The sequence below is a fragment of the Leisingera sp. SA215 genome (assembly GCF_055902035.1).
Genome location: NZ_JBVVXU010000014.1, coordinates 1 through 55488, shown reverse-complemented (window position 1 = coordinate 55488; position 55488 = coordinate 1). Strand labels below are relative to the sequence as shown.

Sequence of the window (55488 nt, the reverse complement as noted above, 5' to 3'; positions counted from 1 at the left end):
ATGGCCCGGTTTGGCCCCCGGCTGCCCGCGCTGGTGGAGCAGGCGCTGATCGCACAAGCGGCGCAGAACGGCACACAAAAGCCCAGCGTAAACAGCTGGGTTACACCGGCCGTTCTGGGAGCAGCCGGCGGAATAAGCCTCTGTGCCGTGATTGCCTTGCTGCTGTGACCACGCACAGGCCCCAATGGCCACGGTTTTCTTTCTGGTCTGAAATACTCCAGCGGTGAGCGCCGCAAACCGCGAGGGGGGGGGCAGCGCCCCCTTCCCTTTCAATTACAGCCGCTCGACTGCCAATGCGATGCCCTGGCCACCGCCGATGCACATGGTGATCAGACCTTTAGACCCGCCGGATCGCTCCAATTCATAGAGAGTTTTCAAGGTGATGATAGCGCCTGTTGCCCCCACGGGATGGCCCAGGGCGATCGCTCCGCCGTTCGGGTTCACCTTGGCGGGATCCAGCCCCAGTTCCTGGTTCACCGCCAGCGCCTGCGACGCAAAGGCCTCATTTGATTCGATCACATCAAAATCACTGGGTGACAGGCCGGTTTTCTCCAGCAGGCTCCGCACCGCGGGCACCGGGCCAATGCCCATTACTTCCGGGCGCACACCGGCATGGGCATAGCCCAGGATTCGTGCCTTGGGTTTCAAACCTGCCCGCTCTGCAGCGGAGGCCGTGGCCAGCACCACCGCCGCAGCGCCGTCGTTGATGCCGCTGGCATTGCCAGCGGTTACCCGCCCGTCTTTCCGGAACACCGCCTTAAGCCCGGCCAGCACATCCAAGGTGGTGGCCTTGGGGTGCTCGTCCACCTCAAAAGGCACCAGGTCGCGTTTGACCTTCACGTCAACCGGTGTGATCTGCGATTTGAAATGCCCGGCTTCGATCGCCGCGGCGGCGCGGGTCTGACTGATGACGGCGAACTCATCCATCTGGGCGCGCGTGATACCGTGCTCATCGGCGACGTTTTCTGCTGTTACCCCCATGTGGCCGGTGCCGAACGGGCAGTTCAACGCCCCCAGCATCATGTCCAGAGATTTTACATCCCCCATCTTGGCACCCCAGCGGCTCTGCTGGTTAATGTAGGGGCTGCGCGACATGTTTTCGGCGCCGCCGGCCAGTGCGAATTCCGCGTCTCCCAAGGCAAGAGATTGGACGGCAGAGATTATTGCTTGCACTCCAGATCCGCAAAGCCGGTTCACGTTCATCGCCGGCACCGCATCAGGCACCCCCGCCTGCATCGCTGCAACCCGGCTCAGGTACATGTCGCGCGGCTCGGTATTGATGATGTGTCCGAACACCACATGACCGATCTGGCCCCCGTCCACTCCCGAGCGCTGCAGGGCAGCCTTGGACACGGTGGTTGCCAGATCAATCGGAGCAGTTCCCGCTAAAGCGCCGCCGAAAGTGCCGATGGCGGTGCGGGCGCCATCCAGGATCACGATATCAGTCATTGTCTTTCTCCTCACTCCTGCGTTGCCGCCATTATGCGCCTGCAGCATGGTCCTGTCTGCCGGGACGTGCCGTCATGGAAACGCCACGTCACGCTCTGCGCTCTCCCCATACCGCCCCCTGCACGCCGCCGCGGTTCAGCATTCCGAATGTCAGGAAGATTTGACAAACACGGCCTGACGGCGCAGAGAATCCGTCATGACGGAAAACACAGACGATATCCTGACCTTGCTGCCCGCCCGCCTGAAAGAGGCCCGCCGCACCCAAGGGCTCAGCCTGGAAGCGGTGGCGAATCTCTCCGGCGTCAGCCGCTCCATGGTAAGCCAGATCGAACGCGGCGAAAGCTCGCCCACCATCGCAACGCTATGGAATCTCACCCGTGCGCTGCAGGTGGATTTTGCCGGGCTGCTGGAAACAGGTGACATGAAGGACCGGATTGAGGTTCTGCGCGCAACAGATGTGCCCAAGATCGAGAACATGGGCCAAGGCTGCCGGATCCGCATTCTGTCGCCGCCGGAGGAAGCCGGCGGGCATGAGGTCTATGATATCCGTTTCGACAAAGGCGGCGCATTGGTCAGCCAGCCACACACCCGCGGCACTGTGGAACAACTGACCGTTCTGGAGGGGGAAATTGCACTTTCCTCTGGCAATGCCAACGACTTGCTGCAAACAGGCGACACCGCCCGCTATGCCGCTGATGTCGCGCATTCGGTTACCTCATCGAAGGGGCCGGCGCGGGTGTTTCTGATTGTGAAAACGGCTTGAAGCTGGCCTTTATTCCCGGTCCTGCTCTTCCTTTCGAAATCAGTGCGGACATCAGCAGACCTTTCAAACAGGCGGGAAGATTCAAATTTTTAGCCGGTTCTTTCCCGCTGAACTAGCGTAAACGTACCGGCAAGAAAGCCCTTCTTACCACCTTTCCAGAACAAACCCCTTGAAAGACTCACGGCATCGGACCATATGTGGATCGCTAACGTTATTCTTGTCGATCCACTGTCTCCCGCTCTGCGGCGTTTTCAGTCTCTCGATCCAGACCGACTACGCCAGGCTGCCGCACTTCCGCGGGCAGCATCTACTAGGAGACTACGGATATGGCCACCGGCACCGTAAAATGGTTCAACACCACCAAAGGCTTCGGCTTCATCGCACCCGACGGCGGCAGCAAAGATGTGTTCGTGCACATTTCCGCTGTTGAGCGTTCCGGCCTGACCGGCCTGGCGGACAACCAGAAAGTCACTTTCGACATCGAGCCCGGCCGTGACGGCCGCGAGTCGGCTGTGAACCTGGCGCTGGCATAAGCTTTTAAAGCTCATCAGTTCTGAAACGCGGTCCCTGCAAAGGGGCCGCGTTTTTTCGTTTGCGGTTGACTGTCAGCCCTTATTCTTCTCATCCCAAAGCTTGGGCTCCCACAGCTCCACCTTGTTGCCCTCGGGGTCCATTATCCAGGAAAAACGTCCGTTCTCATGGGTTTCCGGTCCCTGCTGAATGGGAATACCCGCCTTGGTCAGCTGTGCGATCATGCCGTCCATGTCATCAACCCGGTAGTTGATCATGAAGCTGGAAGCGCTGGGGGCGAACCAAGTTCCGTCCGGATCGGCAGTGGCCCAGACGGTGAGGCCGCCGTCTTCGGCCTTATCCTGCTGCCAATTGAGGATGGCGCCGCCGAAATCCTTCAGCTCCAGCCCCAGGTGGTCGCGGTACCACTCTGCCAGCGCTTTGGCATCACCACGCGCCTTGATAAACACCCCGCCGATACCCATGATGCGTGCCATGCGTTTCCTCCCTGTTGCAGGATCAGATAGCCCGGCTTGGCCGAACGTCTGCCTCAAATCCGGTTTTGCGGAAAATGTTCCGTGATACTGAAATCCTGTATTTCGGAAATGCATCCGCTATGATAGACACGCGACTCGAGGCACCCAGGGAGTTAGCTCATGTCCAACGCATTTCTGACCGACATCTCCAGCACGCTGGCCCAGATTGAGGCTGAGGGGCTGTACAAGCGTGAGCGAATGATCACCTCTCCCCAAGGGGGCGAGATCACGGTCGGCGGCCGTGAGGTGATCAACCTTTGCGCCAACAATTATCTGGGGCTGGCCGATCACCCCGCCCTGATTAAAGCCGCCAAGGACGCGATGGAGCCGAAAGGGTTCGGCATGGCGAGCGTGCGGTTCATTTGCGGGACGCAAGACATTCACCGGGAGCTGGAGAGCCGTCTGGCCAAGTTCCTTGGCAAGGACGACGCGATCCTGTTCGCCGCCTGTTTCGACGCCAATGGCGGGCTGTTCGAGCCGCTCTTGGGGCCGGAGGATGCGATTATCTCGGACAGCCTGAACCATGCGTCAATCATCGACGGCGTGCGCCTGTGCAAGGCCAAGCGCTACCGCTATCTGAACAGTGACATGAACGATCTGGAAGCCTGGCTGAAACAGGCCCGCGAGGACGGGGCGCGCCATATCATGATCGCCACTGACGGGGTGTTCTCGATGGACGGCTACTTGGCCAAGCTGCCTGAAATCCGGGCGCTGGCGGACAAATACGATGCGGTGGTGATGGTGGATGACTGCCACGCCACCGGTTTCATGGGGGCAACGGGCGCCGGCACGCCGGAGCATTTCGGGGTCGACGTGGATATCGTCACCGGGACATTGGGCAAAGCACTTGGGGGGGCCATTGGCGGTTATATCGCCGGGCCGCAGCCAGTGATCGACCTGCTGCGGCAGCGGGCGCGGCCCTATCTGTTCTCCAATTCGCTGCCGCCATCAATTGTTGCCGCCGGGCTGGAGGCGATCCGGCTGGTGGAAGAAGGGGACGCTCTGCGGGCGCAGCTGTTTGATAACGCGAAATACTGGCGCGCGGGGCTGGAAAGCCTGGGCTTTGACCTCTTGCCCGGTGAGCACCCGATTATCCCGGTGATGCTGGGTGAAGCGCAGCTGGCACAGGATATGGCGTCGCGGTTGTTCGACGAGGGCGTTTATGTCTCTGGCTTCTTCTTCCCGGTGGTGCCGCGCGGTCAGGCGCGGATCCGGACGCAGATGAATGCGGCGCTGACGCGGGATGAGCTGGACCGGGCGCTGGCCGCATTCGGTAAAGTTGGCAAGGAACTGGGGGTGATTTCATGAGCCTGCCTAACACGATGAAGGCACTGGAGAAATCGCATCCCAAAGAAGGCCTGTGGATGGTGCAGGCACCGGTGCCCGAGATCGGCCCGGATGAGGTGCTGATCAAGGTTAAGAAGACCGGCATTTGCGGGACCGATATACATATCTGGAACTGGGATGACTGGGCCGCGCATACCGTACCGGTACCGATGATCACCGGGCACGAATTTGCTGGGGAGATCATTGAAATCGGCCGCAACGTGGAGGACTTGACAGTGGGGCAACGGTGTTCCGGCGAGGGGCACCTGATCAAGACGGATTCGCGCCAGTCGCGGGCTGGCAAGTTCCACCTGGACCCCGGCACCCGCGGCATCGGGGTGAATGAGCAGGGTGCTTTCGCACAATATCTGAAACTGCCCGCCTTCAATGTGGTGCCGCTGCCGGATGACATCCCGGACGAGATCGGCGCCATTCTCGACCCGCTGGGCAATGCGGTGCATACCGCGTTGAGCTTTGATCTGCTGGGGGAGGATGTGCTGATCACCGGGGCCGGCCCCATTGGCATCATGGCGGCGGCGGTGGCGAAACATGCGGGTGCGCGGCATGTGGTAATCACCGACATCAACCCGGACCGGTTGAAGCTGGCTGCGCATGTTGTGCCGGCGGCGCGTACTTTGGATGTGTCCAAGGAAGAGCTAAGTGATGTGATCCAAGAACTGGGCATGAAACAGGGCTTTGACGTCGGGCTGGAGATGTCCGGCTCGCAAGCGGCGCTGGATCAGATGGTCGAGGCGCTGGTAATGGGCGGAAAGATTGCGCTGCTGGGCATTCCGCCGGGCAAATCGCCGGTGGATTGGAGCCGCATTGTGTTCAAGGCGATCACCCTCAAGGGCGTCTACGGGCGCGAAATGTTCGAAACTTGGTACAAGATGATCGCCATGCTGCAAAACGGGCTGGATGTGAGCCGGGTGATCACCCATCGCTTTGCGGTGGAGGATTTTGCAGAAGGGTTCACGGCAATGAAATCCGGGACAAGCGGCAAGGTGGTGCTTAACTGGAGCTGAGCACGGATCGAGGGAGCATTGCCCCCTTGGCCTTGCGGCCTCACCCCCATAATACTTGCAACCAGAACGAGGCCGCGGTTTAGGGTATCAGCGGCTGGCGCCCGTTCTGAGTGAGCAGCCAGCAGCTGCGGCCTTCGAACACTGCGGCAGTGAGAGGGCGGCCGTAGCCTGCACCGGTGTCAAGGTTGATGCGGTTGCCGTAATGGCTGGGCCTGTCCACCGGCGTGTGACCATGCACGATCAGTTTCGGATGCGCACCGGAGTGGTCGTGGAACGGCTGCCGGATCCAGACCAGATCATCCTCCTTCTGCCGGGCCAGCGGTACACCGGGCACGATTCCGGCGTGCACAAAGGCCAGCTCCGGCGTCTCGTGAAGGGGCGTGAGGCTGCGCAGGAATTCAGCATGCTGCAGAGGAATCACTTCTTTTGCTTCTGCATGCAGATCGTCGAGCCGGGTACGGTCCTTGAATGTCAACCCGTAGCTGGCCAGGGTTTCAGTGCCGCCGATCCGCTCATGCAGCCAGTGGTATCCGATCAGTAGATGCGGGTCATGGCGCGGTATGTCCTCCATGAACCATTCAAACATCCGGTCGTGGTTGCCCCTGAGGCAGATCCAGGCCCGGCCCTCCTCTTGGCCTGCGATCAACCGCTCAATTACCCCTCGGCTGTCGGGACCACGATCGGTGTAGTCGCCCAGGAAGACGATGCGGGCCTCGGGGCCGCCATCAACCTCAATCCGGGCCAGCGCCTGCTCTAGCATCTTCACCTGGCCGTGGATATCGCCGATGGCGTAGAGGGGGGTGGTCATGGCAGCTCCTTTACGCAGCTTTGGCAGTTTGATGGAGTATTACGGCAAGGAGTTCAACCCCCGGAAAGTCTGCCCTCAGGCTGGCAATCAGGCTTCACCGCCCCAGGTTACCTGGGAAGTTGTCCAATGAACAAACTGAACCGGGAGGGCTGAAAATGGAAGGAATTGCGCGGTGGTTCATGCTGGCGGCGGTGGCATCGGCGCTTGGCGGCATGGTCTGGGGAATCCAGATGTCGGCAAGCCAGGACCACCTTCTGTCGCCAGCCCACGGGCATCTGAACCTGCTTGGCTGGGTCAGTTGTGCGATCTATGCGTTTTATTACCACCTGCTGCCACAGGCCGCCGGGGGCCTTTTGCCACGGCTGCACCTGGGAACCGCTATACTGGCGCTGACGCTGCTGGTGCCGGGCATCCCGCTGGCCATTCAGAACAGCAGCGACCTGCTAGCGCAGGCAGGATCGCTGGTGGCACTGCTGTCGATGCTGATCTTTGCGGCGGTGGTGCTGCGCAGCCGGCCGGAAAAGTCAGCCTTTGCGCAGCCAAGGTGATGTGAACCTCGCAAAGAAAAAGCCCCCGCAGGGCAAGCGGGGGCTTTTTCCAGTTATTCACCGGACAGGTCAGGCAATGTCGAATGCCAAAGGCTTTATTTGGTTAAACAGTCCGGTTTCGGCCAGCTTGGCGCGGACCCCGGCGGGCACTTCGTCATCCACATAGAGCAGTGCGATGGCTTCGCCGCCGGCTTCGGATCGGCCCAGGGTGAAATTGGCAATGTTCACTTCGCTTTCGCCCAAGGTGTGGCCCAGGGTGCCGATGATGCCGGGCACGTCCTCGTTGGTGGTATAAAGCATATGCGCGCCGACCTCGGCCTCGATATTGATGCCCTTGATCTGGATGAAACGCGGCTTGCCGTCGGAAAACACGGTACCCGCCACCGAGCGCTCGCGCTTTGAGGTCACGGCAGTCACCTTGACATAACCGTCGAACGTGCCGGATTTACCCTGATTCGTGGTCGATATCTGGATGCCGCGCTCCTTGGCGACCACCGGGGCGGAAACCATGTTCACCTCGGGGTTGACGCGTTTCATGATACCGGCAATCACTGCACAGTTCAGGGCGTCCAGGTTCATCTCCGAAGCAACGCCATCATAGAGGATGTTGATTGCCTTGATCGGCTCATCCGTCATCTGGCCCACAAAGCTGCCCAGGTGATCGGCCAATTTGATCCAGGGGCCCATGATCTTGGCTTCCTCGGCAGTCACCGAGGGCATGTTGAGCGCATTTTCCACGGCGCCGGTCAACAGGTAGTTGGACATCTGTTCGGCCACCTGCAGGGCGACGTTTTCCTGCGCCTCAGTGGTGGCGGCACCGAGGTGCGGGGTGCAGACCACGTTGGGCAGGCCGAAGAGGGCGTTGTCGTTGGCCGGCTCTACCGAGAACACGTCAAAGGCAGCACCTGCCACATGGCCGGAGGTCAAGAGTTCCGCCAGCGCACCCTCGTCAACCAAGCCGCCGCGGGCGCAGTTGATGATGCGCACGCCCTTCTTGGTCTTCTCCAAGTTTTCCTTGGACAGGATGTTGCGGGTCTGATCGGTCAGCGGCACATGCAGGGTAATGAAGTCGGCACGGGCAAGCAGTTCATCCAGTTCAACCTTTTCGACGCCCATCTGATCAGCCTTATCGGTGCTGAGATAGGGGTCATAAGCCACGACCTTCATCTTGAGGCCGCGGGCGCGATCGCAGACGATGCCGCCGATGTTGCCGGCACCGATCACACCCAGGGTTTTGGCGGTTAGTTCGGTGCCCATGAACTTGGACTTCTCCCATTTGCCGGCATGGGTGGAGGCGGACGCCTCAGGCAGCTGGCGCGCGGTTGCAAACATCATGGCGATGGCGTGTTCGGCAGTGGTGATCATGTTGCCGAAGGGCGTGTTCATCACAATGACGCCGCGCTTGGAAGCGGCTTCCTTGTCGATGTTGTCAGTGCCGATGCCGGCTCGGCCGATCACTTTGAGGTTTGCGGCGTTCTCCAGAATCTTTTCGGTCACCTTGGTGGCGGAGCGGATGGCGAGGCCGTCGTACTGGCCGATAATTTCCGCCAGCTTGTCCTTGTCCTTGCCCACATCGGGAAGGAAATCGACATCGATGCCGCGATCGCGGAAGATCTGTACGGCGGCTTCAGAGAGCTTGTCGGAGATGAGGACTTTGGGAGCCATTTTTGTGGTCCTTTTCAAACGGGGGCCTGTGCGGCCTGATATGGTGAGGGATCCCTCGGAGGGAGGATCCGGGGCCGGGGCCCCGGAACAGGGCCCGGGTCAGGCCGCTTCGGCCTGGGTGGCGATCTCGGCCTCAAAAGCCCATTTGATCCAAGGCATCAGAGCCGCCACGTCAGTGGTTTCAACCGTGCCGCCGCACCAGATGCGCAGGCCTGCAGGCGCGTCGCGGTAGGCGCCGATGTCATAGGCCACGCCTTCGCTTTCCAGCCGCTTGGCCACGGCCTTGGCAAAACCGGCACCATCCTGGATGCGCGGATCAGTGAACCTGAGGCAGACCGAGGTATTCGAGCGGTATTCCGGCTGTTCCGCCAGAAAGGCGATCCACGGGTTGTCCTGCACAAAGCTCTGGACCGCGGCAAGGTTGGCATTTGCGCGGCCGCGCAGGCCTTCCAGTCCGCCGACCGAGCGGGCCCAATCCAGTGCCAGCAGGTAGTCCTCCACTGCCAGCATCGAGGGCGTGTTGATGGTCGCGCCCTGGAAAATGCCATCGATCAGCTTGCCGCCCTTGGTCAGGCGGAAGATTTTGGGCAGCGGCCAGGCGGGTGTGTAGCTTTCCAGCCGTTCGACCGCGCGGGGGGACAGGATGATCATGCCGTGCGCCGCTTCGCCGCCCAGCACCTTCTGCCAGGAGAAGGTGGTCACATCCAGCTTGTCCCAAGGCAGGCGCTGCGCAAAGGCCGCCGAGGTGGCATCGCAGATGGTCAGCGCCGCACGGTCGGCAGGGATCCAGTTGCCGTTGGGAACCCGTACTCCCGAGGTGGTGCCGTTCCAGGTGAAGACAACATCATTGCTGAAATCAACAGTGCCAAGATCGACAATCTGGCCGTAGTCCGCGGTTTTGACCGTGGCGTCCAGTTTCAGTTGTTTCACCACGTCAGTGACCCAGCCGGAACCAAAGCTTTCCCAGGCCAGCATTTCAACCCCGCGGGCACCCAGAAGGTTCCACATCGCCATTTCCACCGCACCGGTATCGGACGCGGGCACGATGCCGATCTTATAATCAGCAGGGATGTTCAGGATCTCACGTGTGCCTTCGATCGCAGCCTTCAGCTTCTCTTTGCCCACCGCAGCGCGATGCGAGCGGCCCAGCGGCGCGCCGGACAATTTGGCCAGGTCAAAAACAGGGGGTTTGGCGCAAGGGCCAGAAGAAAAACGCGGATTTGCCGGCCGCGATGCCGGTTGTGCAATAGCCATCAATGCTACCCTTCCAGATAAGCGCCCCTCGTTGGGGAGGGGTGTCCCGCCATCAGAGCTAGGCTGCTGCAGCGCGGCATGCAACAGAAAATTCGGAAAAATACGGCCATTCCACCTCTTTTTGCGACACGCCTTTCTACCATCGGAAACAGCCGCCCGAAATACTCCCGGAAGACCAGGCCTTATAATACCTCCTGAAATCTGCGGCCCACCGCAGGCTGGCCGTTCCAGCGGCGGGCCGCTATGACAGGGTAAACCCGATGGAACGGAGCCGCCGATGTTTGTTGCCACCCTGCTTTGCAACCCCGCCAGTCCGGTGCTGGAGCCCGCTCTGCCCGAATCGCTGCGCAGTGCCTGGGGCGGAGGAGAGACTGACTGGCTGGCACCGGGTGTGGCGGCTGAGTTTTCGCTGGCGCAGATGCCCGGCAACCGCTGGGACGTCTGGGCGGATCTGCAAAAAATGGGGGTTGATCTGGTCATTCAGCACAGCGCAGGGCGGAAGAAGAAGATGCTGCTGGCTGATATGGATTCAACCATGATCCAGCAGGAATGTATTGATGAGCTGGCCGAAGAAGCGGGCGTTGGCGCACGGGTCAGGCAGATCACCGCCCGGGCAATGAACGGCGAGCTGGATTTTGAGGGTGCGTTGACCGAACGGGTCGGGTTGCTGAAGGGTCTTCCGGAAGCAGTGATCGGCAAGGTACTGGCCGAACGTATCACTTTTATGCCCGGCGGCAGTCAGCTGCTGGCCACGATGAAGGCAGAGGGCGCCTATGCAGCGCTGGTCTCGGGCGGGTTCACTGCCTTCACCGCAAAAGTGGCGGCAGATCTGGGGTTTGACGAAAACCGCGCCAATACCTTGGAGGTGGCAGACGGCAAGCTGACCGGAAAGGCCGGCAGGCCAATATTGGGCCGGAAAGCCAAGGTGGAGGCTCTGGAGCAGATCACCGCCCGGCTGGGAATCGATGAAACGGATGTCATTGCGGTCGGCGACGGCGCCAATGATCTGGGGATGCTGCAACGCGCAGGGGCCGGTGTGGCGCTGCACGCCAAACCCTCGGTCGCAGCGGAATGCGATATCCGTATCAATCACGGCGACTTAACCGCGCTTCTCTATATCCAAGGCTACGGCCAGAATGCATTCAAAGCCTGACCAATCTGATCCTTTGCAGTGAGGATCTAGACCCTGCTTTTTGCAGGCAGCAGTTTTCCCAAGGGTTGCATCGAGGCGGTTGCAGGCGGCGGGCTGGCCGCCTTTCCTGTTCTGCTGCTGGCGGGTGCCATCCCGGTAACGGCGTTGGCGGCTAGCAAACCGAAGGTGCCGTTCGGGGCCGCCATTTTTGGCTTCTGCCTTGATGCGCCGTGTTTGTGTCCGCAGACAGGGATGCTTTGTGGCCTGCATTCTTTCTGGACGGATATTTTTAACTTACTACTTAATTAACAGAAGTGGTAAAAAGAACCATGGCACCGATTCTAAAGTTCTTTGCCGCGCTGTCGGATGAAACCCGCATGTCAATCGTGGACCAGCTGATTGCAAAAGGCGAACTGCCTGCCGGCGACCTGGCACCGGGCGCGGGCATCTCGGCCCCTGCTATCTCGCGCCATCTGAAGGTGCTGCGCGAGGCCGGGCTGGTCACGCAGCGCGCCGATGGCACCAAGCGGCTGTATTCGGCCCGGCCCGAAGGCCTGCGAATGATTGCCGAGTGGACCCAGTCCCGGCGTGCCTTCTGGGAAGGCGGCCTGGACCGCCTGGAAACGGCCTTGATGGAGGATGACACCTGATGGAGGGAACGGGATGAGTGATCTGCAGCTGCGAAGAGTGTTTCCGGTCAGCCCGGAAAAGTTGTTCGCTTGGGTGACAACGCCAGACAAGCTGCTGAAATGGTGGGGGCCGGAAGGCATGCATATCCCGGAACATGATCTAAACCTCAGCCGTACCGGCCCTTGGTATTCCATCATGCAGAACAACGACGGCCAGCGGTTTCACGTCTCGGGACAAGTGACCCATGTGGATGAACCGAAATCCGTCGGCTTCACCTGGGCCTGGCATGATGAGGATGGCACCCGCGGCGCCGAAAGCCATGTGACCTTCACAATTGCTGCCACCGAAGACGGCGCCATGCTGCTGATTGACCACCGGGATCTGGACGGCAGCGACACTGCTGCACGCCACGAACAGGGCTGGACTTCAACCCTGCGCAAGCTGGAGGCGCAGCTGGCCGAACCAACCTGAATTACATCCATCGCAACCAAGGGAGAAGACCAATGCCACAGTTCATTTTTGCCTATCACGGCGGCAAGACCCCGGAGAGCGAGGAAGAAGGCGCCAAGGTCATGGAGGCCTGGAAGAACTGGATGGGTTCCATGGGCGAAGCGCTGAAGATTCCCGGAGCGCCGGTGGGCATGTCCAAGACGGTCAGCGCCGGCGGCGTCGCGGACAATGGCGGCGCCAATCCGGTCTCTGGCTACACTGTGGTGGAGGCTGCCGATCAAGACGCCGCCTGCGAGATGGCCAAGGGCTGCCCGATGGTAGTGGATGGCAGCGGTTCGGTGGAAGTGGCCGAAGTCATTGAAATGCAAATGTGAAGTGAATGCCCCGGCCAGAGACCGGGGCATTCTTCATTAGAACAGCAGCTCGGCTGCAGGGCGGATCGCCCCGCACTCCAGCCCGAGGCGGCTGTACAGTGTCTTGTTCATGTACTTGCGGGTGGCGGGATGCCCGGCGTCCAGCACACCGAGGCTGACCATCAGCGCGGCAATTGCGCATTCGCTGGCGCGGGTTGCCCCATCGGTGATTTTCACGGCCACGCCCATTTTCTGCACGGGCAGGATGGCGACGAACACCGCCTCGGCCCCAGTCTTAATCGCCACTTTGCCGCCCATGGCGCGCATCATATTGGTGCAGGCGCGGGTTTCGCCGGCCACCAACTCGGGGTGCGCGGTCATTGCCGCAACCAGTTGCTGTGCAGCTTGCGATGCGCGGTCAGAACGGTCGTCGGCGCTGGCAAACCAGGCCATGGAACGCGCCAGCCCGGTGACCGTGGTGGCAAAATTCGGCGCCGAGCAGCCGTCGATACCATAGCCGGGGCTGTCCAGGCCGGTGGTTTCCTCAAACGCAGCCAGACACGCCTGCTGCACCGGGTGATCGACTTCGATGTATTCGGTCCCCGCCCCAAGGTACTGCATCAGTGTCAGAAAGCCCGCGTGTTTACCGGAACAGTTATTATGGACCTGGCAGGGGCTGTTGCCGGTCTTGATCAGCTCGTTGCGGGCCGGGATGTCATCCGGCAGCTGCGGACCGCAGCGGAAGTCGTCATCGCCAAGCCCTAGCTGATCCAGCCAAGAATTCACCCGCACCGTGTGGATATGCGCGCCATTGTGGGAGGCGCAGGCAAGCGCCAGCTGTTCGGACGTCAGCCCATAGCGCGCGGCGGCGCCGGAGGTGATCAGCGGCAGCGCCTGGATCATTTTAGCCGAGCTGCGCGGATAGATCACCGCATCCGGGTCACCCCAGCTGCGCACCACCTGACCGGAGGCGTCGCAGATGACGGCATGGCCCAAATGCAGGCTCTCCAGCAGCGGGCCGCGCCAGACTTCGGCCATGGGCACAGGTTTCGCCATGATGTCTCCCCTTATGTTTTCTTGGCGAAATCCTGCCAAAACGCACTTTCGCCCGTGGTGCTAGTTACGTTAGTGTGCTTGTGTAGCGCAAGCGAGGGGATCGGGACCAGACGGCGGTTGAAACGCTGCAGGCCCTTTGCTTGGTATTTGAGGTTTAGAGAACAGTCTTGGAGTCGGGACAAATGGCATTGAAACTTGCCCGCGTGGTTGCGGGCCTGTGTCTGGCAGCATTGGCATCCACCGCAACAGCGCAAGCAACCTCCAACAACCGGGTTGCAGCCAAGGTGGACTGGAGCGTTTTTGAGGGCGACAACCCCAACGAGTGCTGGGGGGTTTCCGCACCAAAGGAAACTGTGAACACCCGCGACGGCCGCGTCGTGGCAGTGCGCCGCAGCGAGATCCAGCTGTTTGTCACCTTCCGCAGCAGCGATGCCCCCAAGGGTGAAGTCAGCTTTACCGGCGGGTATCCGTTTGCGCCGGGTTCCACCGTGAACATGGCCATCGGCGAATCCGAGTTTGAATTATTCACGGAGGGCGAATGGGCCTGGCCGGCAACCCCTGCGGATGATGCCAAGATCGTTACAGCCATGAAGCGCGGCGCCAATGCGGTGCTGACCGCACGATCGGCCCGGGGCACCCAAACCAAGGACAGCTTTTCGCTGCTGGGCTTCACGGCTGCCTTGGAAGATGCGGAAAAGCGCTGCAGCAAGTAACCTCTGGCGCCGGGCGGAAACATTCCAAGCCCCGGCCCGTGCCGGTGTTTTCTTGTTTGAAGGCTGCAAGCGGCGTAGCATAGCCGGCAGGAGGTGCTTGCCATGCCGGACTCAGCCAGTCTCCCGTGCGCTTGCCTTGCAGTTGCGTTGTTTTTGCAACCCGCTTTTGCCAATCCAGCGCTGGAATGCGGCGCGGGCAGCCAGGAGGAAATCGGCACCTGTGTGGCTGAAGATGAAGAAGGTGTTGAAGCCGCACTGTTCAACGCGCTGGAAACCGCAATGGTCGCGGCTGCAGAGCGCGACAACACCAAGGGCGGTACAGCAATGGAGGCTGCGCTGAAGCAAAGTCAAACCGCATGGGAAGCATTCCGGACTGCCCATTGCGCCTTTGCCGGCGAAGCCCATGCGGTGCGCGAAGACGCAGGAATTGCAACGCGGGCCTGCTGGACGAGCCTGGGGCGTGCCCGGGTGGAGGAACTGGTGCGGTTTTCCAATTAGGCACTGAGCAGTGCTGCGGCCCGAAACTTGTTTTCAAGGATTCCTTTTGATCTTCCGCGGGAATCCTATATAGAGCCGCATCCGCCCACCAGCACCGAGGCTAAAGCCAATGACCGCCAGCGCGCCGATCACCCAAGACGTTTTGACCCTGCCTAGAAAGGACCCCGAGGGCGGCAAGGTCAATCTTGTCGGCCTCACCCGCGAGCGCATGCGCGAGGTTCTGATCGAACATGGTACCCCGGAAAAACAGGCCAAGATGCGGGTCGGCCAGATTTGGCAGTGGATCTACCAGTGGGGCAAACGCGATTTCGCGGATATGACCAATCTGGCCAAAGCCTATCGCGCGGAACTGGCGGACATATTCGAAGTCCGCATCCCCGAAGTGGTGAGCAAACAGGTCTCCACCGACGGCACCCGCAAGTATCTGGTACGGATCAATGGCGGACATGAGGTCGAAGTCGTCTACATCCCCGAAGACGGCCGCGGCACGCTGTGTATTTCATCCCAGGTGGGATGCACCTTGACCTGCACCTTCTGCCATACCGGCACTCAGAAGCTGGTGCGCAACCTGACCCCGGCCGAGATTGTCGGCCAGGTGATGATGGCGCGCGACGATCTGGAGGAATGGCCGGTGCCGGGTGCGCCCAAAGACGAAACCCGCCTGCTCTCGAACATCGTGCTGATGGGCATGGGTGAGCCGCTGTACAATTTCGACAACGTGCGCGATGCGATGAAGATTGCGATGGATCCCGAGGGCATCTCATTAAGCCGCCGCAGGATTACGCTTTCGACCTCCGGCGTCGTTCCCGAGATTGCCCGCACGGCAGAGGAAATCGGCTGCCTGCTGGCGATTTCCTTCCATGCGACCACGAATGAGACCCGCGATGTGCTGGTGCCGATCAACAAGCGCTGGAACATCGACACGCTTCTGCAGGCGCTGGCGGACTACCCGAAGGTCTCGAACTCCGAGCGGATCACCTTTGAATATGTGATGCTGGACGGGGTCAACGACACTGACGAGGACGCGCACCGGCTGATCGACCACATCAAGCGCTACAATATTCCGGCCAAGATCAACCTGATCCCGTTCAACGAATGGCCCGGCAGCCCGTATAAGCGGTCCTCGAACAACCGCATTCACGCCTTTGCCAATATTGTCTATCAGGCCGGCTATGCCTCGCCGATCCGCAAAACCCGCGGCGATGACATCATGGCTGCCTGCGGCCAGCTGAAATCGGCGACCGAGCGCGCCCGCAAGAGCCGCAAGCAGATTGAGGCCGAAGCCGGGTTGAAGTAACCCCGGCTCCGCCCCGGCGCGGCAGGGTCCCCGGCTTGCCCTATCAGGTAAACAAAAAGTGGTCCTCTGTAAGCGTGCTCGTGTAGCCGGTCAGCTCGATATTGAAACTGCTGTAGTAGTCGATCAGCGTGTTGCCATTTACCTGCGTGATGGTCAGATCGCTGAAATCGTCTATTGAGGTGTCCAAGAACTCGATCCGGTCACTGCCCTTGCCAAAATCTTTAATGACTTGGTCATCCCAATAATCGGCGGACACGAACACAAAGACATCCGCATGTTTGCCGCCCGTCAGGACGTCAGCCCCTTCGCCGCCGACAAGGCGGTCTTTACCGTGGCCGCCGATCAGCCTGTCATCCCCTTGACCGCCGTAAAGCGTGTCCCTGCCGCCATGCCCTTTCAAAATATCGTCTTCACCGTTGTCGCCAGAATAATCGGTCTCATCCAAGCCGCCGATCAGAATATCCGAGCCCTTGCCGCCCGCTAGCCTGTCTTCGCCATAGCCGCCGATAAGACTGTCAGCGCCACCGCCGCCGAACAGGCGGTCATCCGCTTCGCGTCCGATGACTGTATCTTCGCCGCCCTTGGCATAAATCTTGGTATCCTGCCCGGTCGCCAATACAGTTTCTGCGCGACTGCTGGCCTTGATCACAACGTCGCCCGCCGAATTGGCGTAAGCTCTCCATCCTGCGGTTCCGCCGGTATCGCCGTAAAGATGGATCACGGCTTGCACATCAAAAATCCCCAGCTCCGTGACGCTATAGCCGGCATAGTTGTAGGTCATCACGGTATGTTCCTGGTCGTCCAGGTGGTCGGCCAGCGTATCTTCACCGTCATGCGGATGCTCAAGACCGAGTGCATGACCGATCTCATGCAGCACCGTTTCATATCCGTAGGACCCCGGCGCCATGCTGCTGCCCGCGATCGCCAGCTCTCCCTCATTGGTGGAGTAGGAGCTGGACCAGGCAAGATCCGCCCAGCCTGCAGCAGAGCCGCCGTTGTAGCCAAAGGCGTTGATCATAGCCGGTCTGTCTGTTTCGACAAACAGCAATCCGCAAGCGTCCTCATACTCCGCGAGAGCCTGGCGGAAATAGTCGCGCTGCGTGCTGTTGAAGGACCAATAGCTGGTGGCATTATAAGGGTCGTCTGCCGCATTCCCCAGGTCGCCGCTTTCAACAAAGCTGTATGTCACCACAGTTTGAGTGCCGAGATCAGTCAGGCTGTTCCAGCGGAGCCTGAAGTCCGATGTATATGCTAATAGAGCCGTGTAATCTGTAACTTCGGACATCAGCTGCCTCCACTATTCGGTCACCGGTAAGTTTTTGCCTGCAAATATGGCCGAGTTTGGCCCGCTTTTAGCTTCAAACCGAGCGAAGAATGACAATTTCCAGAAAATGGCAAACTACTGCGTGAAATCTGCCTGCTGAAGTCCGCTTTCCCGCCGGTTCTCCGGCCGGCGTTATCACGGCGCCTCAATGCCCGATGTCAGACACACCATGCATCTTCCGAAAATCACACTATCTGTTTTCCGGGTTGACGATGTAAAACCCGGAAAACCCGCCTTCTTCCGGGGCAGAATGTGGTCCTGAGGGAAAACTACTTGGCCTGCAACGTGGCCGTTCTGATGGCTCAAAGACAGCGCCATCAAGAATACCAACGCCGAAGGAAGTATTGCGAAAAGTTCCATGACTGGCGGCTGAGCATAAGTGGGTGACCTGCATCAGCAGGCCCCAATTCTTAAAATTCAGCGGGCGCGTTACGCCTCGCGGCCGGGCTTATGGACCTGCATGGCAAGCTCCAGCCGGATCGCCGCCCTTCCTGCCACCATGCTCGATCCGCCCTACCGTACGGCGTCTCCCATGGTTCCCGCGCTTCGAAGTCCTGGGTCCGGGTCCCCAAAGTTTTTGATCTCGTGGCTGTCTTCTCCTGCTTCCAGCTTGCTTTCAGAGATCTTTTCAAACTCTCGTAAATACTCCGCCCTGTTCTCGTGAATCCACGTGACGATGTTCGGGTTGTTCAGCTGCCTAAAAAGGTAGCCGCGTACGACGGTCAGGTAGCGCATGTCGAGACCAAATGTATCTACGAACACTTTGAGCTGAGATTGCAGGCTGGCAAGTTCATGCTCCATTCTCGCCAATTCTTTCCGCGAGACACTTCCATTTTCTGACGGGTGCAGCGAGCGACGGCAATGGAAAGCGTAAGCTCCTCGTTGAGCCTCAGGAGGCCGGAGGTTTCATTGACAACACGGCCGCCACCGGCGTGAATGCCGTTCAGGACGTCCTGGACAATACTCGGATGCATTTCCCGGAGCCTGCGGTTGATTTCGATGTAGCGGCAGTCTCGCCGGGGATGGTAGCCAACGAGAGTGTCTGCCCGCAGAAAGCTGCCAGACCGGGAGGAATTGGCGCTGCTTGAGGGAAGGTCAGCGGCTTCATTGATGATGAGGCCCGACAGCGCTCCCTGTTCACTAAGCAGATGCTTAAGCCAGTCGAACATTTCCTTGTCAGAGAGCTTCGCATGCCGGGTGGCGATGGCGCTGGCCGCAGCTGCGAATTGTTCAGGAGCCTACGGAGACCGTAGCCAGCAGGCCAGCCTTGCCGATAGCCTTTTTCGATCAGCCGGCATTTGCCTGCAAAGACTTTCGTCGTTGGCTCTTGGCTATAGTCTCCCGCCATAGCGCGCTTGACGCTTTTGACGATGTTGGCAACCGTACCTCCGTCATTGTCGAATTGGTCTGCGCAATAGTGGACCTCAATGTCAGCGCGGCGGCACATGTACTCAAATATGCACCTTCATCCGCATCCTTGAACAGGCTCCAACGGCTCACATCGTAGACGAGGATTGCATCGAAATCGGCCGTTCCTGAGTTGACCAGCTCGACCAGAGATTGCAGCGCGTCATGCCCCTCAATACGCAGGCCGCTCTTCCCTTGATCCGCAAAGGTTCGAACCACCTCCATGTTGCGACGTGCAGCATAGGCTCTTATCGCTTCGGCCTGGATTTCCGTGGAATAGCGCGGATGGTCCGTCGACACGCGAACATACTCGGCAGCACGCACAGAGGTTTCAGGCATCTTTTCCCTGGAACTGGCAATTATCAAAACAATCCAATCTTGCTTACGCGCGTGCTTGCTGGAGTCGCGATAGGCAGGGGCACTGAGAGAGTGAACGCCAAATTCTGTCTTGGAGGATTCTGCCTAGACGTTATCACAGAAGCCCGGCTTTGCAGCATGACGTTTTCATGACATGGCGGCCAAGGTGGACAGCTGAAAGGAGTTGAGGGGACTGGATTCGGGATTTCGCGGCGAAATTAACACCCGGTTTCAGCTGTTTGGAAAAGGAATGCTGTGGCTGACACCTGAGAGGTGTTGCGCAAGAGCCGCACTCCGGTGCGCGGATCAGCCCGCCGCATTCTTTCCACAATACAGCTGAAATTCCGCCGCCTGCTGACAACAGTTTCGTACACACGGACAATCCACTTTCAAAAGGACTCTACAATGGCTCCGATGGAACGCAAGACTGCCCCGATCGACCCCAGCATGCTGGACTTTATCCGCCGCGAACGGGAAAAGGCACTCAGCCCGCGCGAATGGCAATTCCGGCTGCGCGGCTACGGTTATTCTGTAAAAACCATTGAAGGCGCCCAGATACTCACCCGGCTCACCACCGGTGACGAGATTGGTAGGCTGCCGCCGGAATTCGCCTGATTCTGGCAGCAGCTGCAATGCAGACGGCGCTTAGCGGTCGCGCCCGGGCAGGCTGTCGCGCGGCGGCGCGGGCTCCCAGTTGTCGATAACCTCCACCGCTTGCTTGGCGGTGTCGACCACGCGGAACAGGTCCAGATCCTGATCCGAAATGGTGCCGGCATCGGCCAGCGCCTCCCAATTAATGATCTTGTCCCAGAACGCCTTGCCAAACAGCAAGAAAGGAACCCGTTCCATCCGGCCGGTCTGGATCAGCGTCAGGCTTTCGAACAGCTCATCCAAGGTGCCAAAACCGCCAGGAAACACGGTTATAGCCCGCGCCCGCATCAGAAAATGCATCTTGCGGATCGCGAAGTAGTGAAAATTAAAGCTGAGGTCCGGCGTCACATAGCCGTTGGGCGCCTGCTCATGCGGCAGCACGATTGATAGGCCAATGGACTGGCCGCCTGCTTCCAATGCGCCGCGATTGCCCGCCTCCATCACACCAGGACCACCGCCGGTTACGATCACATTCTGGCGGCCGCCGCTTTGCATCGACTTTTCAGTCATCAGCCGGGCGAACTCGCGCGCCTCATCATAGAAATGCGACAGATCCGCCAGCGTTTGGGTCCGCGCCTGATCCTTGTGCTCGGGATCCGGAATGCGGGCGCCGCCGAACATCACGATGGTGCTTTCAATGCCATGCTCGTTCAGCATCAACTCCGGCTTCAGCAGCTCCAGCTGCAGCCGCACCGGGCGCAGTTCCTCGCGGCACAGAAACTCTTCATCGGCAAAGGCAAGCCGGTAGGCAGGCGCCTGGGTCTGCGGCGTGGCAGGCACATGCTCGGCCTGGTCCCGGTCGGAATGGGCATCGCGGAAACGGCTGTGGCGGTCTTCGGTCATAGAAAGTCCCAAGTTAATAAACAGGTCTCCCTTTGTAGCCGCCCTTGGCCGTTAGCGCCAATCAAGAATGCAGGAAATGCCACTGCCCGCTTGCACCCGGCGACCGCATGGCTAAGGTTCCACCGCGGCACACAAGGAGCACGGCAAATGGACTGGCAGGCAGAAATCAGGAACGCGGCAGAACGCATTGGCCCCTATGTGCAGCAGACCCCGGTGATGCAAACGCAGGGCTTCGGATTGGGTTTCCCGGTGGCGCTGAAGCTGGAGCATTTGCAGCATACCGGCAGCTTCAAGGCGCGCGGTGCCTTCAACACATTGCTGAGCCGGCCAGTGCCCCCGGCCGGATTGGTGGCAGCTTCCGGCGGCAACCACGGCGCCGCCGCGGCCTATGCCGCGCATCAGCTGGGCCACAAGGCCCGGGTCTATGTGCCCGAAATGGCCGGCCCTGCCAAAATTTCCCTGATCGAAAGCACGGGCGCCGATCTGCAGGTCGTGCCTGGTGCCTATGCCAATGCATTGGAGCAAGCACAGTCCTACGAAGCTGCAACCGGCGCCATGCAGGTCCACGCCTATGATGCACCCGCCACCGTTGCGGGCCAGGGCACCTGCTTTGCCGAATGGCAGGCCCAAGGCCTTGAGGCGGATACCCTCCTGATCGCGGTGGGCGGCGGAGGGCTGATTGCCGGCGCGCTGGCCTGGTTCCACGGCACAAAGAAGATCGTTGCGGTAGAGCCCGGAACCTCCTGCGCTCTGCATGCGGCATTGCAGGCCCGCCAACCGGTGGATGTGGACGTCTCCGGCATTGCGGCCAACGCCCTTGGCGCTAAACGCATCGGCGCCATCTGTTTCGAGCTTGCGTCGGCACAAGACCTGACATCGGTGACCGTACCGGACAGCGCCATCGCCAATGCCCAGACCGCACTGTGGCGCGAGCGGCGGATCCTGGCCGAACCCGCAGGTGCCACCGCTCTGGCTGCGCTGATGTGCGGCGCCTACCGCCCTGCGCCCGGCGAGCGTGTGGCAGTACTGATCTGCGGCGGCAACATAGCCCCGGATCCCTTGGGATAATCCTTGCGGGCAGGAGGCGGCCCCGGTATCGCCAATACATGTCCGAAACCATTGCCGACACGATTTATCAAAGCTTGAGCGAGCGCATCATTACCGGCAGCCTCCCAGCCGGCGAAAGGCTGCGCCAGGACCATATCGCACGCGAGTTTGAGGCAAGTCATGTGCCCGTGCGCGAAGCCTTGCTGCGGCTGGAGGCGCATGGGCTCGCCAAATCCGAACCCCGCCGCGGCACCCGTGTCAGCGCCCTGGACCCTTCCGAAATCCGCGAAGTGATCGAGATGCGGGTCGCGCTGGAGGTTCTGGCCCTCACACATGCATTCGGCCGCCTCACACCCGAGGACGTCGAAACCGCCGAGTCCGCCCGTCTGGCCTGTGATGCGGCGGAGGATATGGCCAGTTGGGAACGGTTAAACCGCACCTTTCACAAGGTGATACTGACCCCCTGCGCAATGCCGCGGCTGCTGGCCTCGATCGACGATCTGCACATCGCTGCAGCCCGCCATCTGTTCGCCAACTGGCAGCACCGATGGACCCGCCGGGTGGACAGCGACCATGCCGCAATCGTTCAGGCGATGGTCCGCCGCGACGCGGCCGGAGCCTGCGAAATCCTGCGCCGCCACCTGCGCCGGGTGCGCTGACAGCAGGCAAAACGCCGTGCGGAGCGGCAATTTGGACGCAATCCGGACATGACCTGCGGGCAGATTGCCGCTATGTAACCCCGAATCTAACGGATGCCGGAGGAACCCCCATGTCCAACGCCCAGCTGGAAGCAGCAATCGAAGCCGCCTGGGAGGCGCGCGACACCATCACCCCCGCCACCACCGGCGAGACCCGTGAAGCCATTGAAGACACTCTGAACGCGCTGGATTCCGGATCTCTGCGCGTGGCCGAGAAGCTGGACAGCGGCGACTGGCATGTGAATCAGTGGGCGAAGAAGGCGGTTTTGCTGGGCTTCCGCATCAAGGATATGGAAATCCAAGAAGGCGGCCCGCAGGCCGGCGGCTGGTGGGACAAGGTCGACAGCAAGTTTGCCGGCTGGGATGAAGACCAGTGGAAATCCGCTGGTTTCCGCGCAGTCCCCAACTGCGTCGTCCGCAAATCCGCCTATGTCGCGCCTGGTGCTGTGCTGATGCCCTCTTTCGTGAACCTCGGCGCATATGTCGGCGAAGGCACTATGGTTGACACCTGGGCCACCGTGGGCTCCTGCGCGCAGATCGGCAAGAACGTGCACCTTTCCGGCGGCGTCGGTATCGGCGGCGTGCTGGAGCCGATGCAGGCCGGCCCCACCATCATCGAGGACAACTGCTTCATCGGCGCCCGCTCCGAAGTGGTCGAGGGTTGCATCGTGCGCGAAGGCTCGGTTCTGGGCATGGGCGTGTTCATCGGCAAGTCGACCAAAATCGTTGACCGCGAGACCGGCGAAGTGACCTATGGTGAAGTGCCGCCCTATTCGGTTGTGGTGGCAGGCTCGATGCCCTCCAAGAACAACATCAGCCTCTACTGCGCGGTGATTGTGAAGCGGGTTGATGAGAAGACCCGCTCCAAGACCGGCATCAACGAACTGCTGCGCGACTGACCCGCGTCACAGTTCAAACCTCATAGAACGCGCCCCTCACCGGGCGCGTTTTTCGTTTCAGCAGATGCACCAGCTTCTGTATGGTTCCCAATACTCCGGGGCGAGGCCGCCAGGCCGAGGGGCAGCGCCCCTCCTGCGCAATACTCTTGCAGCATAATAAACATGCAGCTATTAACATTATATCTACACATAAGAGGGTCTCATGCAGACGATATTCGCCCAGCACGCCCGCCTGCCCCAAGGGTGGGCAGAGAACCTCCGGCTGACGGTTGACAACGGCCGGATCTCCTCCCTGGAAACCAATGCCCAGGCGCAGCCGGGTGATACGCCGGCAGATGTGCTGCTGCCATCACTGGGCAACCTGCATTCCCACACCTTCCAGCGCGCAATGGCCGGCATGACCGAATACCGTGCCGCCGGAAAGGACAGCTTCTGGACCTGGCGCGAGCTGATGTACCGTTTCATGGACCGCATCACCCCGGAACAGTACGAGGCCATTGCGGCGCTGGTGTTCATGGAGATGCTGGAAGCCGGTTACGCATCTGTCGGCGAGTTCCATTATGTCCACCACCAGCCGGGCGGTGCGCATTTTGGTTCAATGACCGAGCTCAGCGAGCGGGTCTTTGCCGCTGCCAGCCAGACCGGCATCGGCCTCACCCATCTGCCGGTGCTCTATACCTACGGCGGAGCCGGAAAACAGGCTTTGAACGGTGGTCAGCAGCGGTTCGGCAATTCTGTGGCTGAGTTCGCTGATCTCGCCGCCCGCGCCCGTGATATTGCGGCACGGGAGCTGCCGCAGGACGCCTGCGTCGGTATCGCACCGCACTCGCTGCGCGCCACCTGCCCCGAGGACCTGGCAGCAGTGCTGCAGATCCAGGACGGGCTGCCGGTGCATATCCATATCTCCGAGCAGCCCAAGGAAGTCGCCGACATTAGTGATTGGCTGGGGGCGCGGCCGGTCGAATGGCTGCTAGGCAACGCCCCGGTTGACGGCAAATGGTGCCTGATCCACGCAACCCATATGACCAGCGCCGAGACCGTGGGCATGGCCCGGTCCGGCGCCGTCGCAGGCCTGTGCCCGATCACCGAGGCAAACCTCGGCGACGGCCCGTTCAACGGGGTGGAATACCTGGCTCATGATGGCCTGTTCGGAGTCGGATCAGACTCCAACGTGCGGATTTCACTGCCCGAGGAGTTGCGCACGCTGGAGTATTCCCAGCGCCTGCGGGATCTGGCCCGCAACGTGCTGGTGCCCGGCGAAGGCTCGGTGGGCGAGACGCTGTACTTGGGCGCAGCCAAGGGCGGTGCGCAGGCCCTGGGCCGCGATGCCGGCCGGATCGAAGAAGGTGCATTGGCGGATCTGGTGGCCCTTGACAGCGGCGTGCCCGCGCTGTGCGCACTGAAGCCGGAGCAGATGCTGGACGGGTTGTGTTTTGCGGCGGGTGACGACTCCGTGACCGATGTCTGGAGCGCCGGCCGCCATGTGGTCCAGCAGGGACGCCACATCGCCCGCGACAGCGTGGTTGCGGGATACCGAAGTGCAATCAAGGAGCTGCTAAACAGCCTCTAAACCGGCAAGAACTGCACTTGGATGATCGCGCCGCCATCGGAAACCACTCCGCTGGTGGCGTTCTCCATTACGATCCCCTCACCCGCGGTAAAATGCCCCCTGCCTGCTATCTCCAATCTGCCGGCAACAACAAACAGCACGTGGTGGTCCGCAAAGGCAGGCAGCGCCCCATCCCTTAAAATCCCGGCCTCTGCCGTGACCCTTGCCGGATCATAGATCACGTTGAACGCCTTGCTGGGCCCGTCGCGCAGGCGGCACTCCAGTTCCAGCCCGCCGTCAAACCGCAATGGATGCAGCGGGCGGGCCTCCAGGCGTGTCCCGCTGTTCGACAGGACGTGCCCGGCCCCCTCGACGATGCAATGGATGCGCGCAAGGCCCGGAAAGGCAGAGAACCGGCCGCTTTGATCGATATCCGCCAGGCTTAGGCGCCAGATCATTTGGCCGCCTTCTTGGTGTACCGCCAGCTCGCGGGTCACGCCGCCGCCGTTTTTCCAAGGTACCGGCTGGGCAGAAAGAGCGGAGATGCGCATCGGCAGGTCCTTTTCGGGAGCAGATAAGCATAGACATAATATGCCGCCACCCGCCGCTGCAAGCCATCCGTTCATCCGGGCCCTAAGTCCCGCTGCCGCTATTTGATTGACCACCCCCCTGCCCCGGCGCTATGGCGGCGGCATGGAAAAGAAGAAACCCTCCCGCCAGCAAGTTTATACCCTGCTTGTCCAGATCGGGCGCAAGGACGGCGACGGCCTGCCAGATGGTGCCACCGGTGCGGCGCTGATGATCTATGCCTCCGGCGTGGATGAGGCTGAGGCGGTGCGCGAAACCGTGGCGATCCTCAAGCAGGCCGATACCGCGCCGCTTGATGTCACCGGCTATGGCACCCTGGAAGAACGCGAAGCCGAAGGCCATGAGATCGGTGACGAGGAGCGCGCGCTGATGCAGCGGGCGCTGGAAGAGAACGCCGTGATCGTCGCCCAGATGACGCCGTTCTTCGACGGCGAGGAGCCGGTCTTTCACTAACTGCGGGCGTCAGTTCCGGCTACCGAACCATTCGCGGTAAAGGGCGTCATAGCTGCCGTCCTCCTGCAATGCCAGCAGCGCCCGATTGATCTCTTCCACCAGCGGTGAGCCAGCCGGGAACACCAGCCCGTAATTCTCGCGCAAAAAGGGCTGGCCAATAGTATGGCCGTACTGGTGGCCGCCCTGCCGGACGTAGAAATTCAGCACCGGCGCATCAAAAACCAGCGCCTTCACCTCGCCGGTTTCAAAGCCGGCCAGCATTTCCGCCAGCCCGGAATAGGCCGAATAGTCGATCTCACGACGGTCAAGGAAGCCCGCCGCGGTCGACCCGCCAATGGTTCCTACGGATCTTCCATAAAGGTCGTTCACCGAGTTCACCGAGCCGCTGATCGCCTCCACCGTCATTACAGCGGTGATCTTGGCGACAAAGACCGAAACGATGAACAGCGAAGACACAACCAGAACCACGCCGAACATCCGGCCCACCGGCGTGCGCGGCACCCGTTCCTCGAATCCGCCGTTCACCACCAGGTTCAGCGCCCACCAGAAGGAAGGGAACCAGGCTTCCTTCAAGGGGCGGTCGAAATAGGGCTGGGCGCGGCGCTCGAAGGCCCACATCAGCATGCCGCCGCCGAACAGCAGCAAGAAGGCAATGCCGATCGCCGCAGCCAGGTCCCAGGACAGCAGCGCCCGCATCAGCGACGGCTGACGGACTTCATCGGCCTGAACCATGATCTGCAGGCCGCTTTCGAAAATGGGCTGGCTGAAGTCCATCACCACTTCGCGCGCGGCGGTAATGGAGATATTAGCAACGGCCAGATCCGCCTCGCCGCGCCGCACCCCGTCCAGCATCTCCGCAAAGCTGTTCGTGCGGTTGACTTGGTAGTCCCACTCCAGCCGCTCCGCCAGAATTTTCAGGAGTTCCAGGGAAAAGCCGGTGTCGCGGCCTTCCTCTACCATCGAAAACGGCGGCCGGGTGACCGTGTTGACCGTCAGCACCTGCGCAGACAGCAATTGCCCCCAAATCAGGAACAGGGCGGCGGTTGTCAGGCGGAGATACAGCACGGGAACGCTCGGGTCAGGCCTCTGGGACAGTTTTAACGTCCTTATGCGGTTACCCTTTTTCACGCAAGCGCCTTGGCGGGAAAGGCCGGAGTCGAAGCTGGAGCTGTTTCGGGCCGTCCGCTGTTCGCCCGGCATCGCGGCCTCCAAGGCCCGCAGCTCCGGGAATCTCGGCTGCCGGTGCTCGGGCAGGGTACCGACTGCCAGCGGCGGCTCATGATGCGGCAGCACCGCCTGAAAGCAAGTGATCAGCGGCGTGTCTGACGCGCCCGGCAGAGCGGTGCCCTGAGGCGCACCGGCGCAAAGGCACCTCTTGACGGCAGCTGCATTGAAGCCAGCAGTGTTGTTTTCGCCGGACGTGTCGGTCGACATCTGAGTAGAACGGTTGGGGGCGCCACCGGAGCGGGTGAAGTGACCGGCCCGCCCGGTGGACAGGATCACGCCGGTGTCGCTGGGTGTGCGCGCGGTCACCCGTGAAACCGCTGCTTTTGCGCCACATTTTCTGATGGCTCTGTGAATTGCACCGCGCCCCGATCCGCGCTAGGCCTGTGCCAACCGGAAAGTGAGGAACCCGCCCATGCCGCAAACCGATCCCGCCCGCCTGACCGCCGATCTGATCCGCTGCCCGTCAGTGACGCCCGAAGAAGGCGGCGCACTGGTGCTGTTGGAGAAACTGCTGAGCGAGGCTGATTTTCAGTGCACCCGGACAGACCGCGGCGATGTCAGCAACCTGTTTGCCCGATGGGGCGCCAAAGGCCACGCCAAAACCTTCGGCTTCAACGGCCATACTGATGTGGTGCCGCTAGGGGATGAGGCCGCCTGGACCATGCCGCCTTTCGGCGCCGAAGAAAAAGACGGGTTTATGTACGGGCGCGGATCCACCGACATGAAATCGGGGGTCGCCGCCTTCGCCGCCGCCGCCATTGATTTTGTGAAGGTCACCCCCCCGGACGGCGCCATCATCCTGACCATCACCGGCGACGAGGAAGGCGATGCTGTGGACGGAACCACCGCGCTGCTGGACTACATGGAGCGCACGGGCGAACAGATGTCCGTCTGCCTGGTGGGTGAACCTACTTGTCCCGACGAGATGGGGGAAATGATCAAGATCGGCCGCCGCGGTTCACTGACCGCCTGGTTCACGGTGACTGGTGTGCAGGGGCATTCGGCCTACCCGCACCGCGCCAATAACCCGCTGAACGCGATGGTGCGGCTGATGGATCGGCTGGCCAGCCATGAACTGGACCAGGGCACCGATCATTTTGATGCCTCGACGCTGGCGGTCGTTACCATTGACACCGGCAACCCGGCCACCAACGTGATCCCGGCGCAGGCGGCCTCAACCGTCAACATCCGTTTCAATGACTCCCACAGCGGCGTCAGCCTGACAGAGTGGCTGCAAGGCGAGGCTGGCAAAGTGGCGGCGGAGTTCGGCGTTGAAATCGGGATCGATGTGCAGGTCTCCGGCGAAAGCTTTATCACCCCGCCAGGAGCGCTGTCAGATCTGGTTTCAGCATCGGTCGAGGCGGAAACCGGCCGCAAGCCCGAACTGTCGACCACCGGCGGCACCTCCGATGCGCGCTTCGTCAAGAATCACTGCCCGGTGGTGGAATTCGGCCTGGTCGGCAAAACCATGCATCAGGTGGATGAACGGGTGGAAGTGGCCCAGATCCACCAGCTGAAATCTATCTACACCCGGATCCTGCAGGATTATTTTGCATGAACCTGAACATCGCTGTCACGGACGATCTTGAAACCTGCTTTTCCCTGCGCCACCAGGTGTTCGTGGTGGAGCAAGGCGTGCCGGCGGACATGGAACAGGACGCGCTGGATGACGCTGCGACGCATCTGCTGGCGGTTCAGGACGGCACCCCCGTCGGAGCCGCGCGGATTGTCTTCAACGGTGACACTGCCAAGATCGGCCGGGTCTGCGTGCTGCCGTCCACCCGCGGCACCGGCCTCGGTGCCAAGCTGATCGAGGCGGCGGTTGAAACGGCTCAGGCCCGCCCCCGCACTGCCAAAGCCAAACTGGGCGCGCAGCTCCATGCCATCGGGTTCTACGAAAAGCTTGGCTTCACCGCCTTCGGTCCGGTCTATGACGATGCCGGCATCGATCACCGGGACATGGTGCTTGATTTCACGTGAAACGCACCCTGATCATCATGGTTAAGGAGCCGCGCCCTGGCCGGGTGAAAACCCGGCTGGCCCGGGACATCGGCGTGATCCCGGCAACCTGGTGGTTCCGCCACCAATCCGCCCGGCTGATGCGGCGATTGCGCGATCCGCGCTGGCGGATTGTGCTGGCGGCAGCTCCCGACATCGCGGTGAATTCAAAGGTCTGGCCTGCTGATCTGCCCCGCTTGCCGCAAGGCGGCGGCGACCTGGGTCAGCGGATGAAGCGGATGCTGCAATCTGCCCCCGGCCCTGCCTGCCTGATCGGCGCCGACATCCCTGGCATCACCCGCGCCCACATCGCCCGGGCCTTCACCGCCCTTGGCGGGCATGACGCCGCCTTTGGCCCCGCGGACGACGGCGGCTATTGGCTGGTTGGTGCAAAACACCCGGCCCGACTGCCGCACAGACTGTTCGAATACACCCGCTGGTCCAGCGAACACGCGCTGGCGGACACGTTGCAAACCCTGCCCGGCTGGCGCATCGCGCTGACCGATACCCTGCGTGACGTCGACACGGCCGCGGATCTGCCGCAGCGCTGACGGCACGCTTTTCACCATGACGCCGCCCGCCCGCCGTGCTAGGGCGGAAGACATGAGCCGTATTCCCTCCAAGGCCGAAATCCTCGACTGGATCTCCGCCAACCCGACCCATACCTCCAAGCGCGACATCGCCAAGGCCTTTGGCATTAAGGGCGCCGACCGCATCGACCTCAAGCGCATCCTCAAGGAGCTGGAGGCCGAGGGCCACTTGCATAAGCGCAAGAAGACCTACCGCGACCCGGACCAGCTGCCGCCTGTGACCGTGCTGCAGGTCAAGGCACCGGACGCTGATGGCGATCTCTACGGACGCCCGCTGGAGTGGCATGGCGAGGGCGTGGAGCCAGTCATCCTGATCCTCCCCCGCGCCTCGGATCCGGCCTTGGGTGAAGGCGACAAGATCCTGGTAAAGCTGCAGCAGGTTCCGGATCAGGACCACAACTACGAAGCCCGGCTGATCCGCCGCATCGGCAGCAACCCGAGACGGGTGCTGGGCATCTTCCGCGCAGGCTCCGAAGGCGGGCGGATCGTGCCGATCGACAAGGCCGCGTCCAGCGAATGGATGGTGGCACCGGACGCCATAAACGGCGCCAAAGACGGCGAGCTGGTCGAAGCCGAACAGGCTGGTCCCAAGGGCCGCATGGGGTTACCGCGGGCGCGGATCGTGGAGCGGCTGGGCGACCCGGCAGCACCTAAGGCGGTGTCGCTGATTGCCATTCACCAGCATGGTATCCCTGACCATTTCCCCGATCCGGTCATGACCGAGGCGGATGCCGCCAAGCCGATGGGTCTCAAGGGCCGCGAAGACCTGCGCGAGCTGCCCCTGGTCACCATCGACCCGGCGGATGCGCGCGACCACGACGACGCCTGCTATGCCCATTCCGACGACGACCCGAAGAACCCGGGCGGCCATGTGATTTGGGTGGCGATTGCCGATGTGGCCGCCTATGTGCGCCCCGGCTCTGCACTGGACCGCGAAGCCCGCAAACGCGGCAACTCCAGCTATTTTCCCGACCGGGTTGTGCCGATGCTGCCGGACCGGCTGTCAGGCGATCTCTGTTCACTGCACGAAGGGGTGCCGCGTGCCTGTATCGCGGTGCGTATGCAGGTGGACGCCGAAGGCAACAAGATCGGGCACCGGTTTGTGCGCGGGCTGATGCGCTCTGCCGCCTCGCTGCATTACGCCGAGGTGCAAGACGCGCAGGACGGCGATGCAAACGAGAAGACCACGCCATTTCTGGAAGATGTGATCAAGCCGCTTTTTGCGGCATACGCGGCTCTAAAAAGGGCAAGAGCCGTGCGTGAGCCGCTGGACCTGGAGCTGCCGGAACGCAAAATCATACTGGATGACGCTGGTAGTGTAACTTCGGTTGCCTTCCGCGACCGGCTGGATGCGCACAAGCTGATCGAGGAGTTTATGATCCTTGCCAATGTCGCCGCGGCGGAAACGCTGATCAAAAAGCGCTCGCCGCTGTTGTTCCGGGTGCATGAGGAACCGGCGCAGGAGAAGCTGGAAGCACTGCGCGAAACCGCCCGCGCGGCGGGATTGAACCTGGCCAAGGGCCAAGTGCTGCAGACCCGGCATCTGAACGCGCTGCTGAACCACGCGGCGGGAACCGATGAGGCGGAGCTGATCAATATCTCCACCCTGCGGTCGATGCAGCAGGCCTATTACAACCCGGAGAACTTTGGCCATTTCGGTCTGGCACTCAAGAACTACGCGCATTTTACCTCGCCGATCCGGCGCTATGCGGACCTGATTGTTCACCGTTCCCTCATCTCCTCGCACGGTTGGGGCGACGATGGGCTGGATGCAGCCCAGATCGAACGGCTGGAGGAGACCGCCACTCATATCTCCGACACCGAGCGGCGATCGATGATAGCGGAACGCGACACCACGGACCGCTATTTGGCCTCATACCTCAGTGAACGCGTGGGCAATGAATTCGAGGGGCGGATCAGCGGCATTGCCCGGTTCGGGGCCTTTGTGAAACTGGACGAGACCGGCGCCGACGGGCTGGTTCCTGTCCGCTCGATCGGGCGGGAGTTCTTCCATTTCGACGCCCAGGCCGGCACGCTGATGGGGGCAGACACCGGCATGACCCTGGCCATCGGCCAGCGGGTGACCGTGCGGCTGGTTCAGGCAGCACCGGTGACCGGCGGGCTGGAGCTGGAATTGCTTGCAATTGAAAACCTGGAACTGCCCAAGGGCGGCGGATCCCGCAAAGGCGGACGGCGCAGCCCGGCAGGCCGGACCGTGAAGCGCAAAGCTGCAAAGTCCAAGCACAAGGCTGCCAAAGTCAGACGCAAGGTAGAGCGCAAGCGGCGGGATTAAGCAGCTGTCCCCGCGGGGACAGCCCGGCATTTTGTCAGGCCGGCATCTCCAGCGGCGGCCGGATACGGTACGTCAAGGCGCGCTTGATCAGCCAGCCATGACGAATGGGTTCGACCTCGGCGGGATCATTGAACAGAACTGCACGGGTGCCCTCAAACCGGTCCCAGGCCGGGAAGGCCGCGGCAAACTCCGGGATCAGCCGGCTTTGGCAATGCACAAACAGCGCGAAACGCGCGTCCTTCGGAACCCCAAGCCTGATGGTGGAACCCGTCTTGGTTTCTGGCGTTATGTAGGATGGCTGCCCCCAGCGTAGAACTTCCTCCACCCGCCCGGCTTCTGGTGTCTCGGAGGCGGTTTTGACTATCAGCTGCCGGAGCCGCAGCAGCCCTTCCCGCGCAAGCGGGTCAGAGACCGCAAAGGCGGCCTCGATCTCTGCGGGGGAACAGGCAGGTTTCATGGCAAGGGCACCGTTTCGAATACACGGCTCAAATAAGCGCACAGAACCTTGTCGTCTCGCAAGTGATTGCTGACCGCCGAAGCCTCAGAGGTGTGCAGCATGGAGATCAGAAACGGCGCTACGCTTAAATCTGCCGAGGAGATCTTGCCACCCATCAGAAATCCGCGTTCGGCGGCAAGCGCGGCGATGGCCTTCAGATCCTGTTCCAGTCGGCGCAACCGCTCTGCATTGCTAAACCGGGCGACGCCTTGCCAGTGCAGCCCGTCCTGGATTTCTTTTCTGACCGGGGCGCTGATCTCTTCCCGCATGGGGCCGGGAACCGGCTGGAAGATCTGATCACGCACTTCCGGCCAGACTGTGTCGTCGTTCCAGCGCATTTGCAGCAAGTGCAGGCCCAGATGATATTCTGCCAGCCGGACCCAAGCGCGCGCCTGGGCGCGGGACGCCGCATCCAGCCCTGTGTCAAAATCGGCACCCTGCGCCTCCAGCCAGTCGCGGATGCCGTCGCTGTCGGAAATTTGGCCTTCCGGGGTTTCCAGTACTGGCAGTTTCCGGTGCGGCATTCCGGTGGGATCGAGAAGGTCGCTGCGCTGCCATGGCTGGCCAGACAGCTCCAGCATCATCGCGGACTTAATGCAGAAGGGGCTGATGCTGAACAAACCGAAGCCGGTGGGGAATGTGAGGAGGGAAAGCATTGCAGAAATCCTGTTCGTTGCGTTTAATCGGCCCTTCTCTAAACCTTACTAATGACAGAAATTGTCATTAAGTCATAGAATGATCAGACATGTCCCGAACCCACCGACTCTTTCAGCTGATGCAGGCCCTGCGCCTGGGCCCCGGCCCGCATACCGCGGCGCGGCTGGGCGAGGAACTGGGGATATCCGCCCGCAGCATCCACCGTGACATTGCCACCCTGCGCGAAATGGGCGCGGTAATTGATGGCGCCGCGGGCTATGGGTTCACCCTGATCGAGGACAACGCCCTGCCGCCGATGGGGTTTCGCGATACGGAACTGGAGGCGCTGGTGCTGGGCCTGCGCGAAGTCGAGCAGATCGGCGATCCCGAGCTGGCCAAAGCGGCTTCGGAAGCGCTGCGCAAGCTGCAGGCGCGGCTACCGTCGCGGCAGGCGCACCGGTTGCGCCACGCGGTGCTGGCACCCTACCGGTTTGACCGGCCTATCCCGCCCGCGATTTCGGCACAGGAGTTACGCCAGGCCACCTGGGACGAGGTGGAGGTACGCTTTGGTTATACTGACGGGCACGGCGCGGCGACCGAGCGGCAGGTGAAACCGCTGAGTGTGGTTTATTTTGACCGCTCGACTGTGCTGATTGCCTGGTGCTGCCTGCGTGAAGCCATCCGTGTGTTCCGGCTGGACCGGATGCAAGCACTGCAGATCACAGGGCAAAGCTTCCGTCCGCAGCGGGTGCCGATGCTGCGGGACGCACTGGAGCAGTTCCGCCACGAACACCGGCAAGCGGCCCCCCGCACATGCAAGGACTGACCTCTTTACCAGAACCGCACCTCGGTTAGACTGGCGGGGAGCAGTGATAATGAGGTGCATCATGCGCAGATGGGTTGCAGCGTCCCTGGTAGCAGGCGGCGCAATGGCGGCAGAGGCCGCACCGGACAGTTCCCTGAGACCCGCCCAGCGTCCCGGGCTTTTCGAAGATGGGGGGCAAGGGGAAGGCATTCAATTGGCTGCGGCCACTGCCCAGAGACCTGCGGAAAGGCCAGCGGATTCTAAACCCCTGAAGCCGGAACTTGCCGCTGCGGACCTGAACTTCCAAGGCTGGATCATGGCGTTCCGTAACCGGGCAATTGTGCAGGGGGTCAGCGCGCCGGTGCTGGACAGCGCATTTTCCGGGGTCAGCTTTGATGCTGAGGTGATCCGCCGCGACCGCAACCAGTCGGAGTTCACCAAGACGATCTGGGACTACCTGGACAGTGCCGCCTCGGACCTGCGGGTTAAAAACGGCAAGGCGGCGCTGCAGGCGCAGCGTGCCCGGCTGGATCGGATCGAAGCGGCATATGGTGTCGAAAAAGAGATCGTTGTGGCGATCTGGGGGCTGGAAAGCAGCTATGGCACGTTCCGTGGCAAGATGGATGTGGTTCGGTCCCTGGCGACGCTGGCCTTTGACGGCCGGCGCGGGGCATTTTTCGAGGGCCAGCTGGTCGCTGCGCTGAAGATCCTGCAGGCCGGCGATGTCGCCGCCCGCAAGATGACCGGCAGCTGGGCCGGCGCCATGGGGCACACCCAGTTCATCCCGACGTCGTATCTGGACTACGCCGTGGATTTCACCGGCGATGGCAAGCGAGATATCTGGTCGGACAACCCGGCTGATGCGCTGGCCTCAACCGCGGCTTATCTTAATAAATTCGGCTGGGTGAAAGGGCAGCCTTGGGGCTTGGAAGTCTCCCTGCCTGAAGGATTTGACTACACGCTGGCAGATCGGGAAATCGAGAAGCCGCCTTCGGAATGGGCCGCGCTTGGCGTCAAAGGACTGGACGGGCGCCCGGTGGCAGGTCACGGTCCCGCAGCGATCCTGCTGCCCGCCGGCAGTGCCGGGGCTGCCTTTATGATCTTTGAAAATTTCGCCGTTCTGGAACGCTACAACACGGCAGATGCCTATGTGATCGGTGTCGGTCATCTGGCGGACCGGATCAAGGGCGGCACTCCGATCCAGGGCAACTGGCCGCGCGGCGACCGGGCACTGACCCTGTCCGAGCGGGAAGAAATGCAGCAGCGGCTGACCCGGGCGGGTTTCGACACTGATGGCATCGATGGCAAAATCGGACCAAAGACCATCGGCGCTGTGCGCGCCTTTCAGGTTGCCAAAGGATTGACGCCGGACGGCTATGCGTCCCTGCAGCTGTTGCAAAAGCTGCGGTGACAACGTCTTGAGGCGGCCGCCCCGCTTTGGCCTTACAGCCAAATCAACTCTGGGGTATTTCCGGTATTAAAAAAGGCCCCGGATCGGGGCCTTTTTTATAGAGTTTTCTAAGGATTGATCAGCTGGGCGACATGCCGCGCAAACGCTCGGAGCGGCGGCGCAGCATTTCTACCGTAGCCAGCAGCATGATGGAGATCGCCACCAGCAGCGTCGCCACAGCCAGAATGGTTGGCGAAATCTGCTCCCGCAAACCGATGAACATTTGCCAGGGCAATGTCTTCTGACCGGCAGAACCAACAAAGAGCACTACGACGACCTCGTCAAAAGAGGTGATGAAGGCAAACAAGCCGCCTGAAATCACCCCGGGCAGGATCAGCGGCATCTGCACCCTGAAGAAGGTGGTGACCGGATCCGCGCCCATGTTGGCCGCAGCCCGGGTGAGCGACCGGTCGAAACCGACCAGGGTTGCTGTCACCGTGATGATCACGAAAGGGATACCCAGCGCCGCATGTGCCAGCACCACGCCGAAGTATGTGCCCTGAAGGCCAATACGGCTGTAGAAGAAGTACATGCCCGCTGCAGAGATGATCAGCGGCACAATCATAGGCGAGATCAGAATCGCCATGATCGCCCGGCGGAAGGGGACATGCGGCTGGCTGAGGCCGATCGCTGCCAATGTCCCGAAGGTCACCGAGACGATGGTCGCCATCGGCGCGATCTTCAGCGAGTTCCACATCGCGGACTGCCAGGAGTCATTGCTGAAGAAGTCGCGGTAGTGCTTCAGCGAGTAGCCTTCGGGATCCAGCCGCAGCATTTCAGGCGTGAAGGTGAAGAAGTCCTGCGCGTTGAAGCTGAGCGGGATGATCACCACGATCGGCGCGATCAGGAAGAAGAACACCAGTCCGCAGATGACCCGGAAGGAATAGTACCAAGCACGCTGGCCGGTGGTTGCATAAGGAGGAAGTGCGCTCATGTCCGTTACCCCAGCTTCACGTTGTCGATGCCGACGACCTTGTCGTAGACCCAGTAAAGGGACAGAACCACCGCCAGAAGGATTGCGCCCAGTGCCGCGCCCAAACCCCAGTTGCCCGAAGTCGAGATGTGGTAAGCGATTAGGTTCGAGATAAAGGTGCCCTTGGTGCCGCCAACCAGGGCCGGGGTGATGTAGTAGCCGACAGCCAGAATGAAGACGAGGATCGACCCGGCGCCGATTCCCGGCACGGTTTGCGGAAAGTAGACGCGCCAGAACGCCGTCCAGTCGGTGGCCCCCAAGGATTTGGCGGCGCGGAGATATGACGGGTTGATGGTCTGCATCACCGAGTACATTGGCAGGATCATGAAGGGCAACAGGATATGGGTCATCGCAATGATGGTGCCCAGCTCGTTGTTGATGAGAACCAATCGGTTGGCGTCATCCACAAGCCCGATCCAGACCAGCGTATCGTTGATAACCCCCTGCTGCTGCAGCAGAATTTTCCACGCAGAGGTCCGCACCAGAAGCGATGTCCAGAACGGCAGCAGCACCAGGATCATCAGCAGGTTTGCCTTTCGTGCCGGCAGGTTCGCCAGGATCCAGGCAACCGGATACCCCAAAAGGATGCAGCTGAAGGTGATGATCAGGGACATCCGCATGGTCCGGATCAGCATGGTATTGTAGATCCGTTCATTTTCTGGCCGGATCTCGGGGCCATCAGCCCCCAGCCGCATATCGACGGCGTTCAGGAAGTAGCCGGACGTGAAGCTGCTGGAATAAGTCTTGATCGTCCGCCAAAGCTCGACATCGCCCCAGCCGTCGTTGAGATCGATCAGTTTTTCGCGGAAGGGGCCGTCGTTTGCGATATCCCAATTCTTGACCTTGCGGCCGGACTTGCGGAACACAGAAGAGAGGCCCGGGTTTTCATAGTTCAGACGCTTGGCAACTTTGGTGTGGGTCTTCACATTAGCCGCGTCCTTAAGGTCGGCGGCCAGAGCGGCAAAAGCAGCCTCCTCCGGCAGTTGACCCGATGCAGGATCCCAGTCAGCCAGTACCTCAACCGTGCGGGGTAATGTATCCTGGACAATCCGGTTCTCTACCGACCGGAACAGCATGTCCGCCACCGGGAGGATGAAGGTCACAAGGATGAACAGCAACAGCGGCGCGATCAGCAGCAGTGCGCGCAGCTTCTGCATGCGCAGAGCACGCGCCAAGCTGCGCTTCAGCGGCCTGCCGTCGGCGGCCAGCACCGGGCCGGATTGGGTAATATCACTCATTGGGTTCCCGTCGGGTCTTATTTTTTTGTGGGCAGGGGGCCCGGTCAAGTCAGGCCCCCCGCAGCATCAGGTGTCGGTCAGATTACTTTGCCAGCCATGCCTGGAACTTTGCGTTCAGGTCATCGCGGTTGTCTGCCCACCATTCGTAGTCATAGATATGCACGTTGCCTGCATTTGCCGGGTCAGTCGGCATATGCGGGGCCATATCGATGCCCAGTTCGGCGTGCTTGCCAACCAACGGTGCCGAGGATGCTCGGGCCGGACCATAGGAGATGTAAGCGGCCTGATCAGCCAAACGCTGGGTGTCGGTCGCAAACTTCAGGAAGTCCATCACGCGCGCCTTGCGGTCTGCAGGCAGACCGGCCGGAACAACCCAGCCATCCAGATCAAAGGACTGCATGTCCCAGAGCATACCGATCGGCTGGTCCTGTTCGGCAATTGCCGAGAACAGACGGCCGTTGTAGGTCGAGCCCATCACCACTTCGCCGTCCGCCAGCAGCTGCGGGGTTTCCGCACCGGCAGTCCACCAGACGACCTGATCCTTGATGCTGCCCAGTTTGGCCAGCGCACGCTCCACACCTTCGTCGGTGCCGAGAACATCGTAGATTTCATCCTTGGCCACGCCGTCGCAATAGAGCGCCCATTCCAAGTTGTCGATCGGGCGTTTCTGCAGCGAGCGCTTGCCCGGATACTTTTCAGTATCGAAGATTGCGCAGACTGTTTCCGGCTTGTCGATCAAATCGGTGCGGTAGCCGAATGTGGTCGAATAGACGATCTGCGGCACAAAGCAGTCGCTGACGATCAGATCGCCGAAGTCTTCGGAGGCCGGGGTGCCATCGGGCGCGGCAGCCAGATCTTCGTCATGGTTGATTTCTTCGGCCAGGCCTTCGTCGCACAAGCGCATCGAGTCGGAGGCCACAGCGTCCACCAGGTCCCAGGTCACATTGCCGGCTTCGTTCATGGCGCGGATCTTGGCCACAGCCTCAGCAGAGCTTTCGTCCCAGATCACCTTAACGCCGGGATTTTGGGCCAGATAGGGTTCCACATAGGCTTTCTGCTGGCTGGCCTGATAGGCACCGCCCCAGGATACCAGTGTCAGCTCATTGGCCATTTCTTCGGCAAAGGCCGAAGGGGCGCAAAGCGCAGTGGTCACCGCCAGTGCAGACAGTTTGCTGATTTTCATAGAGAGTCTCTCCTTGTTGAAATTCACAGACGTGAGAATCCCCCCCGGTCATTCGTCCGCCGGGGGTTTTGCGCGTGCGGATCAGGCGTCCAGCGCGCGGCAGTCTTCCGGCAGCCAGCCGATTTCAATCTGCTGACCGGGCTGAAGACGGGCTTGGTCCGGGGCATTCCGGGTTTTGATGATGAACTCATCATTGCCGGCCACCCGCAGACGGGTGCGGAAGATGTCGCCCATATAGATGAACTCCAGAACTTCCGCCTTAAGCGTATGAACACCTTTCTGCAGGCGTTCCTTGTTGTATTCCACCCGTTCGGGGCGGATCGACACACGGGTGCGCTCGCCGGGGCGGGACACGTTGACCGGCTTGCAATCAATCAGTCCGCCATCGTCAAGCTGCACCAAGGCGATACCGTTGTTGATTTCCTTGACAGTGCCTTCCAGCGTGTTGTTTTCACCGATGAACTGGGCAACAAAGCTGTTGTCCGGGCTTTCATACAGCTGGTCCGGCGGTGCAATCTGCTGGATCCGGCCATCGTCAAACACAGCGACACGGTCCGACATTGTCAGCGCTTCGGTCTGGTCGTGGGTCACATAGACCACAGTAATCCCCAAGCTGTGCGCCAGATGGGTGATTTCGAACTGCATCTTTTCGCGCAGCTGCTTATCAAGCGCGCCCAGCGGTTCGTCCATCAGAACCAGTTCCGGTTCAAAAACCAACGCGCGGGCCAGGGCGACCCGCTGCTGCTGGCCGCCAGACAACTGCGACGGGCGGCGGCCGCCAAAGGCGCCCATTTCAACCATGTCAAGCGCCCGTTTCACCTTGGCTTCGCGCTCGGACTTGCCCATTTTTCGGACTTCCAGCGGGAACGACAGGTTTTCCGCAATCGTCATATGCGGAAACAGCGCATAGTTCTGGAACACCATGCCGATGCCGCGCTTGTGCGGCGGTATGTTGTTGATCGACGTTCCGCCAAGGCGTATATCGCCATGGGTGGCGGTTTCAAATCCTGCCAGCATCATCAGGCAGGTCGTCTTGCCCGAACCGGACGGGCCGAGCATGGTCAGAAACTCGCCCTTGGGCATAGTGAGGTTGAGGTCTTTGACAACGAGATTTTCGCCATCATAGCTTTTTTGGACGCGTTCGAATTCAACGAACGCATCGACGTTTGACGCATCAGCCAAAGCAGGCTCCCCGTAGTTTTGTCATTCTGGCAGATTTTCTCTGCGCTTATTCGAAGTTAAACACACCAAAGCCATCAAACGCTAGGTATGAAAAAATATTCTTTCCATGGCGAGAGTGCGAAGTTCCTGCTTCAGCTGCTCCCTAAGAGGAAATGAGCATCCTCAGGGAAGCCTAGACCCGTTCCGGCAGGCGGCATCGGACTTTTTGCGACGCAACACGGACGTCATGCGACGCGCCTTGCAAGGCGCCATCCTGAAAACGACCTTTTTATCCTCCTTACCGAAAAAAACAGCCCGGCAACAATGTTGCCGGGCCGGGATGAAACGCTGACGAGGACAGCACTGTTGCGCTGCCCGGGAGAAGAATCAGACGCTGTGCAACAAGTCTTGCTTCTTCAGCTCGGCATAACACTCATCCAAGGATTTGGAGGCACGTTCGATCATCACGTCGATTTCAGCAGGAGTGATCACAAGCGGCGGCGAAATGATCATCCGGTCCCCGACATGACGCATCACCAGGTTGTTGGCAAAGCAACGCTCACGGCAGATATAGCCGACCGTGCCCGCCTCTGCGGCAAAGACCGCGCGGGTCTCCTTGTTCGGGGTCAGTGCAATAGATCCCATCATGCCGGCGATCCGGGCCTCTCCCACCAGCGGATGATCCGCCAGCGCTTCCCATTTTTCTTTCAGGTATGGCGCGGCGACATCGCGCACATGGCCGAGAATGTTCTCCTCCTCCATGATGCGCAGGTTCTCCAGCGCCACAGCCGCCGCCACCGGATGGCCGGAATAGGTGTAGCCGTGGTTGAATTCATCCCCGGCAATCACCGAAGCGACCTCGTCGCTGACAATCGAGCCGCCGATTGGCGCATAGCCCGAGCTGAGCCCCTTGGCGATGGTCATGATGTCAGGACGGATGTTCAGGGTCTCGCTGCCAAACCAGTTGCCGGTGCGCCCGAACCCGCAGATGACTTCATCAGCAATCAGCAGGATTTCATACTTGTCGCAAATACGCTGGATTTCCGGCCAGTAGCTGTCCGGCGGCACAATCACCCCGCCCGCCCCCTGCACCGGCTCCGCAATAAAGGCGGCAACGCGGTCTTCGCCCAAGTCCAGGATTGCCTCTTCCAACTCGCGCGCACGCTGGAGACCGAATTCCTCCGGCGGCATGTCGCCGCCTTCGGCCCACCAATGCGGCTGGTTGATGTGGTGGACGTCCGGGATCGGCAATCCGCCCTGGGCGTGCATTCCGCTCATCCCGCCCAAGGAGCCGCTGCCAACCGAGGAGCCGTGATAGGCGTTTTTCCGGCTGATGATGACAGATTTGCCGGGCTTGCCTTTCAGCGCCCAGTAATGGCGCACCATGCGGATGTTGGTGTCATTGGCCTCGGAGCCGGAACCGGCAAAAAACACATTGTTCAGATCGCCCGGTGCCAGCTCGGCAATCTTGGCGGCCAGAGCGATGGCCGGAACGTGCGTGGTCTGGAAAAAGGTGTTGTAGTACGGCAGCTCGCGCATCTGGCGTGCGGCCACCTCGGCCAGCTCATCCCGGCCATAGCCGATGTTGACGCACCACAGGCCGGCCATCGCGTCAAGAATCCGGTTCCCCTCGCTGTCGGTCAGATGCACGCCGTTGGCGCGGGTGATGATGCGCGCCCCCTTCTGCGACAGCTCGCCATTGGCGGTGAACGGGTGCATGTGATGGGCTGCGTCCAGCGCCTGCAGCTCGGCCGTCGGCATGTGGTTAGTGATCACGGTCATGGGAGTCGCTCCTGAGAAAGACTGATTTGCCCCAGAATATGATCAAATTCGGAAGTGTCAATCGAATCAGTAGGCACCTTTCAGACCGTCGACCACATGCTCCATCCCTTGGCAGACGTCCCGATCCATCGCCAAAGCGGCCATTTCCGGGTCCTGCCGCCGCAGCGCCTCCAGGATATCTTTGTGCCGGTCCGGAAAGCTCTGAGTTCCAAGCCGCCCGCTCACCACCCGCAGCGACGGACCGAAGCGCAGCCACAACCGGTCGGCAATGTCGCTGAGGATCGGGGCATCCGCATGGGAATAAAGGGCGGTGTGGAAGCTGTAGTTCTGCACCAGGTAACCGGCCACATCGCCGGTTGTGATGGCCTTGTCCAAGGCGTTGTCGATCACCTCCAGTTCCTCTATGTGGGTCGCGCCGATACGCATGGTTGCCCGCCGTGCAAGCTCACATTCTATTGTTTTTCTGGCAAAAATAAGCTCTTCCAAATCCTCCGGCCCCAGCAGGGGCACTGAAACGCGGCGGTTGCCCTGAAACATCAGCGCGCCGTCCGAGATCAGCCGCCGGATCGCCTCGCGGACCGGTGTCATGCCGGCCCCCAGCGTCTCCACCAGGCCCTGAATTGTCACCGCCTGGCCAGGCACCAGTTCGCCGAACAGAATCTGCGACCTGAGGGTCTGATAAACGATCTCATGCGCGGGCAGTTTTGCCGGACTTTCCTGTACTGCAGCGGATGGTGAATTCGTCTCTGCCACCTGGTGTTTTCCTCTTCAATTTCGGCCAGCTTGCACCATCCTGAGCCAAGTGAAAACATAAAGAGTATTGCCGAACGCAGCAAAACTTGATCAAATCCTTTCACAGCCGGACCCGGAAGCCGGCACGCACAGGGAGAAATTCATGACACTGAAAACGATGACCATGACCGCCGTCGTTGCCCTTGGCACGGCCGCTGCCGCATCCGCGGAAGAGGTGCGCGTCTACAATTGGTCGGACTACATTGATGAGAGCCTGCTGGAAAAGTTCGAACAGGAAACCGGCATCGACCTGATCTACGACGTCTTTGACAGTAACGAGGTTCTGGAAACCAAGATGCTGGCGGGCGGCTCAGGCTACGATGTTGTGGTACCCACCGGCTCCTTCTTGGCGCGCCAGATCCAGGCAGGCGCTTTCCAGCAGCTAGACTTCTCCAAGCTGCCCAATTCGGGAAACCTGTGGGATGCGATCCAGGAGCGGACCGCCCGTTATGATCCCGGGAACGCCTATTCAGTCAACTACATGTGGGGTACCACCGGCATCGGCGTGAATGTCAGCAAGGTCAAGGAAGTGCTGGGAGAAGATGCCCCGATCGACTCGCTGGAACTGGTTTTCAACCCGGAGAACATGGCTAAATTGGCCCGCTGTGGCGTGCATTTCCTGGACGCACCGGACGAAATGATCCCGGCGGCCTTGCAGTACATCGGTGAAGATCCCAACAGCGCGGACCCGGACGTTGTGGCCAAAGCCGAGCCGGTGCTATTGGGCGTCCGGCCCCACATCACCAAGTTCCACAGCTCCGAGTACATCAATGCGCTCGCAAATGGCGATATCTGCGTGGCCTTCGGCTGGTCCGGCGACATTCTACAGGCCCGTGACCGTGCGGCCGAGGCGGACAATGGCGTCGAGATTGAGTTCAACGCCCCCAAGGAAGGCGCGCTGATGTGGTTCGACCAACTGGCCATCCCGGTTGACGCGCCAAACCCGGAAGGCGCGCACAAGTTCCTGAATTTCATTATGGATGCGCAGAACATGGCGGCGGCATCCAACTATGTCTATTACGCCAACGGCAACAAGGCGAGCCAGGAGTTCCTGGAACAGGATGTGATCGGCGATCCGGCAATCTATCCCGGCGCCGAGACCGTTAAGAACCTGTACATCAAGGAAGGCTACCCGCCGAAAGTACAGCGCAAAGCCACCCGCATGTGGACCAAAATCAAATCCGGCACCTGACCAGCCGGACCTGACTTGCGGGGCGCATCCGGCGCCCCGCAAATCCTAATGCGCTTGGGCGGTCCCGGGCGCGCGCCCCCACACACATCCGTGCGAGCATTCGCAGAAGAGGCCCGGCTTGACTGCTTCCGTATTCGAACCTTGGAATGATCCCGAGGCGAAGCCCTTGATCCACTTTCAGAACGTCACCAAACGTTATGGCGAGTTCACCGCCATCGACGATTTGTCCATCGGCATCTACGAAAAAGAGTTTTATGCCCTGCTGGGCCCGTCGGGCTGCGGCAAGACCACGCTGATGCGCATGCTGGCCGGGTTTGAAACCCCGTCTGAAGGCACCATCCTTCTGGCCGGACAGGATATTGCGCCGGTGCCGCCGAACAAACGCGCCGTGAACATGATGTTCCAGTCCTACGCTCTGTTTCCGCATCTGTCAGTCTGGGAGAACATCGCCTTTGGCCTGAAGCGTGAAAAGATGCCCAAGCATGACATCAACGACCGCGTCGAGGAAATGCTGCGGCTGACCCGGCTGGAAAAATTCGCCCGCCGCAAGCCGCATCAGATCTCCGGCGGCCAGCGGCAGCGGGTTGCCCTGGCGCGGTCCTTGGCGAAACATCCGAAACTGCTGCTGCTGGATGAACCGCTGGGCGCGCTAGACAAGAAGCTGCGCCAGGAAACCCAGTTCGAGCTGATGGACATCCAAGAGAAAACCGGCACTACTTTTGTGATCGTGACCCACGACCAGGAGGAGGCCATGACAGTCGCCTCCCGCGTGGCGGTGATGGATCACGGAAAGATCATCCAGGTGGCCACGCCAGACCGGATATATGAAACCCCGAATTCCGTCTATGTGGCTGATTTTATTGGCGACGTGAACCTGATCTCAGGCACTGCCAAGCCCACTGGCAGCGACACCTACGCGATGTCCTGGCACGAAGGCTATGGGCCGCTGACCGTGCAGTCCCCCAATGCTCTTTCCGATGGGCAAAATTGTCAGCTGGCAATTCGGCCGGAGAAGGTCGCGATCAGCGCCGAAAAACCCGAACAGGCGGACAATGCCGTTCAGGGCCGCATCCTGGACATCGCTTATCTGGGCAATATTTCCACCTACCATGTGGAACTGCCGACCGGCGCGGTGATCAAGGCCCAAACCGCCAACACCCGCCGAATCGCCCGCCGCGCCTTTACCTGGGAAGACACTGTCTGGCTGTCATGGACCGCCACGGCAGGCGTTCTGCTGGCAGACTGATGCGCCGCTTTGTTCTGATCGCCATTCCTTATGCTTGGCTCCTGGCGCTGTTTCTGGTGCCTTTTGCCATCGTCTTGAAAATCTCCCTGTCGGATTACGCGGTTTCGATCCCTCCCTATGTACCGCGATTTGATCCGGAAACCGGTCTCAGCGCCCTGATCGCGGCGTTGGATTTTGAAAATTTCATCTGGCTGACCGAAGATGACCTGTACTGGAAGGCCTATCTCAGCTCGCTGAAAATCGCGGTTATCTCAACCTTTTTCACCCTGCTGGCGGGGTATCCGATCGCCTATGCCATGGCCCGCGCACCAGCGGAATGGCGGCCGACCCTGATGATGCTGGTGATCTTGCCGTTCTGGACGTCGTTTCTGATTCGCGTCTATGCTTGGATGGGGATCCTGTCGAACGAAGGGTTTCTCAATCAGTTCCTTATGTGGACCGGGGTGATCTCCGAACCGCTGACAATCCTCAATACCAACTCCGCCGTCTATATCGGTATCGTCTACACTTATCTGCCCTTCATGATCCTGCCGGTCTATTCGGCGCTGGAACGGTTGGACGGCTCGTTGATCGAAGCCGCCGAAGACCTCGGATGTTCGCGTCTGTCGGCGTTCTGGCTGGTGACCATTCCCTTGTCCAAGACCGGCATTATTGCCGGCTGCTTTCTGGTCTTTATCCCGGTGCTGGGCGAATTCGTCATTCCCTCGCTCCTGGGCGGATCGGACACGCTGATGATCGGCAAGGTTCTGTGGGAGGAATTCTTCTCCAACCGCGACTGGCCGGTGGCCTCAGCCGTGGCGGTGGTTCTGCTGCTGCTACTTGTGATCCCGATTGTGCTGTTCCAGCGCAACCAGCAGAAACAGCAGGAGGCAGGCCAATGAAGCGCCTAAGCTGGTTTAACGCCGTATCACTGACCCTTGGCTTTGCATTCCTCTACATCCCGATGGTGATCCTGGTCATCTTCAGCTTTAACGAAAGCAAGCTGGTCACCGTCTGGGCCGGGTTCTCGACCAAGTGGTACGGCGAGCTGTTTCAGAACGAGGCGTTCCTGAACGCTGCCTGGGTCACCATCAAGGTGGCGGTTTTCTCTTCCACCATGGCCACCGTGCTGGGCACCATCGCCGCCTATGTGATGGTGCGCGGCGGGCGGTTCATGGGGCGGACACTGTTCTCGGGCATGATCTATGCGCCGCTGGTGATGCCCGAAGTCATCACCGGCCTGTCGCTGCTCTTGCTGTTCATCGGGATCGGCCTGGACCGCGGCGTGCTGACAATCGTACTGGCGCATACCACATTCTCGATGTGCTATGTCTCGGTAGTGGTGTCGTCACGTTTGGTGACTTTTGACCGGTCGCTGGAGGAAGCTGCGCTGGATTTGGGCTGCTCCCCGGCGGAAGCGTTCCGGCTTGTGACCCTGCCGATCATCGCGCCCGCAGTGATTTCCGGCTGGCTCTTGGCCTTCACCCTGTCGCTGGATGATCTGGTAATCGCCTCCTTCACCTCCGGCCCCTCGGCAACCACCCTGCCGATCAAGATTTTCTCGGCCGTGCGCCTGGGCGTCAGCCCTGAGATCAACGCGCTGTCGACAATCATGATCGCGATCGTGACCGTGGGGGTGATCACTGCCTCGCTGGTGACCAAGCATCAGATGGTCCGCCAGAAGCGCGAGGAACAGGCTGCGGAGCGGGCCTGATGCGCCGGATCTTCTCCGGCTACGCCTATGGCCCCGGCCCCCGCAGCAACTGCTGGTGGGACGAGACCATTGCAGCACCGGACTGGCCGGTGCTGCAGGGCGAGGCCGTTGCCGATGTGGCGATCATCGGCGGCGGATTCACCGGCATGTCTGCCGCTCTGCATTTGGCAGAAAGCGGCTTGTCCGTTGCGGTGCTTGAGGCAGAGGCGCCGGGTTGGGGCGCGTCGGGGCGCAATGGCGGCTTCTGCTGTTTGGGCGGTTCAAAGCTGTCGGGCGGCACGATGCGGCGGGTCTTTGGCAGATCCGCGGCTGATACATATCACGCCGGCGAAGAGGCCGCGGTGCATCTGGTCCGCGGCCTGCTGCAGTCCCATGATATTGATGCCGACACCCATTCAAATGGCGAAACCCAGTTGGCGCACACAGAAAAGGCGGCGCGCCGCCTGCAGGCGGAAGCCGGGAAACTCCGCCGGGCGGGAGGAGAACCGGATTTCCTGACCCGCGACCAGCTTGCCGGCAAAGGGCTGAATGGCCGTTTCCATGCAGCGCTGACAACGCCTGTAGGTTTTGCGCTGAACCCGCGCAAATACCTGTTCGGGCTTGCCAAGGCCGCGCAGAATGCCGGTGCAAGGTTGCACCAACGCAGCGCGGCGCAGTCGGTACAGCAGGCAGCCAGGGGCTATGTAATAGAGACTGACCAAGGGTTTCTAAGCGCACCCAAAGTCATTATCGCGACCAATGGGTATTCCTCGGAGGACCTGCCGGGCTGGCTCGCCGGGCGTTACATGCCCGCACAATCCACCGTCATGGTAACCCGGCCGCTGACCCAAGCGGAACTTGACGCGCAGGGCTGGTTTTCGCATCAGATGGCCTATGACACCCGCAATCTGCTGCACTATTTCCGGCTGATGCCGGACAACAGGTTCCTGTTCGGAATGCGCGGCGGGCTGCTGGCTTCCCCTCGGGCCGAAGCGGCGATACGCCGTAAGCTGCGGCAGGACTTTGAGGCGATGTTCCCGGCCTGGCATGATGTGGAAGCCACTCATTTCTGGTCAGGCATGGTTTGCCTGTCGCGCAACCTTGTCCCCTTCATTGGCCCGGTGCCGGAGCGCCCCGGCATGTTTGCGGGATTGTGCTACCACGGCAATGGTGTGGCGATGGGCAGTTATGCCGGACGGCTGCTGAGTGATCTTGTACAAGGGGGCGCGCCGACGCTGCCCTACTCACCCATAGTGCAGAAAATGTCACGTTTTCCTTTGGGCCGCGCCCGCCGGATGCTGATGCCGCCGGCCTATGCGGTTCTGGGCCTGATGGACTGAAGCGCCGCGCGTTCCAGTTCCAAGGCCTGCAGGTCCTGCGCTCCGCCTCTTTCGGCCCGCCACTGGCAATAGGCTGCCATGCGCCAATGGAACCAGGGCTTCAGCGCCAATGCCCGTCCTGCAACCCGCGGATCAGGGTAGGCTCGCAGAAAGGCGTCTTCTTCAGCCTTGGACAGTGGCGCGCCCCGGTACATCAGCTGCATTGCAGGCGACAGGAACAAAGACAGATCCTCTGCCGGGTCGCCGATTTGCGGGCATTGCCAATCAATCAGCGTCAGCGTGCCGTCATGTGCCAGCAGGTTGCCAGGCACAGGGTCGCCATGAATAAGCACCAGCTGAGGCAGCGGCGGGACCCGGCCCAGAGGGCGGAGCGCCGCCAGCTGATTGCAATCGCGGCAGTTTTTCAGAATTTCAACGGTTTGCTGTTCCAGCGCCGCGCTGCCATTCACGCCAAAAGGCAGGCCCGGAGGGGGCGCCAGATCATGCAATCGCCCCAACAGCTGCGCTACATGGCCGGTGTCCTGCCGCCAGGGACTACCGTTAACATGCGCATAGCCCAGCCACTTCCCGCCTTCAAACTCACCGGTATGGACCAGCGGCGGCACCATACCGGTGCCGGACAAAGCCGTCAGCACAGCAACCTCGCGGGCCGGATCATTGGCAAACAACGGGTTGGCGCCTTCGGCTGAATAAAGCTTGATCACCAGCGCGCCGGCCCGCCAGACATGATTGGACCGCCCGCCAGCCAGCCGCCGGGGACCAGGAACATGCAGCCCCAAGGCCGACAGATGCGCAAAAAAGCGGGGTTCGAACTGATCAGAAAGCGGTTGCAGGGCGGTCTCCGGTGTTATGCCGCCCTGTTCTTAGACAGTTTTTCCGTCTGCGCATACCTCAGGATCAGGCGTCAGGATCACGAAGCGCGTTCACCGACGAGGCCAGAACCACGGAACCGCCTTCGGTGATCAATCCCACTTCGCCGCCCTGCATCCGGGTTTCGTTCACCTTGAAATAGATTTCGGCATATTCCTGCAGCAGCAGCTCGTCACCTTTCCTGCTTTCGATCACAAAGGCGTATTCCCCCGCCTCAATTGGGGTGCCGTCATCATCCAGACCGGTCCACTGATAGGGCTCAGCCGAGACCGGCAGGGCAATGCGCTGCACTTCGGTGCCGTTTTTGTTCTGCACGACCAGCGTCACAGAATCCGCGGCAGCAGCCGGGTTAGGCGAAATAGTGATCTGATTGCTGCCATCAAAGTAACCGGGGGCCACAGCCCGGGCTTCCATACCGACCCAGCCTGAAAGTGCAGCCATATTGGCCAGGCCAAGCTGTGATTGCAGCCCTTCCAGCAGGTTGTTGCTCTTGGTCTGTTGCTCGACCATCGAGAATTGCGCGAGCTGTGCCGCATATTCTGTCGAATCCATCGGCTCCAGAGGATCCTGATACTTTGCCTGCGCGGTCAGCATCTTCACGAAAGTTTCAAAGTCGGATGTCAGGCCGGAAGCCTTTTCCGACGATGGCGTCAGCGGGTTGGATTGCCCTGCGGCGGCGCCTGCCGATGTAACTGCTGTTGTCATGTGATCAGACCCTCATATCCACACCGGCTGCTCCGAGCCGGAGGTTTTGTGTTGCTGCGTCGCTGGCATCCGTTGCATCAGCACCGCGCGTTTCTGCTGTTTCGCCGGACCGGCCGGAATCGCCGTCTGCATCGTCGTCTGGGCGACCGGCACCGGCCTGTCCACCGCTGAATTCAAAGGAGATGTCTTCATATCCCAGGCGGCGGAATTCCTCCGCCAGTTCATGGATGTGCCGGCGCATTAAATCTCCGGTTTCCGGACGTTCCGTCTGGATGATCATGGTGATTCCCGTTTCGCTGGCCACCACGCGCATTTTCACTTTGCCCAACTCCTGAGGGTTCAAACTCACCTCAACCTTCTGCTCGCCTTTGGCTGCAAAGGCCTCGGCCATCTGGGCCGCAATCATGCGCGGTGCTTCGGGCCGGTGCGCCCCATGTGTGCCGATCGAGGCTTCGGTAAGGAGCTGCGTCAAACCGGGTGCCTCGCTGGATAAGCCCAATGGGCCGGCCAGCGCCTCATCGGTTACAGGCAACAGCTCTGCCGCGGTTTTTCCGGCGGTCATCCCGCCGGCCGGCAAAGGCTGCAGCTGAGCAGCTGCCGGCTGAAGGATTTGCGGCGCCGCAGGCAATCTAACCGTCCGGGTCTCACTGCCTCTAAACGGGTCCGCCAAAGGGCTCGAAATTGCGGCTGGCTCCGCTTTCACCTGCATTCCATTTCCGTTCAAAACGGAAAAGGAACTCTGGTCGCTTTTCAGCCCCGGCGAATTAACAGCAGCCTGGCTGACTGTAATGCCAGGACTTCCTCCTTGCGAAACCGGATGGCCCGCCTTTGCTGTGCCGTCAGATTTTCCGCCAAAAGATTGAAGCGCCGCATGGATACTTGAACCAGTCTCGGAAGATTTGGATTGCGCCGCGCTGATTGCTTTTCCGATATTGCTTTGACCAGAGCTGTCGCTCGGCTGAGTCCGTTCCGCCTGCCCCTTTTCAACGGCTGGCAAGGCCGCTTGAGCGGCAGTCTCAGACGATGCGCGGGCAGGATTCGGGCGCAGATCGCCGGCTAGCCTGGCATCGGCCATGCGGGAGCCGGGTTCAGTTTCCCCCTCCTGCAGCACTGTGGCTTCGTTCCCTGGCGCGGCTGCCTGTGCTGGCGCTTGTAACGAAGACAGCGTTTTCTCTGCGTTTCCAGAACGCCCGGCCTTCCCGGAAATTTGCACGTTGTCTGCACCCCCCGGGCCCTGGCGAACCACTTCCCCCGCTTTAACGCCCGCAACCTGTTCAGTGGAATTTGCACTGGGGTCCGCTTTGGACTTGGCGCTTGGCTGGTCGGTTTCGTCGCCAGGTGCCGCGGCTTCGGTTTTAACACCTGTATCCGCGCCAGAATCCCCCGCAACCGGCAGTCCGCTCCACTGCTCAGCAGCCTGTGTCCCAATCCCCTCTTTGGTTTCGGAACTGGCGCTGTGGCGGGAAGTATCATTGGCTCCCGCGGCACCGCCCTGTTCTGCGGCTGTATCTCCAGTATTCTGCATCCCGGAAGCTATTTCCGCACCGGCAGGTCCTGCGTCTGCCTTTGTAGGGTCCTGTGCTGGTGCATCTTGAATTCTTCCATCGGAAGCGTTCCGGCCGTTCTGTGCAGATGCATCCTGCCCCGGTTCAAGGGGGGGGCTTAGGCTTTGCTTGCCACCCTCGGCCGTACTTTCCTGCAACCGGGGGTCAACTTCGGCCTCAGCCGATTCGCTCTCGGCTGATGGCCGTTCTTCCACCGGTTCAGCAGGGCCGGATTGAGCAGACATAAAGTCTGAGAAGTCTTTGGAAGTGTTGGATTTCTTAGCGCCATCCGGAGAGGCGGATGGTGGCTTACCGGCAGAGCCGGCTTCCACTCCAAGAAGCGAGTTCATATTCATGATCGTTTTCCAGACATTCTATCTCGACCCGGACAGATTTACCCCAAAGCGGTTACGGCAATTTTAACCGGTTCCTGCGCAGTCTTGGAAAAATCGATGGAATTCGACTTTCAACCGGAGAACCGGACATGTCAGATCTTTTGCCAAACCCGCTTCGGGCCATACCCCCAGGCACCCCGGTGCGCCTTGCAGTCAGCGACCCCCTGCGCGAGGCCGCAATTGAGCTCGAAGCCTCCTTCCTTTCAGAAATGCTGAAGTCCGCAGGGCTCGGTGAAGCCAGCGAAGGCTTCGGCGGCGGCGCTGGAGAAGAACAGTTTTCCAGTTTTCTGATCCGCGAACAGGCAACGCAGATCGCCCGCTCTGGAGGGATCGGTTTGGCTGAATCACTTTATCACGCATTAAAGGAGACCCAAGATGAGTAACCCGAAACCTCAGCAGCTCATTGATGAACTTGATCAGATTTTGGACCACGAGCGCAAGGCGCTGATGGCCGGCGACCTCGGCAAGCTGGAAGATCTTCTGGCCAGGAAAGAGAAAGTCATCGGCAAGCTGAATTCCGTGTCAGAGCTGGAACGTGAGACGCTCGAGCAGGTGCAGGCCAAGGTGTCGCGGAACCAGCAGCTTCTGAACAGTGCCATGGACGGTATACGTACTGTTGCTGCCCGAATGGCAGAGACCCGCCGCATCCGCAAGGGATTGGATGTCTATGACCAGGCCGGCAAGCGGGCCCGTTATAGCGCCCGTGGCAGCGGCAAACTGGAGAAGCGGGCCTAAGTGCAATTTGGGGAAAATTCTAGAAAACCAAATGCCAGCATTAGCACTCCCTTAGCAACTTCTGCGCCAATGTCGCCTTGCACCTCATGAAGGGTGGCGCGGAAGCCGGACAGCGGAACGCACAGTCAGAAGGACGTCACACAGCGCCCTCCGGGGCAATTAATATTGGGGCCAAAGCGCCCTCAGCTAAAGGAAAAAGCTATGACCAGCATTCTGACCAACAACGGCGCAATGGTTGCTTTGCAGACCCTGCAGTCGGTCAACAACAACCTGACTGACACCCAGAACGAAATTTCCACTGGTAAGAAAGTGGCGAACGCGCAGGACAACTCTTCGGTCTGGGCTATCTCGAAAGTGATGGAATCGGACGTTAAAGGCTTCGAAGCCATCTCCAGCAGCCTGTCGCTGGGTGACTCGACTGTTGCCGTTGCACGAAACGCCGCAGAGAGCATTGCGGACGCGCTGATTGAAATCAAAGGGAAGGTCATCGCCGCGCAGGAAGACAATGTTGACCGTGACAAGCTACAGGAAGACATTAAGGCCCTGCGGGATCAGATCAGCTCCATTTCCAGCGCTGCACAGTTCAATGGCCTGAACTTGTTGTCCAACATAGACGATACTGCTGGGTCCGGAACCATGTCGGTGCTGTCTTCGCTTGATCGTGCTGCAGATGGCTCTGTCACTGCGACGCACATCGATGTGAAAAAGCAGGACCTCGGGCAAGGGGCTGAGGTATTTGGTACAACGGGTGCAGGCACAGTCGCGGCAACCGGAGGCACCAGCACTCCCACCACGGCAGACGACAATGATACAATCAGCTTCGCGATTGCGGGCGCGGCGGCTGGAGAAAGCTACCGCCTCGACACCACCAACCTCGGTGGATCCGGTGATATCGCCTATGTCGCACGGGATGGTGATACGAACGCTGATGTCGCCACGGCTCTGGCAACCCGGATCACTGCCGACCTGACTGCTGCCGGTGTTACCGGCGTCTCCGTGGTAGCAAACGGTGCCAGCCTCGATATCACCAACACCACTGGCGCGGCCATTGCGATGGCAGGTACCTTCGATACCGCCAGCGATGGCACCGCAGGCGGCGGCCTGGCAGACTTGGCGAACATCGATGTGTCGACAGCAGCCGGGGCAGTTTCGGCTCTTGCCGACATCGAGGGCTTGATCCAGAGCGCAACCGATGCGGCGGCAGCCTTTGGTTCGTCGGCCGGCCGTATCGAGACCCAGTCCGACTTCGTTTCCAAGCTGACCGACTCGCTGAAGTCCGGCATCGGTTCGATGGTTGACGCGGACATGGAAGCGGCTTCGGCCCGCCTGAAGGCCCTTCAGACGCAGCAGCAGCTGGCCGTTCAGGCTCTGTCGATCGCCAATTCGGCCCCCCAGACCCTGCAGCAGCTGTTCCGCTGATACAGCCTGTCAGGGGCGTAGAATATGCGCCCCTGACACCAGCCTGAAGTAATACAAAATTGGAGAATCCAACGTGAACGCCAGTTCCATAGCGCGGCAAGCCTACGCCAAGAATGCTGCGCCGTTGCGCACGTCACGCGATACTGAATACAAGGCATTTGCCCAGATAACCCATCGTCTCCTCGCAGCTGCGCGCAAGGGCAAACCCGGCTTCAACGAACTTGCAGCCGCCGTGCACGAAAACCGCAAGCTTTGGTCAGTTCTTGCTGTAGATGTAGCTGACGGCAACAATCAACTTCCAGAAGATCTTAGGGCAAATATTCTCTCGCTGGCTGATTTTTCATTGACCCACAGTCATGCCGTTCTCCGGAACAAAGCGTCAGCAGCCCCCCTAATCGAGATAAACACGGCCATTATGCGTGGCCTCCGTGGCGGAGCTTCCTGAATATGAGCGGACTTGTCCTGAAACTTGCCCCCAAGGAGCGTGTCCTTGTAAATGGCGCGGTGATTGAAAACGGCGACCGCCGCAGCCGCCTGTCCATTGTCACCCCCGATGCCAACATCCTGCGGCTGCGCGATGCGATCCATCCGGAAGAAGCCAATACGCCGGTGCGCCGGGTGTGCTATGCTGCCCAGCTGATCCTGTCCGGTGACGCCGATCCCGAAGAAGAGCGCCTGCCAATGCTGCGCCGGATCGAAGAGCTGAGCCAGGTCTTTACCGATCCGGACAGCCGCGCCTCCATTGCCGAGGCAACAGAGGCACTGATCAGCAACAACCACTACCGCTGCCTGAAGGCGCTGCGCACCCTGCTGCCGCGCGAAGACAGGCTGTTTGCGGTCAGACCGTCCTAGTCGCATCCAACTTCTCCAGCCTGCCACACGACTTGCGGGCTGGACCTTCTGTCAGACTAGACCTGAAAAGCACCTTGAAGCATTGTACGAAACGCAAGCGGCTTTGATGTTGCAACCGCCCCCCGACAACATCGGCGTGCCATATGTGGACGGGCCCCTCCCTGCAAGAATTCTTTGATGATTTTGATCGGATCGCTTGCGTTCATATGTCCGGCCTGTTGGTGCGCTCGCACTTGAACGCCGGCCAAGATGGTTTCCGCTACGTGGGTTCCAAACAAGGTGGCGGCGACATCGGGCCATTGACACATACGGGGTGTCCCACATCTCGGATCGATCGATCACACTATCTTCAGGTTCCCTGCAAGTTCACGCATCAGCCCAGCACGGTAGCGTCTTTCTCCTGCTCACCGTGGCGGGCCAGTTTCTTCACGCGACTGGCCGCGCAGCAGTGTTTTTACAGGCCTCGCCCGACATCATCATTTTCCACGCGATCCTGGCGATCTTATTGGCCAACGCGACGGCCGCGAGTTTCGGCGGCTTGCGCTTGAGCAGATCGATAAGCCAGGGCGAGGCGGTCCTGCCTCTGCCCGCTCTCATCTGTCGAAGCAACGAAGTCGCGCCCACGACCAGTGTTTTGCGCAGGGCCTCATCGCCCGCTCGCGTAATAACACCGAACCTGACCTTACCAGCTGTCGAGTGATCCCTGGGGGCAGGCCCATCCAGGCCGCAAACTGTCTTCCGGATGCAAACTGCTCCGGTGCCGGCGCTTTCATCACCAGCAATACTGCACCGATCGGTCCGACACCGGGGATCTTCGCGAGGCGGCGACAACATTCGTTGCTGCGGTATCAGGTCATCAAACTCGCCTCTATCTCTTCCAGGCGCTCCCTCAGCTGCGCAAATTCATCCGCAAGTGACGTCAACAGATCGCGCGCCAAGGCGGGGACGTTTTCATCAGCCATGATGCGTTCCAGAAGGCGCGGAATATGAGACACGCCTTTGGCCGCGGTCAGTCCGAACTCGGCCGCATAGCCACGGATTGTATTGGCAAGTTGCGTCCGGGAG

Annotated in this window: 57 protein-coding genes and 2 pseudogenes (1 of these 59 only partly in view); 35 read left to right on the top strand and 24 right to left on the bottom strand. The window is 60.6% G+C overall.

All coding sequences use genetic code 11. The features are described from left to right. Window positions 1–168, top strand: partial view of a 2-polyprenylphenol 6-hydroxylase gene (ubiB, locus tag AC0KW6_RS15435; protein ID WP_323779575.1) — the 3' portion only. It extends 1362 nt beyond the left edge of the window; only the last 168 of its 1530 coding nucleotides appear in the window; its start codon lies beyond the left edge, outside the window; its stop codon occupies window positions 166–168. 105 nt (window positions 169–273) lie between these two features. Here the strand turns inward: ubiB and AC0KW6_RS15430 are convergent, their stop codons facing one another. Next, complete coding sequence (locus tag AC0KW6_RS15430; RefSeq protein WP_323779573.1) at window positions 274–1449, bottom strand: acetyl-CoA C-acyltransferase family protein; 1176 nt, start codon at window positions 1447–1449, stop codon at window positions 274–276. 196 nt (window positions 1450–1645) lie between these two features. On the opposite strand from AC0KW6_RS15430, the gene AC0KW6_RS15425 reads away from it, so the two are divergent. Continuing rightward, window positions 1646–2212: a helix-turn-helix domain-containing protein gene (locus AC0KW6_RS15425; protein ID WP_323779571.1), complete on the top strand. Its 567-nt coding sequence runs from the start codon at window positions 1646–1648 to the stop codon at window positions 2210–2212. A 326-nt stretch (window positions 2213–2538) separates the two neighbouring features. Then, window positions 2539–2745, top strand: a complete 207-nt coding sequence (locus AC0KW6_RS15420) for a cold-shock protein (protein WP_024092327.1) — start codon at window positions 2539–2541, stop codon at window positions 2743–2745. A gap of 72 nt (window positions 2746–2817) precedes the next feature. Here AC0KW6_RS15420 and AC0KW6_RS15415 read toward each other — a convergent pair whose 3' ends face one another. Then, window positions 2818–3219, bottom strand: coding sequence for a VOC family protein (locus tag AC0KW6_RS15415; protein WP_323779567.1), 402 nt, complete (start codon window positions 3217–3219; stop codon window positions 2818–2820). Between the two features lie 159 nt (window positions 3220–3378). On the opposite strand from AC0KW6_RS15415, the gene AC0KW6_RS15410 reads away from it, so the two are divergent. Continuing rightward, window positions 3379–4566: a glycine C-acetyltransferase gene (locus AC0KW6_RS15410; protein ID WP_323779565.1), complete on the top strand. Its 1188-nt coding sequence runs from the start codon at window positions 3379–3381 to the stop codon at window positions 4564–4566. A 14-nt stretch (window positions 4567–4580) separates the two neighbouring features. Next, the gene (tdh, locus tag AC0KW6_RS15405) at window positions 4581–5609 is read left to right on the top strand and encodes an L-threonine 3-dehydrogenase (protein WP_323779589.1); all 1029 of its coding nucleotides are present in this window, start codon (window positions 4581–4583) and stop codon (window positions 5607–5609) included. A gap of 79 nt (window positions 5610–5688) precedes the next feature. Here tdh and AC0KW6_RS15400 read toward each other — a convergent pair whose 3' ends face one another. Continuing rightward, complete coding sequence (locus AC0KW6_RS15400) at window positions 5689–6417, bottom strand: metallophosphoesterase family protein (RefSeq protein WP_323779563.1); 729 nt, start codon at window positions 6415–6417, stop codon at window positions 5689–5691. Window positions 6418–6572: 155 nt separating this feature from the next. Here AC0KW6_RS15400 and AC0KW6_RS15395 point away from each other — a divergent pair, with 155 nt between their 5' ends. Further along, complete coding sequence (locus AC0KW6_RS15395) at window positions 6573–6965, top strand: hypothetical protein (protein WP_323779561.1); 393 nt, start codon at window positions 6573–6575, stop codon at window positions 6963–6965. Window positions 6966–7034: 69 nt separating this feature from the next. Here AC0KW6_RS15395 and serA read toward each other — a convergent pair whose 3' ends face one another. Both serA and AC0KW6_RS15385 read right to left on the bottom strand, forming a co-directional pair. Then, window positions 7035–8630, bottom strand: coding sequence for a phosphoglycerate dehydrogenase (gene serA, locus AC0KW6_RS15390; protein WP_474035334.1), 1596 nt, complete (start codon window positions 8628–8630; stop codon window positions 7035–7037). 99 nt (window positions 8631–8729) lie between these two features. Continuing rightward, window positions 8730–9884 (bottom strand): phosphoserine transaminase, encoded by a 1155-nt coding sequence (locus tag AC0KW6_RS15385; protein WP_323783081.1) that lies wholly within the window; start codon window positions 9882–9884, stop codon window positions 8730–8732. A gap of 277 nt (window positions 9885–10161) precedes the next feature. Between AC0KW6_RS15385 and serB the strand changes: the two genes are divergently transcribed. The 4 genes from serB to AC0KW6_RS15365 all read left to right on the top strand — a co-directional run bounded on the left by serB (window position 10162) and on the right by AC0KW6_RS15365 (window position 12470). Then, complete coding sequence (gene serB / locus AC0KW6_RS15380; protein ID WP_474035333.1) at window positions 10162–11037, top strand: phosphoserine phosphatase SerB; 876 nt, start codon at window positions 10162–10164, stop codon at window positions 11035–11037. Window positions 11038–11345: 308 nt separating this feature from the next. Continuing rightward, entirely contained in the window at window positions 11346–11666 is a 321-nt protein-coding gene (locus AC0KW6_RS15375; protein ID WP_323783075.1) for an ArsR/SmtB family transcription factor, read from the top strand. A 13-nt stretch (window positions 11667–11679) separates the two neighbouring features. Then, window positions 11680–12117, top strand: a complete 438-nt coding sequence (locus tag AC0KW6_RS15370; protein WP_323783072.1) for an SRPBCC family protein — start codon at window positions 11680–11682, stop codon at window positions 12115–12117. Window positions 12118–12149: 32 nt separating this feature from the next. Then, a complete protein-coding gene (locus AC0KW6_RS15365; RefSeq protein ID WP_323783068.1) occupies window positions 12150–12470 on the top strand; it encodes a YciI family protein in 321 nt (106 codons plus the stop codon). A 36-nt stretch (window positions 12471–12506) separates the two neighbouring features. Here the strand turns inward: AC0KW6_RS15365 and AC0KW6_RS15360 are convergent, their stop codons facing one another. Continuing rightward, window positions 12507–13505, bottom strand: a complete 999-nt coding sequence (locus AC0KW6_RS15360; protein WP_323783065.1) for an asparaginase — start codon at window positions 13503–13505, stop codon at window positions 12507–12509. Window positions 13506–13687: 182 nt separating this feature from the next. Between AC0KW6_RS15360 and AC0KW6_RS15355 the strand changes: the two genes are divergently transcribed. From AC0KW6_RS15355 to rlmN, 3 genes are all read left to right on the top strand, one after another. Then, window positions 13688–14218, top strand: a complete 531-nt coding sequence (locus AC0KW6_RS15355; protein WP_323783062.1) for an invasion associated locus B family protein — start codon at window positions 13688–13690, stop codon at window positions 14216–14218. A 147-nt stretch (window positions 14219–14365) separates the two neighbouring features. Continuing rightward, entirely contained in the window at window positions 14366–14716 is a 351-nt protein-coding gene (locus AC0KW6_RS15350) for a lysozyme inhibitor LprI family protein (RefSeq protein WP_323783059.1), read from the top strand. A 109-nt stretch (window positions 14717–14825) separates the two neighbouring features. Then, complete coding sequence (gene rlmN / locus AC0KW6_RS15345) at window positions 14826–16013, top strand: dual-specificity RNA methyltransferase RlmN (RefSeq protein WP_024092312.1); 1188 nt, start codon at window positions 14826–14828, stop codon at window positions 16011–16013. Window positions 16014–16056: 43 nt separating this feature from the next. On the opposite strand, the gene AC0KW6_RS15340 is transcribed toward rlmN, so the two are convergent. The 3 genes from AC0KW6_RS15340 to AC0KW6_RS15330 form a co-directional block, all read right to left on the bottom strand. Then, window positions 16057–17298 (bottom strand): zinc-dependent metalloprotease family protein, encoded by a 1242-nt coding sequence (locus AC0KW6_RS15340; RefSeq protein ID WP_474035332.1) that lies wholly within the window; start codon window positions 17296–17298, stop codon window positions 16057–16059. 552 nt (window positions 17299–17850) lie between these two features. Beyond that, window positions 17851–18186: a hypothetical protein gene (locus AC0KW6_RS15335; RefSeq protein WP_323776065.1), complete on the bottom strand. Its 336-nt coding sequence runs from the start codon at window positions 18184–18186 to the stop codon at window positions 17851–17853. 438 nt (window positions 18187–18624) lie between these two features. Continuing rightward, complete coding sequence (locus tag AC0KW6_RS15330; protein ID WP_323776032.1) at window positions 18625–19083, bottom strand: recombinase family protein; 459 nt, start codon at window positions 19081–19083, stop codon at window positions 18625–18627. 432 nt (window positions 19084–19515) lie between these two features. Between AC0KW6_RS15330 and AC0KW6_RS15325 the strand changes: the two genes are divergently transcribed. Further along, the gene (locus AC0KW6_RS15325) at window positions 19516–19716 is read left to right on the top strand and encodes a hypothetical protein (protein WP_416361476.1); all 201 of its coding nucleotides are present in this window, start codon (window positions 19516–19518) and stop codon (window positions 19714–19716) included. Between the two features lie 30 nt (window positions 19717–19746). On the opposite strand, the gene AC0KW6_RS15320 is transcribed toward AC0KW6_RS15325, so the two are convergent. Continuing rightward, on the bottom strand, window positions 19747–20595 hold the full coding sequence (locus AC0KW6_RS15320; RefSeq protein WP_474035331.1) for an LOG family protein: 849 nt from the start codon (window positions 20593–20595) through the stop codon (window positions 19747–19749). Window positions 20596–20742: 147 nt separating this feature from the next. Here AC0KW6_RS15320 and AC0KW6_RS15315 point away from each other — a divergent pair, with 147 nt between their 5' ends. From AC0KW6_RS15315 to AC0KW6_RS15300, 4 genes are all read left to right on the top strand, one after another. Then, window positions 20743–21663, top strand: coding sequence for a threonine/serine dehydratase (locus AC0KW6_RS15315; RefSeq protein WP_474035330.1), 921 nt, complete (start codon window positions 20743–20745; stop codon window positions 21661–21663). 38 nt (window positions 21664–21701) lie between these two features. Next, the gene (locus AC0KW6_RS15310; protein ID WP_323776036.1) at window positions 21702–22301 is read left to right on the top strand and encodes a GntR family transcriptional regulator; all 600 of its coding nucleotides are present in this window, start codon (window positions 21702–21704) and stop codon (window positions 22299–22301) included. A gap of 110 nt (window positions 22302–22411) precedes the next feature. Then, a complete protein-coding gene (gene dapD, locus AC0KW6_RS15305; RefSeq protein WP_323776037.1) occupies window positions 22412–23239 on the top strand; it encodes a 2,3,4,5-tetrahydropyridine-2,6-dicarboxylate N-succinyltransferase in 828 nt (275 codons plus the stop codon). Window positions 23240–23441: 202 nt separating this feature from the next. Then, window positions 23442–24809 (top strand): formimidoylglutamate deiminase, encoded by a 1368-nt coding sequence (locus tag AC0KW6_RS15300; protein ID WP_323776038.1) that lies wholly within the window; start codon window positions 23442–23444, stop codon window positions 24807–24809. On the opposite strand, the gene AC0KW6_RS15295 is transcribed toward AC0KW6_RS15300, so the two are convergent. Further along, the gene (locus tag AC0KW6_RS15295) at window positions 24806–25339 is read right to left on the bottom strand and encodes a HutD/Ves family protein (RefSeq protein WP_323776039.1); all 534 of its coding nucleotides are present in this window, start codon (window positions 25337–25339) and stop codon (window positions 24806–24808) included. The genes AC0KW6_RS15300 and AC0KW6_RS15295 overlap by 4 nt on opposite strands. 142 nt (window positions 25340–25481) lie before the next feature. On the opposite strand from AC0KW6_RS15295, the gene AC0KW6_RS15290 reads away from it, so the two are divergent. Further along, window positions 25482–25829 (top strand): hypothetical protein, encoded by a 348-nt coding sequence (locus AC0KW6_RS15290; protein WP_024092300.1) that lies wholly within the window; start codon window positions 25482–25484, stop codon window positions 25827–25829. Between the two features lie 9 nt (window positions 25830–25838). On the opposite strand, the gene AC0KW6_RS15285 is transcribed toward AC0KW6_RS15290, so the two are convergent. Continuing rightward, window positions 25839–26894 carry a transporter substrate-binding domain-containing protein gene (locus tag AC0KW6_RS15285; protein WP_474035354.1) on the bottom strand — a complete coding sequence of 352 codons (1056 nt, stop codon included), beginning with the start codon at window positions 26892–26894 and terminating at the stop codon, window positions 25839–25841. A gap of 574 nt (window positions 26895–27468) precedes the next feature. Here AC0KW6_RS15285 and dapE point away from each other — a divergent pair. The 4 genes from dapE to rnr are packed head-to-tail and all read left to right on the top strand — an operon-like array spanning window position 27469 to window position 31937. Next, window positions 27469–28614, top strand: coding sequence for a succinyl-diaminopimelate desuccinylase (dapE, locus tag AC0KW6_RS15280; RefSeq protein ID WP_474035329.1), 1146 nt, complete (start codon window positions 27469–27471; stop codon window positions 28612–28614). Further along, window positions 28611–29036 (top strand): GNAT family N-acetyltransferase, encoded by a 426-nt coding sequence (locus AC0KW6_RS15275; protein ID WP_323776041.1) that lies wholly within the window; start codon window positions 28611–28613, stop codon window positions 29034–29036. The genes dapE and AC0KW6_RS15275 overlap by 4 nt, the downstream gene beginning before the upstream one ends. After that, window positions 29033–29605 (top strand): TIGR04282 family arsenosugar biosynthesis glycosyltransferase, encoded by a 573-nt coding sequence (locus AC0KW6_RS15270; protein WP_323776042.1) that lies wholly within the window; start codon window positions 29033–29035, stop codon window positions 29603–29605. The genes AC0KW6_RS15275 and AC0KW6_RS15270 overlap by 4 nt, the downstream gene beginning before the upstream one ends. Before the next feature lie 52 nt (window positions 29606–29657). Further along, a complete protein-coding gene (gene rnr, locus AC0KW6_RS15265) occupies window positions 29658–31937 on the top strand; it encodes a ribonuclease R (RefSeq protein WP_323776043.1) in 2280 nt (759 codons plus the stop codon). A gap of 34 nt (window positions 31938–31971) precedes the next feature. On the opposite strand, the gene AC0KW6_RS15260 is transcribed toward rnr, so the two are convergent. Further along, a complete protein-coding gene (locus tag AC0KW6_RS15260) occupies window positions 31972–32394 on the bottom strand; it encodes a DUF1801 domain-containing protein (protein ID WP_474035328.1) in 423 nt (140 codons plus the stop codon). After that, complete coding sequence (locus tag AC0KW6_RS15255; RefSeq protein WP_474035327.1) at window positions 32391–33089, bottom strand: glutathione S-transferase family protein; 699 nt, start codon at window positions 33087–33089, stop codon at window positions 32391–32393. Before AC0KW6_RS15255 ends, AC0KW6_RS15260 begins: the two co-directional genes overlap by 4 nt. Before the next feature lie 89 nt (window positions 33090–33178). On the opposite strand from AC0KW6_RS15255, the gene AC0KW6_RS15250 reads away from it, so the two are divergent. Next, window positions 33179–33895, top strand: a complete 717-nt coding sequence (locus AC0KW6_RS15250) for a helix-turn-helix transcriptional regulator (protein ID WP_474035326.1) — start codon at window positions 33179–33181, stop codon at window positions 33893–33895. A gap of 61 nt (window positions 33896–33956) precedes the next feature. Beyond that, window positions 33957–35285, top strand: a complete 1329-nt coding sequence (locus tag AC0KW6_RS15245) for a lytic murein transglycosylase (RefSeq protein ID WP_474035325.1) — start codon at window positions 33957–33959, stop codon at window positions 35283–35285. Between the two features lie 118 nt (window positions 35286–35403). Here AC0KW6_RS15245 and AC0KW6_RS15240 read toward each other — a convergent pair. The 6 genes and pseudogenes from AC0KW6_RS15240 to AC0KW6_RS15215 form a co-directional block, all read right to left on the bottom strand. Next, a pseudogene (locus tag AC0KW6_RS15240) lies at window positions 35404–36249 on the bottom strand (ABC transporter permease); the annotation flags it as partial. A gap of 14 nt (window positions 36250–36263) precedes the next feature. Continuing rightward, window positions 36264–37535 (bottom strand): ABC transporter permease, encoded by a 1272-nt coding sequence (locus AC0KW6_RS15235; protein WP_323776048.1) that lies wholly within the window; start codon window positions 37533–37535, stop codon window positions 36264–36266. A gap of 82 nt (window positions 37536–37617) precedes the next feature. Further along, window positions 37618–38718: an extracellular solute-binding protein gene (locus AC0KW6_RS15230; RefSeq protein ID WP_323776049.1), complete on the bottom strand. Its 1101-nt coding sequence runs from the start codon at window positions 38716–38718 to the stop codon at window positions 37618–37620. Between the two features lie 81 nt (window positions 38719–38799). Further along, a complete protein-coding gene (locus tag AC0KW6_RS15225) occupies window positions 38800–39900 on the bottom strand; it encodes an ABC transporter ATP-binding protein (protein ID WP_323776050.1) in 1101 nt (366 codons plus the stop codon). A 366-nt stretch (window positions 39901–40266) separates the two neighbouring features. Further along, window positions 40267–41661, bottom strand: a complete 1395-nt coding sequence (locus tag AC0KW6_RS15220; protein WP_323776051.1) for an aspartate aminotransferase family protein — start codon at window positions 41659–41661, stop codon at window positions 40267–40269. Window positions 41662–41727: 66 nt separating this feature from the next. Beyond that, window positions 41728–42414, bottom strand: a complete 687-nt coding sequence (locus AC0KW6_RS15215) for a GntR family transcriptional regulator (protein WP_323776052.1) — start codon at window positions 42412–42414, stop codon at window positions 41728–41730. A 142-nt stretch (window positions 42415–42556) separates the two neighbouring features. On the opposite strand from AC0KW6_RS15215, the gene AC0KW6_RS15210 reads away from it, so the two are divergent. From AC0KW6_RS15210 to AC0KW6_RS15190, 5 genes are all read left to right on the top strand, one after another. Continuing rightward, the gene (locus tag AC0KW6_RS15210) at window positions 42557–43645 is read left to right on the top strand and encodes a polyamine ABC transporter substrate-binding protein (RefSeq protein WP_323776053.1); all 1089 of its coding nucleotides are present in this window, start codon (window positions 42557–42559) and stop codon (window positions 43643–43645) included. A 118-nt stretch (window positions 43646–43763) separates the two neighbouring features. Beyond that, complete coding sequence (locus AC0KW6_RS15205) at window positions 43764–44891, top strand: ABC transporter ATP-binding protein (RefSeq protein WP_323776054.1); 1128 nt, start codon at window positions 43764–43766, stop codon at window positions 44889–44891. Continuing rightward, a complete protein-coding gene (locus AC0KW6_RS15200; protein WP_323776055.1) occupies window positions 44891–45772 on the top strand; it encodes an ABC transporter permease subunit in 882 nt (293 codons plus the stop codon). The genes AC0KW6_RS15205 and AC0KW6_RS15200 overlap by 1 nt, the downstream gene beginning before the upstream one ends. Then, entirely contained in the window at window positions 45769–46584 is an 816-nt protein-coding gene (locus tag AC0KW6_RS15195) for an ABC transporter permease (protein ID WP_024092279.1), read from the top strand. Before AC0KW6_RS15200 ends, AC0KW6_RS15195 begins: the two co-directional genes overlap by 4 nt. Next, window positions 46584–47903, top strand: coding sequence for an NAD(P)/FAD-dependent oxidoreductase (locus tag AC0KW6_RS15190; RefSeq protein ID WP_474035324.1), 1320 nt, complete (start codon window positions 46584–46586; stop codon window positions 47901–47903). The genes AC0KW6_RS15195 and AC0KW6_RS15190 overlap by 1 nt, the downstream gene beginning before the upstream one ends. Here the strand turns inward: AC0KW6_RS15190 and AC0KW6_RS15185 are convergent. From AC0KW6_RS15185 to fliK, 3 genes are all read right to left on the bottom strand, one after another. Further along, window positions 47876–48691 (bottom strand): phosphotransferase, encoded by an 816-nt coding sequence (locus AC0KW6_RS15185; protein ID WP_474035353.1) that lies wholly within the window; start codon window positions 48689–48691, stop codon window positions 47876–47878. The genes AC0KW6_RS15190 and AC0KW6_RS15185 overlap by 28 nt on opposite strands. Window positions 48692–48800: 109 nt before the next feature. Further along, window positions 48801–49478 carry a flagellar hook capping FlgD N-terminal domain-containing protein gene (locus tag AC0KW6_RS15180; protein WP_323776057.1) on the bottom strand — a complete coding sequence of 226 codons (678 nt, stop codon included), beginning with the start codon at window positions 49476–49478 and terminating at the stop codon, window positions 48801–48803. A gap of 4 nt (window positions 49479–49482) precedes the next feature. Then, window positions 49483–51378 carry a flagellar hook-length control protein FliK gene (fliK, locus tag AC0KW6_RS15175; protein ID WP_474035323.1) on the bottom strand — a complete coding sequence of 632 codons (1896 nt, stop codon included), beginning with the start codon at window positions 51376–51378 and terminating at the stop codon, window positions 49483–49485. Window positions 51379–51506: 128 nt separating this feature from the next. On the opposite strand from fliK, the gene AC0KW6_RS15170 reads away from it, so the two are divergent. From AC0KW6_RS15170 to flbT, 5 genes are all read left to right on the top strand, one after another. After that, the gene (locus AC0KW6_RS15170; RefSeq protein WP_474035322.1) at window positions 51507–51800 is read left to right on the top strand and encodes a rod-binding protein; all 294 of its coding nucleotides are present in this window, start codon (window positions 51507–51509) and stop codon (window positions 51798–51800) included. Further along, window positions 51793–52152, top strand: a complete 360-nt coding sequence (locus AC0KW6_RS15165) for a flagellar biosynthesis protein FlgN (RefSeq protein WP_474035321.1) — start codon at window positions 51793–51795, stop codon at window positions 52150–52152. Before AC0KW6_RS15170 ends, AC0KW6_RS15165 begins: the two co-directional genes overlap by 8 nt. 201 nt (window positions 52153–52353) lie before the next feature. Then, window positions 52354–53571, top strand: coding sequence for a flagellin (locus AC0KW6_RS15160; RefSeq protein WP_323776061.1), 1218 nt, complete (start codon window positions 52354–52356; stop codon window positions 53569–53571). A 73-nt stretch (window positions 53572–53644) separates the two neighbouring features. Then, on the top strand, window positions 53645–54016 hold the full coding sequence (flaF, locus tag AC0KW6_RS15155) for a flagellar biosynthesis regulator FlaF (protein ID WP_323776062.1): 372 nt from the start codon (window positions 53645–53647) through the stop codon (window positions 54014–54016). Between the two features lie 2 nt (window positions 54017–54018). Beyond that, window positions 54019–54423 carry a flagellar biosynthesis repressor FlbT gene (gene flbT / locus AC0KW6_RS15150; protein ID WP_323776063.1) on the top strand — a complete coding sequence of 135 codons (405 nt, stop codon included), beginning with the start codon at window positions 54019–54021 and terminating at the stop codon, window positions 54421–54423. Window positions 54424–54849: 426 nt separating this feature from the next. Here the strand turns inward: flbT and AC0KW6_RS15145 are convergent. Continuing rightward, a pseudogene (locus AC0KW6_RS15145) lies at window positions 54850–55488 on the bottom strand (IS110 family RNA-guided transposase); the annotation flags it as partial.

Bases quoted from the DNA above. Each gene is read 5' to 3' on its own strand.
- AC0KW6_RS15220 (WP_323776051.1), bottom strand. From the start codon at position 41,661: ATGACCGTGATCACTAACCACATGCCGACGGCCGAGCTGCAGGCGCTG.
- rlmN (WP_024092312.1), top strand. From the start codon at position 14,826: ATGACCGCCAGCGCGCCGATCACCCAAGACGTTTTGACCCTGCCTAGA.
- serA (WP_474035334.1), bottom strand. From the start codon at position 8,630: ATGGCTCCCAAAGTCCTCATCTCCGACAAGCTCTCTGAAGCCGCCGTA.
- AC0KW6_RS15275 (WP_323776041.1), top strand. From the start codon at position 28,611: ATGAACCTGAACATCGCTGTCACGGACGATCTTGAAACCTGCTTTTCC.
- AC0KW6_RS15200 (WP_323776055.1), top strand. From the start codon at position 44,891: ATGCGCCGCTTTGTTCTGATCGCCATTCCTTATGCTTGGCTCCTGGCG.
- AC0KW6_RS15260 (WP_474035328.1), bottom strand. From the start codon at position 32,394: ATGAAACCTGCCTGTTCCCCCGCAGAGATCGAGGCCGCCTTTGCGGTC.
- AC0KW6_RS15195 (WP_024092279.1), top strand. From the start codon at position 45,769: ATGAAGCGCCTAAGCTGGTTTAACGCCGTATCACTGACCCTTGGCTTT.
- AC0KW6_RS15290 (WP_024092300.1), top strand. From the start codon at position 25,482: ATGGAAAAGAAGAAACCCTCCCGCCAGCAAGTTTATACCCTGCTTGTC.
- AC0KW6_RS15420 (WP_024092327.1), top strand. From the start codon at position 2,539: ATGGCCACCGGCACCGTAAAATGGTTCAACACCACCAAAGGCTTCGGC.
- AC0KW6_RS15325 (WP_416361476.1), top strand. From the start codon at position 19,516: ATGGAACGCAAGACTGCCCCGATCGACCCCAGCATGCTGGACTTTATC.
- AC0KW6_RS15320 (WP_474035331.1), bottom strand. From the start codon at position 20,595: ATGACCGAAGACCGCCACAGCCGTTTCCGCGATGCCCATTCCGACCGG.
- AC0KW6_RS15400 (WP_323779563.1), bottom strand. From the start codon at position 6,417: ATGACCACCCCCCTCTACGCCATCGGCGATATCCACGGCCAGGTGAAG.
- AC0KW6_RS15370 (WP_323783072.1), top strand. From the start codon at position 11,680: ATGAGTGATCTGCAGCTGCGAAGAGTGTTTCCGGTCAGCCCGGAAAAG.
- AC0KW6_RS15375 (WP_323783075.1), top strand. From the start codon at position 11,346: ATGGCACCGATTCTAAAGTTCTTTGCCGCGCTGTCGGATGAAACCCGC.
- AC0KW6_RS15255 (WP_474035327.1), bottom strand. From the start codon at position 33,089: ATGCTTTCCCTCCTCACATTCCCCACCGGCTTCGGTTTGTTCAGCATC.
- AC0KW6_RS15415 (WP_323779567.1), bottom strand. From the start codon at position 3,219: ATGGCACGCATCATGGGTATCGGCGGGGTGTTTATCAAGGCGCGTGGT.
- dapD (WP_323776037.1), top strand. From the start codon at position 22,412: ATGTCCAACGCCCAGCTGGAAGCAGCAATCGAAGCCGCCTGGGAGGCG.
- AC0KW6_RS15385 (WP_323783081.1), bottom strand. From the start codon at position 9,884: ATGGCTATTGCACAACCGGCATCGCGGCCGGCAAATCCGCGTTTTTCT.
- AC0KW6_RS15235 (WP_323776048.1), bottom strand. From the start codon at position 37,535: ATGAGTGATATTACCCAATCCGGCCCGGTGCTGGCCGCCGACGGCAGG.
- AC0KW6_RS15300 (WP_323776038.1), top strand. From the start codon at position 23,442: ATGCAGACGATATTCGCCCAGCACGCCCGCCTGCCCCAAGGGTGGGCA.
- AC0KW6_RS15425 (WP_323779571.1), top strand. From the start codon at position 1,646: ATGACGGAAAACACAGACGATATCCTGACCTTGCTGCCCGCCCGCCTG.
- AC0KW6_RS15295 (WP_323776039.1), bottom strand. From the start codon at position 25,339: ATGCGCATCTCCGCTCTTTCTGCCCAGCCGGTACCTTGGAAAAACGGC.
- AC0KW6_RS15165 (WP_474035321.1), top strand. From the start codon at position 51,793: ATGAGTAACCCGAAACCTCAGCAGCTCATTGATGAACTTGATCAGATT.
- AC0KW6_RS15160 (WP_323776061.1), top strand. From the start codon at position 52,354: ATGACCAGCATTCTGACCAACAACGGCGCAATGGTTGCTTTGCAGACC.
- AC0KW6_RS15340 (WP_474035332.1), bottom strand. From the start codon at position 17,298: ATGTCCGAAGTTACAGATTACACGGCTCTATTAGCATATACATCGGAC.
- AC0KW6_RS15360 (WP_323783065.1), bottom strand. From the start codon at position 13,505: ATGGCGAAACCTGTGCCCATGGCCGAAGTCTGGCGCGGCCCGCTGCTG.
- AC0KW6_RS15190 (WP_474035324.1), top strand. From the start codon at position 46,584: ATGCGCCGGATCTTCTCCGGCTACGCCTATGGCCCCGGCCCCCGCAGC.
- AC0KW6_RS15330 (WP_323776032.1), bottom strand. From the start codon at position 19,083: ATGCCTGAAACCTCTGTGCGTGCTGCCGAGTATGTTCGCGTGTCGACG.
- rnr (WP_323776043.1), top strand. From the start codon at position 29,658: ATGAGCCGTATTCCCTCCAAGGCCGAAATCCTCGACTGGATCTCCGCC.
- AC0KW6_RS15365 (WP_323783068.1), top strand. From the start codon at position 12,150: ATGCCACAGTTCATTTTTGCCTATCACGGCGGCAAGACCCCGGAGAGC.
- AC0KW6_RS15170 (WP_474035322.1), top strand. From the start codon at position 51,507: ATGTCAGATCTTTTGCCAAACCCGCTTCGGGCCATACCCCCAGGCACC.
- serB (WP_474035333.1), top strand. From the start codon at position 10,162: ATGTTTGTTGCCACCCTGCTTTGCAACCCCGCCAGTCCGGTGCTGGAG.
- AC0KW6_RS15180 (WP_323776057.1), bottom strand. From the start codon at position 49,478: ATGACAACAGCAGTTACATCGGCAGGCGCCGCCGCAGGGCAATCCAAC.
- AC0KW6_RS15230 (WP_323776049.1), bottom strand. From the start codon at position 38,718: ATGAAAATCAGCAAACTGTCTGCACTGGCGGTGACCACTGCGCTTTGC.
- fliK (WP_474035323.1), bottom strand. From the start codon at position 51,378: ATGAATATGAACTCGCTTCTTGGAGTGGAAGCCGGCTCTGCCGGTAAG.
- flbT (WP_323776063.1), top strand. From the start codon at position 54,019: ATGAGCGGACTTGTCCTGAAACTTGCCCCCAAGGAGCGTGTCCTTGTA.
- AC0KW6_RS15355 (WP_323783062.1), top strand. From the start codon at position 13,688: ATGGCATTGAAACTTGCCCGCGTGGTTGCGGGCCTGTGTCTGGCAGCA.
- AC0KW6_RS15250 (WP_474035326.1), top strand. From the start codon at position 33,179: ATGTCCCGAACCCACCGACTCTTTCAGCTGATGCAGGCCCTGCGCCTG.
- AC0KW6_RS15430 (WP_323779573.1), bottom strand. From the start codon at position 1,449: ATGACTGATATCGTGATCCTGGATGGCGCCCGCACCGCCATCGGCACT.
- dapE (WP_474035329.1), top strand. From the start codon at position 27,469: ATGCCGCAAACCGATCCCGCCCGCCTGACCGCCGATCTGATCCGCTGC.
- AC0KW6_RS15395 (WP_323779561.1), top strand. From the start codon at position 6,573: ATGGAAGGAATTGCGCGGTGGTTCATGCTGGCGGCGGTGGCATCGGCG.
- AC0KW6_RS15245 (WP_474035325.1), top strand. From the start codon at position 33,957: ATGCGCAGATGGGTTGCAGCGTCCCTGGTAGCAGGCGGCGCAATGGCG.
- AC0KW6_RS15315 (WP_474035330.1), top strand. From the start codon at position 20,743: ATGGACTGGCAGGCAGAAATCAGGAACGCGGCAGAACGCATTGGCCCC.
- AC0KW6_RS15210 (WP_323776053.1), top strand. From the start codon at position 42,557: ATGACACTGAAAACGATGACCATGACCGCCGTCGTTGCCCTTGGCACG.
- AC0KW6_RS15310 (WP_323776036.1), top strand. From the start codon at position 21,702: ATGTCCGAAACCATTGCCGACACGATTTATCAAAGCTTGAGCGAGCGC.
- AC0KW6_RS15410 (WP_323779565.1), top strand. From the start codon at position 3,379: ATGTCCAACGCATTTCTGACCGACATCTCCAGCACGCTGGCCCAGATT.
- tdh (WP_323779589.1), top strand. From the start codon at position 4,581: ATGAAGGCACTGGAGAAATCGCATCCCAAAGAAGGCCTGTGGATGGTG.